Origin of the sequence: Micromonospora sp. NPDC047730 (assembly GCF_043204765.1) — a bacterium.
Classification (GTDB): Bacteria; Actinomycetota; Actinomycetes; order Mycobacteriales; family Micromonosporaceae; genus Micromonospora.
This window is the reverse complement of sequence record NZ_JBIDCU010000003.1, coordinates 343,623-400,353: the sequence shown is the minus strand read 5'-3', so window position 1 is coordinate 400,353 and position 56,731 is coordinate 343,623. Positions and strand designations below refer to the sequence as shown.

48 protein-coding genes, 2 tRNA genes and 2 pseudogenes (2 of these 52 only partly in view) are annotated in these 56,731 nt (G+C 74.9%); 33 read left to right on the top strand and 19 right to left on the bottom strand.

Annotated elements, in window-relative coordinates; all coding sequences use genetic code 11:
• A protein-coding gene (locus ACGF5G_RS11170; protein WP_393261357.1) for a prolyl oligopeptidase family serine peptidase crosses the window boundary here: on the bottom strand, positions 1-61 show its 5' portion. Its footprint begins 2,081 nt before the window's first position; 61 of the gene's 2,142 nt are visible here — the first part of the coding sequence; the start codon lies at positions 59-61; its stop codon lies off the left edge, out of view.
• An 86-nt stretch (positions 62-147) separates the two neighbouring features.
• Between ACGF5G_RS11170 and mshB the strand changes: the two genes are divergently transcribed.
• The 3 genes from mshB to ACGF5G_RS11155 all read left to right on the top strand — a co-directional run bounded on the left by mshB (position 148) and on the right by ACGF5G_RS11155 (position 2,078).
• A complete protein-coding gene (gene mshB / locus ACGF5G_RS11165; RefSeq protein ID WP_393261356.1) occupies positions 148-1,074 on the top strand; it encodes an N-acetyl-1-D-myo-inositol-2-amino-2-deoxy-alpha-D-glucopyranoside deacetylase in 927 nt (308 codons plus the stop codon).
• Positions 1,075-1,091: 17 nt separating this feature from the next.
• Positions 1,092-1,532, top strand: a complete 441-nt coding sequence (locus tag ACGF5G_RS11160) for a hypothetical protein (protein ID WP_393261687.1) — start codon at positions 1,092-1,094, stop codon at positions 1,530-1,532.
• A 78-nt stretch (positions 1,533-1,610) separates the two neighbouring features.
• The gene (locus ACGF5G_RS11155; protein WP_393261353.1) at positions 1,611-2,078 is read left to right on the top strand and encodes a hypothetical protein; all 468 of its coding nucleotides are present in this window, start codon (positions 1,611-1,613) and stop codon (positions 2,076-2,078) included.
• A 173-nt stretch (positions 2,079-2,251) separates the two neighbouring features.
• Here the strand turns inward: ACGF5G_RS11155 and ACGF5G_RS11150 are convergent, their stop codons facing one another.
• On the bottom strand, positions 2,252-3,202 hold the full coding sequence (locus ACGF5G_RS11150) for a GNAT family N-acetyltransferase (RefSeq protein ID WP_393261350.1): 951 nt from the start codon (positions 3,200-3,202) through the stop codon (positions 2,252-2,254).
• A gap of 79 nt (positions 3,203-3,281) precedes the next feature.
• Between ACGF5G_RS11150 and fdxA the strand changes: the two genes are divergently transcribed.
• The 5 genes from fdxA (at position 3,282) to ACGF5G_RS11125 (ending at position 7,222) form a co-directional block, all read left to right on the top strand.
• Entirely contained in the window at positions 3,282-3,608 is a 327-nt protein-coding gene (fdxA, locus tag ACGF5G_RS11145) for a ferredoxin (RefSeq protein WP_089005361.1), read from the top strand.
• Positions 3,605-4,711, top strand: a complete 1,107-nt coding sequence (gene dapC / locus ACGF5G_RS11140) for a succinyldiaminopimelate transaminase (RefSeq protein WP_393261684.1) — start codon at positions 3,605-3,607, stop codon at positions 4,709-4,711. Before fdxA ends, dapC begins: the two co-directional genes overlap by 4 nt.
• A gap of 49 nt (positions 4,712-4,760) precedes the next feature.
• Positions 4,761-5,786, top strand: a complete 1,026-nt coding sequence (locus tag ACGF5G_RS11135; protein WP_393261348.1) for a prephenate dehydrogenase — start codon at positions 4,761-4,763, stop codon at positions 5,784-5,786.
• 141 nt (positions 5,787-5,927) lie between these two features.
• A complete protein-coding gene (locus tag ACGF5G_RS11130) occupies positions 5,928-6,575 on the top strand; it encodes an SIMPL domain-containing protein (protein WP_393261346.1) in 648 nt (215 codons plus the stop codon).
• A complete protein-coding gene (locus tag ACGF5G_RS11125) occupies positions 6,575-7,222 on the top strand; it encodes a nucleoside/nucleotide kinase family protein (protein ID WP_393261344.1) in 648 nt (215 codons plus the stop codon). The genes ACGF5G_RS11130 and ACGF5G_RS11125 overlap by 1 nt, the downstream gene beginning before the upstream one ends.
• Before the next feature lie 31 nt (positions 7,223-7,253).
• Here ACGF5G_RS11125 and ACGF5G_RS11120 read toward each other — a convergent pair whose 3' ends face one another.
• Both ACGF5G_RS11120 and ACGF5G_RS11115 read right to left on the bottom strand, forming a co-directional pair.
• Positions 7,254-9,881, bottom strand: coding sequence for a hypothetical protein (locus tag ACGF5G_RS11120; protein WP_393261341.1), 2,628 nt, complete (start codon positions 9,879-9,881; stop codon positions 7,254-7,256).
• A 102-nt stretch (positions 9,882-9,983) separates the two neighbouring features.
• Positions 9,984-10,541: a sugar O-acetyltransferase gene (locus ACGF5G_RS11115; protein ID WP_393261339.1), complete on the bottom strand. Its 558-nt coding sequence runs from the start codon at positions 10,539-10,541 to the stop codon at positions 9,984-9,986.
• A 97-nt stretch (positions 10,542-10,638) separates the two neighbouring features.
• Here ACGF5G_RS11115 and ACGF5G_RS11110 point away from each other — a divergent pair, with 97 nt between their 5' ends.
• Positions 10,639-14,019 (top strand): S8 family serine peptidase, encoded by a 3,381-nt coding sequence (locus ACGF5G_RS11110; RefSeq protein ID WP_393261337.1) that lies wholly within the window; start codon positions 10,639-10,641, stop codon positions 14,017-14,019.
• A gap of 51 nt (positions 14,020-14,070) precedes the next feature.
• Here the strand turns inward: ACGF5G_RS11110 and dapD are convergent, their stop codons facing one another.
• Positions 14,071-15,027, bottom strand: a complete 957-nt coding sequence (gene dapD, locus ACGF5G_RS11105; RefSeq protein ID WP_393261334.1) for a 2,3,4,5-tetrahydropyridine-2,6-dicarboxylate N-succinyltransferase — start codon at positions 15,025-15,027, stop codon at positions 14,071-14,073.
• Between the two features lie 130 nt (positions 15,028-15,157).
• Here dapD and dapE point away from each other — a divergent pair, with 130 nt between their 5' ends.
• On the top strand, positions 15,158-16,231 hold the full coding sequence (gene dapE, locus ACGF5G_RS11100; protein WP_393261331.1) for a succinyl-diaminopimelate desuccinylase: 1,074 nt from the start codon (positions 15,158-15,160) through the stop codon (positions 16,229-16,231).
• 167 nt (positions 16,232-16,398) lie between these two features.
• Here the strand turns inward: dapE and ACGF5G_RS11095 are convergent, their stop codons facing one another.
• The gene (locus ACGF5G_RS11095) at positions 16,399-16,563 is read right to left on the bottom strand and encodes a hypothetical protein (RefSeq protein WP_357455643.1); all 165 of its coding nucleotides are present in this window, start codon (positions 16,561-16,563) and stop codon (positions 16,399-16,401) included.
• Between the two features lie 155 nt (positions 16,564-16,718).
• Between ACGF5G_RS11095 and ACGF5G_RS11090 the strand changes: the two are divergent.
• The 7 genes and pseudogenes from ACGF5G_RS11090 to ACGF5G_RS11060 all read left to right on the top strand — a co-directional run.
• A pseudogene (locus ACGF5G_RS11090) lies at positions 16,719-17,558 on the top strand (TIGR00730 family Rossman fold protein); the annotation flags it as partial.
• A gap of 162 nt (positions 17,559-17,720) precedes the next feature.
• Positions 17,721-18,266, top strand: coding sequence for a TIGR00730 family Rossman fold protein (locus ACGF5G_RS11085; RefSeq protein WP_393261329.1), 546 nt, complete (start codon positions 17,721-17,723; stop codon positions 18,264-18,266).
• A 175-nt stretch (positions 18,267-18,441) separates the two neighbouring features.
• A complete protein-coding gene (locus ACGF5G_RS11080) occupies positions 18,442-22,215 on the top strand; it encodes an ATP-dependent helicase (RefSeq protein WP_393261326.1) in 3,774 nt (1,257 codons plus the stop codon).
• A 103-nt stretch (positions 22,216-22,318) separates the two neighbouring features.
• Entirely contained in the window at positions 22,319-25,804 is a 3,486-nt protein-coding gene (locus ACGF5G_RS11075; protein ID WP_393261324.1) for an ATP-dependent helicase, read from the top strand.
• 197 nt (positions 25,805-26,001) lie between these two features.
• Entirely contained in the window at positions 26,002-26,205 is a 204-nt protein-coding gene (locus tag ACGF5G_RS11070) for a cold-shock protein (protein WP_007464836.1), read from the top strand.
• Positions 26,206-26,427: 222 nt separating this feature from the next.
• On the top strand, positions 26,428-27,777 hold the full coding sequence (locus ACGF5G_RS11065) for a DEAD/DEAH box helicase (protein WP_393261321.1): 1,350 nt from the start codon (positions 26,428-26,430) through the stop codon (positions 27,775-27,777).
• A 228-nt stretch (positions 27,778-28,005) separates the two neighbouring features.
• The gene (locus ACGF5G_RS11060) at positions 28,006-28,194 is read left to right on the top strand and encodes a hypothetical protein (RefSeq protein WP_357455658.1); all 189 of its coding nucleotides are present in this window, start codon (positions 28,006-28,008) and stop codon (positions 28,192-28,194) included.
• 144 nt (positions 28,195-28,338) lie between these two features.
• Here the strand turns inward: ACGF5G_RS11060 and ACGF5G_RS11055 are convergent, their stop codons facing one another.
• Genes ACGF5G_RS11055 through ACGF5G_RS11040 form a run of 4 tightly spaced genes read right to left on the bottom strand, consistent with a single transcriptional unit; the run spans position 28,339 to position 31,504 of the window.
• Positions 28,339-28,788 carry an RrF2 family transcriptional regulator gene (locus tag ACGF5G_RS11055; protein WP_393261318.1) on the bottom strand — a complete coding sequence of 150 codons (450 nt, stop codon included), beginning with the start codon at positions 28,786-28,788 and terminating at the stop codon, positions 28,339-28,341.
• A 1-nt stretch (position 28,789) separates the two neighbouring features.
• Positions 28,790-29,674 carry an ABC transporter permease gene (locus ACGF5G_RS11050; RefSeq protein ID WP_393261316.1) on the bottom strand — a complete coding sequence of 295 codons (885 nt, stop codon included), beginning with the start codon at positions 29,672-29,674 and terminating at the stop codon, positions 28,790-28,792.
• Positions 29,664-30,443 carry an ABC transporter ATP-binding protein gene (locus ACGF5G_RS11045; RefSeq protein WP_393261313.1) on the bottom strand — a complete coding sequence of 260 codons (780 nt, stop codon included), beginning with the start codon at positions 30,441-30,443 and terminating at the stop codon, positions 29,664-29,666. The genes ACGF5G_RS11050 and ACGF5G_RS11045 overlap by 11 nt, the downstream gene beginning before the upstream one ends.
• The gene (locus ACGF5G_RS11040; protein WP_393261310.1) at positions 30,440-31,504 is read right to left on the bottom strand and encodes an ABC transporter substrate-binding protein; all 1,065 of its coding nucleotides are present in this window, start codon (positions 31,502-31,504) and stop codon (positions 30,440-30,442) included. The genes ACGF5G_RS11045 and ACGF5G_RS11040 overlap by 4 nt, the downstream gene beginning before the upstream one ends.
• Before the next feature lie 263 nt (positions 31,505-31,767).
• On the opposite strand from ACGF5G_RS11040, the gene ACGF5G_RS11035 reads away from it, so the two are divergent.
• The 3 genes from ACGF5G_RS11035 to nudC all read left to right on the top strand — a co-directional run bounded on the left by ACGF5G_RS11035 (position 31,768) and on the right by nudC (position 35,592).
• On the top strand, positions 31,768-33,078 hold the full coding sequence (locus tag ACGF5G_RS11035; RefSeq protein ID WP_350703848.1) for a pitrilysin family protein: 1,311 nt from the start codon (positions 31,768-31,770) through the stop codon (positions 33,076-33,078).
• Between the two features lie 235 nt (positions 33,079-33,313).
• Positions 33,314-34,657 (top strand): M16 family metallopeptidase, encoded by a 1,344-nt coding sequence (locus tag ACGF5G_RS11030; protein ID WP_393261307.1) that lies wholly within the window; start codon positions 33,314-33,316, stop codon positions 34,655-34,657.
• Entirely contained in the window at positions 34,654-35,592 is a 939-nt protein-coding gene (nudC, locus tag ACGF5G_RS11025) for an NAD(+) diphosphatase (protein ID WP_393261304.1), read from the top strand. The genes ACGF5G_RS11030 and nudC overlap by 4 nt, the downstream gene beginning before the upstream one ends.
• Positions 35,593-35,757: 165 nt before the next feature.
• On the opposite strand, the gene ACGF5G_RS11020 is transcribed toward nudC, so the two are convergent.
• The 3 genes from ACGF5G_RS11020 to ACGF5G_RS11010 form a co-directional block, all read right to left on the bottom strand.
• Positions 35,758-36,030 carry a hypothetical protein gene (locus tag ACGF5G_RS11020; RefSeq protein ID WP_350704157.1) on the bottom strand — a complete coding sequence of 91 codons (273 nt, stop codon included), beginning with the start codon at positions 36,028-36,030 and terminating at the stop codon, positions 35,758-35,760.
• 214 nt (positions 36,031-36,244) lie between these two features.
• Entirely contained in the window at positions 36,245-36,481 is a 237-nt protein-coding gene (locus ACGF5G_RS11015) for a DUF397 domain-containing protein (RefSeq protein ID WP_350682274.1), read from the bottom strand.
• A gap of 72 nt (positions 36,482-36,553) precedes the next feature.
• Positions 36,554-37,534: a helix-turn-helix domain-containing protein gene (locus ACGF5G_RS11010; protein ID WP_393261301.1), complete on the bottom strand. Its 981-nt coding sequence runs from the start codon at positions 37,532-37,534 to the stop codon at positions 36,554-36,556.
• Positions 37,535-37,761: 227 nt separating this feature from the next.
• On the opposite strand from ACGF5G_RS11010, the pseudogene ACGF5G_RS11005 reads away from it, so the two are divergent.
• Positions 37,762-38,976: pseudogene (locus ACGF5G_RS11005) on the top strand (MFS transporter); the annotation flags it as partial.
• A gap of 284 nt (positions 38,977-39,260) precedes the next feature.
• Here ACGF5G_RS11005 and ACGF5G_RS11000 read toward each other — a convergent pair.
• Positions 39,261-39,503 carry a mycoredoxin gene (locus ACGF5G_RS11000; RefSeq protein ID WP_393261298.1) on the bottom strand — a complete coding sequence of 81 codons (243 nt, stop codon included), beginning with the start codon at positions 39,501-39,503 and terminating at the stop codon, positions 39,261-39,263.
• A 92-nt stretch (positions 39,504-39,595) separates the two neighbouring features.
• Between ACGF5G_RS11000 and ACGF5G_RS10995 the strand changes: the two genes are divergently transcribed.
• From ACGF5G_RS10995 to ACGF5G_RS10985, 3 genes are all read left to right on the top strand, one after another.
• Positions 39,596-41,755: an ATP-dependent DNA helicase UvrD2 gene (locus ACGF5G_RS10995; RefSeq protein ID WP_393261296.1), complete on the top strand. Its 2,160-nt coding sequence runs from the start codon at positions 39,596-39,598 to the stop codon at positions 41,753-41,755.
• Positions 41,756-41,881: 126 nt separating this feature from the next.
• Positions 41,882-42,139 (top strand): hypothetical protein, encoded by a 258-nt coding sequence (locus ACGF5G_RS10990; RefSeq protein WP_393261293.1) that lies wholly within the window; start codon positions 41,882-41,884, stop codon positions 42,137-42,139.
• A 131-nt stretch (positions 42,140-42,270) separates the two neighbouring features.
• On the top strand, positions 42,271-42,636 hold the full coding sequence (locus tag ACGF5G_RS10985) for a WhiB family transcriptional regulator (RefSeq protein ID WP_350682265.1): 366 nt from the start codon (positions 42,271-42,273) through the stop codon (positions 42,634-42,636).
• A 349-nt stretch (positions 42,637-42,985) separates the two neighbouring features.
• Here ACGF5G_RS10985 and ACGF5G_RS10980 read toward each other — a convergent pair whose 3' ends face one another.
• The 3 genes from ACGF5G_RS10980 to ACGF5G_RS10970 all read right to left on the bottom strand — a co-directional run bounded on the left by ACGF5G_RS10980 (position 42,986) and on the right by ACGF5G_RS10970 (position 46,071).
• Complete coding sequence (locus tag ACGF5G_RS10980) at positions 42,986-44,332, bottom strand: ABC1 kinase family protein (RefSeq protein WP_393261291.1); 1,347 nt, start codon at positions 44,330-44,332, stop codon at positions 42,986-42,988.
• Positions 44,333-44,570: 238 nt separating this feature from the next.
• Positions 44,571-45,620, bottom strand: coding sequence for a hypothetical protein (locus ACGF5G_RS10975; protein WP_393261289.1), 1,050 nt, complete (start codon positions 45,618-45,620; stop codon positions 44,571-44,573).
• Between the two features lie 283 nt (positions 45,621-45,903).
• Entirely contained in the window at positions 45,904-46,071 is a 168-nt protein-coding gene (locus tag ACGF5G_RS10970; protein WP_012014940.1) for a DUF5679 domain-containing protein, read from the bottom strand.
• Between the two features lie 512 nt (positions 46,072-46,583).
• Here ACGF5G_RS10970 and ACGF5G_RS10965 point away from each other — a divergent pair.
• Together ACGF5G_RS10965 and ACGF5G_RS10960 are read left to right on the top strand one after the other, a co-directional pair.
• Positions 46,584-47,114, top strand: coding sequence for a M48 family metallopeptidase (locus ACGF5G_RS10965; RefSeq protein ID WP_393261286.1), 531 nt, complete (start codon positions 46,584-46,586; stop codon positions 47,112-47,114).
• 140 nt (positions 47,115-47,254) lie between these two features.
• A complete protein-coding gene (locus ACGF5G_RS10960) occupies positions 47,255-47,869 on the top strand; it encodes a hypothetical protein (RefSeq protein WP_393261284.1) in 615 nt (204 codons plus the stop codon).
• 78 nt (positions 47,870-47,947) lie between these two features.
• On the opposite strand, the gene ACGF5G_RS10955 is transcribed toward ACGF5G_RS10960, so the two are convergent.
• A complete protein-coding gene (locus ACGF5G_RS10955) occupies positions 47,948-49,246 on the bottom strand; it encodes a zinc-dependent metalloprotease (protein WP_350703824.1) in 1,299 nt (432 codons plus the stop codon).
• 113 nt (positions 49,247-49,359) lie between these two features.
• On the opposite strand from ACGF5G_RS10955, the gene ACGF5G_RS10950 reads away from it, so the two are divergent.
• The 7 genes from ACGF5G_RS10950 (at position 49,360) to ACGF5G_RS10920 (ending at position 56,115) form a co-directional block, all read left to right on the top strand.
• Positions 49,360-50,373, top strand: a complete 1,014-nt coding sequence (locus tag ACGF5G_RS10950; protein ID WP_393261281.1) for a PDZ domain-containing protein — start codon at positions 49,360-49,362, stop codon at positions 50,371-50,373.
• A 225-nt stretch (positions 50,374-50,598) separates the two neighbouring features.
• Positions 50,599-53,628: a UPF0182 family protein gene (locus tag ACGF5G_RS10945; RefSeq protein ID WP_393261279.1), complete on the top strand. Its 3,030-nt coding sequence runs from the start codon at positions 50,599-50,601 to the stop codon at positions 53,626-53,628.
• A gap of 164 nt (positions 53,629-53,792) precedes the next feature.
• Positions 53,793-54,302: a SigE family RNA polymerase sigma factor gene (locus ACGF5G_RS10940; protein WP_393261276.1), complete on the top strand. Its 510-nt coding sequence runs from the start codon at positions 53,793-53,795 to the stop codon at positions 54,300-54,302.
• A complete protein-coding gene (locus ACGF5G_RS10935) occupies positions 54,292-55,233 on the top strand; it encodes a hypothetical protein (protein WP_393261274.1) in 942 nt (313 codons plus the stop codon). Before ACGF5G_RS10940 ends, ACGF5G_RS10935 begins: the two co-directional genes overlap by 11 nt.
• Positions 55,234-55,332: 99 nt before the next feature.
• Positions 55,333-55,409: transfer RNA gene (locus ACGF5G_RS10930), tRNA-Met, on the top strand.
• Between the two features lie 229 nt (positions 55,410-55,638).
• A tRNA-Met gene (locus ACGF5G_RS10925) sits at positions 55,639-55,712 on the top strand.
• A 154-nt stretch (positions 55,713-55,866) separates the two neighbouring features.
• Entirely contained in the window at positions 55,867-56,115 is a 249-nt protein-coding gene (locus tag ACGF5G_RS10920) for a hypothetical protein (protein WP_393261272.1), read from the top strand.
• A gap of 31 nt (positions 56,116-56,146) precedes the next feature.
• On the opposite strand, the gene ACGF5G_RS10915 is transcribed toward ACGF5G_RS10920, so the two are convergent.
• Positions 56,147-56,731 carry the end of an ABC transporter substrate-binding protein gene (locus ACGF5G_RS10915; protein WP_393261269.1) on the bottom strand. Its footprint extends 747 nt past the window's final position, so the window shows 585 of its 1,332 coding nt (coding positions 748-1,332); the start codon falls outside the window, past its right edge; its stop codon occupies positions 56,147-56,149.

The following is a 56,731-nucleotide window of genomic DNA, read 5'->3' as shown; positions in this document are numbered from 1 at the left end:
CCGCGCGCGGCGCTCCGCGGCTGAACCGGCGGGTGCGGGCGGCCAGCTCCGGAAAGTCCACAGGCCAGATCGTAGAGCGGCGCCGGGGGTGATGTGGCCGACCTGCGTGGACGCGTCACGGCCGGCGGAGGAGAACCGCCGGATAGAGTGACCACCGTGACGACGCTGCCCGACCGCCGCCTCCTGCTGGTCCACGCGCACCCCGACGACGAGTCCATCGGCACCGGCTCGACGATGGCGCACTACGCCGCCGCCGGTGCCCACGTCACCCTGGTGACCTGCACGCTCGGCGAGGAGGGCGAGATCCACGTGCCGGCGCTGGCCCAGCTCGCCGCCGCCGAGGCCGACCAGCTCGGCGGGTGGCGGATCGCCGAGCTGAACGCCGCGTGCGCCGCGCTCGGCGTCACCGACCACCGCTTCCTCGGCGGCGCCGGCCGCTACCGCGACTCGGGCATGATGGGGCTCGCCACCAACGAGCACCCCCGGGCCTTCTGGCAGGCCGACCTCGACGAGGCCGCCGGCCACCTGGTGGAGATCATGCGGGAGGTTCGCCCGCAGGTCGTCGTCACGTACGACGGCAACGGCTTCTACGGGCACCCCGACCACATCCAGGCGCACCGGGTGACGATGCGCGCCGTCGAGCTGGCCCGCGCCGAGGGCCTCGCCCCGGCCAAGGTCTACTGGACGGCCATGCCGCAGAGCGTCCTGGAAGCCGGCATGGAGCACTTCGCCGACTCGTCGGACAACCCCTTCGCCGGCATCGACCAGGCCACCGAGCTGCCGTTCTGCACACCCGACGCGCAGATCGCGGCGCGGATCGACGCCACCGACCAGCATGCCGCCAAGGAGGCGGCGATGCGCGCGCACGCCACCCAGATCCCCGACACCTCCTGGCTCTACTCGATCGCCGGCAACTTCGGCAGCGAGTTCATGGGCGTGGAGTACTACACCCTCGCGGTGGGCGGGAAGGGCCCGGGCAGCGGGCCGTACGGCTGGGAGGACGACCTCTTCGCCGGGCTCGATGTCGCCGACGGCCCGGACCGGTCCCCGGTCGGGGCGGCCGGCCTCCGGTGACACCGCCCGCCGCGCCGATGTCGGTCGTCCCCGAGGAGAGCGCCCCGCCACCGCCGCCCGGTCGGTCCCGGCTGCTGCTCGACCTGGCCCTGCGGGTGGCCGGCGGGCTGGTCGCCGTCCTCGGCGGGGTGCTGACCGGTGTGCTGGAGCTGCTGCTCGCCACGCTCCGGGTCGGCGGGCAGCTGATCGGCCTCTCGGTGGTCCTCGCCGTCGCCGCCAACATCGCGCTGAGCTGGTTCGCCCACGAGGCGGTCGGCCGTCGCTGGGCGGTGGCGCTGCCCGCGCTGCCCTGGTTCGTCCTGATGGCGGTCGCGGCGGTCCGCACCACCGAGGGGGACCTGCTCGTCGCCGGCGACAACTGGGTCGGCCTGGCGATGATCGTGGCCGGCGCGATGACCTTCGCGGTGATGGGCTTCCGGCAGGTCCTGGCGCCGCCGCCCGTCCGTCCGGGGGACTGACGAGACACCGGATCCGGTGGTAGACATTCCTGCCAGGAAGCCCGCCGCGGAGGCGGGCGGTACGGCGGGAGGCGTGCGATGAGGGAGCGGTGGCGCGCGATCGGGATACTCGCGATCGCGCTGTTCGGGGTCAACGTGGTCGCCCGGCTGGTCATCCGGTTCGGCTTCGACGGTGACGACACCGCCGCCGCCGACCGGGTGTCGCTCGGGATGTTCGCGGTGATCGGGCTGGTGCTGGCCGTGGTCGCCTTCTTCTGGGGCAGGCGTCGGCCGGTCGCCGCCTGGGGGTCCGACATGGCCGCCGCGGTCGGCGTCGCGCTGCTGCTGACGGTGCTGGTCGGGCCGCTGCTGGTCGGGGAGAACCCGTTCGGCGGGGGCGCGGGCACGTTCTTCGCCCAGATCTGGCTCTACCTCGCGGCCACCGGCGTCGGGGTGCTGCTCGGCTACCTGCTGCTCACGGCGCTCGGCCTCGACCACCGCTCGCAGTCCCTCAAGCGGTACGCCGAGCTGAAGGCCACCAAGCCCCGCAAGGTCGTCCGTCGCTGACCCGCGCGGCTCCGGTCCACGGGCGCGCGCCGGGACCGGCCGGGGCGCTCGGGGCGGCACCATGCCCCTTGTTCGGCCCTGTCGAGCTGCCCTCACAGCTGGGGCACGGCCCCGCCCAGGGGGCGGGGCCGGGGATCGGGCGCGCCTCCCGTACGCGGCGGAAGGCGACGCGGTCAGTGCGGGGCGGTGCGGGTCAGGTAGGTGTGGTGGGTGGTGAAGCCGAGAGCCCGGTAGAGGGCCACCGCCGGGGTGTTGCGCTGCTCGACCTGGAGGAAGGCGCGCGAGGCGCCGGTCGTGGCGCCCCAGTCGGCGAGCGCGCGGATGACCCGGCCCGCCAGGCCCTGCCGCCTCGCCTCGGGCCGCACCTCGATCAGGCTGAGCCCGAGCCAGCGCCCCGACCCGGTGACCGTGCCGCGGCCGATGGCGACCAGCGCGCCGTCGGCGTACACGTGGGCGAAGCGGACCTGGCCCACGGCGGTGAGCACGTGCCGGGCGGCGTCCGGCAGGCCGCCCTTGCGGCCCGCGACGACGGCGAGCCAGTCGTCCGACGGCGCGGTGGCCAGCTCGACCGGCGGTGACCCGGCGGCGGCCGGCGGCAGCCCCGCCAGGGGCACGGTCTGCACCAGCACGGGCGGGCCGCTGCCCCAGCCCCGCGCGTCCAGCTCGGCGCCGACCGGGGCGGCGAGCGGCAGCGGGGTGTTGACCAGCGCCGGTTGGCCGAGGTCGGCGTACCAGCGCTCCACCGCGTCGAGCGCGGCGGGTAGCGGCCGGTCCGGGTCGCCGACCGGCAGCGCCGAGTTGGCCCGGCCGGTCCAGCCGTCGGCCGCGCGCAGCAGCCAGTCCCCGAGCCGACCCCGGACTGCGGCGGGCCACGCCTCGTCGGCGGCCAGTTCCAGCTCGACCACGGCCGCGGCGGTGGGCCGGCGGGTCGGCGGCACCCGCTTGGCCCGGTGCACCTCGGCCACCGGGACCCGGAGCCGGCCCTGTGCGGTGGCGAGAGTGAGATGGGTCTCGCTCAGCTCGACCAGCTCGCCGAGGGCGTCCGAGAAGAGGGGCCGGCCTTCGCGAATCCCCACAATCCGGCGAACCACGATCCGGTGTCCCACATCCTGCTGTCGGAGCACGATCGACCCCCTCCCCGGCGAGATACTAGGCTCTTACCGTCGCGGGTGATCGCGGCGTGTCTTGCGGAGGAGAAGACCGGTGACCTACATCATCGCCGAGCCGTGCGTGGATGTGCTCGACAAGGCATGCATCGAGGAGTGCCCGGTCGACTGCATTTACGAGGGCAACCGGATGCTCTACATCCACCCCGACGAGTGCGTCGACTGTGGTGCCTGTGAGCCCGTCTGCCCGGTCGAGGCGATCTTCTACGAGGACGACGTCCCGGAGCAGTGGAAGGACTACACCGGCGCCAACTACGAGTTCTTCGAGGACCTGGGCTCGCCCGGTGGCGCCTCGAAGATCGGCAAGGTGGAGAAGGACGCGTCCTTCGTCGCCGCGCAGCCGCCGCGCGGCGAGGGACACTGAACCGTCCCGTGCCGGTCTCGTCGCGGCTGCCCGAGTTCACCTGGGACACCCTGGACGCCGCGGCCGCGCTGGCCGCGGCGCACCCGGAGGGCCTGATCAACCTCTCCATGGGCACGCCGGTCGATCCGGTGCCCGAGGTGATCCGGCGGGCGCTCGCCGAGGCGGCGGACGCCCCGGGCTACCCGCTGACCGCCGGCACGCCGGCGCTGCGCGAGGCGATCGCCGCGTGGGTCGCGCGGGCCTGCGGGGCGGGCGTCGACGGCCTCGGCGTGCTGCCGACGATCGGCACCAAGGAACTCGTCGCCTGGCTGCCCACCCTGCTCGGGGTGGGCCCCGGTGACGTCGTCGTGGTGCCGTCGGTCGCCTACCCGACCTACGAGGACGGCGCCCGGCTCGTCGGGGCCACCGTCGTGCGCGCCGACTCGCTGACCGCGGTCGGCCCGACCCCCCGGGTGCGCCTGGTCTGGGTCAACTCGCCGGGCAACCCGACCGGGCGGGTACTGCCGGCGGCCCACCTGCGCAAAGTGGTCGACTGGGCCCGGGAGCGCGGCGCGGTGGTCGCCAGCGACGAGTGCTACCTGCCCCTGGGCTGGTCCGCCGAGCCGGTCTCGGTGCTCTCGCCCGAGGTCTGCGGCGGGTCGTACGACGGCGTGCTGGCGGTGCACTCGCTCTCCAAGCGGTCCAACCTGGCCGGCTACCGGGCCGGGTTCGTCGCCGGTGACCCGGCGCTCGTGGCGGAACTGCTCAAGGTCCGCAAGCACGCCGGCATGATCGTGCCCGCGCCCGTGCAGGCCGCGATGGTGGCCGCGCTGCGCGACGAGCGGCACGCCGACGAGCAGCGGGAGCGCTACCGGGCCCGGCGGGAGATCCTGCACGCCGCGTTCACCGGGGCCGGCTTCACCGTCGAGCACTCCGAGGCGGGCCTCTACCTCTGGCTGACCCGGGGTGAGGACGGCTGGGAGACGGTCGACTGGCTGGCCCGCCGGGGCATCCTGGCCGCTGCCGGCACCCTCTACGGCCCGGCCGGTCGGCAGCACGTCCGGGTGGCGATGACCGCGTCCGACGCGCACGTGGCGGCGGTCGCCGGCCGGCTGCGCGGCTGAGCACGGCCGGCGTCCTCGACATGTACCGACCGAAACGCCGAGGTGCCTGATGCGTGAGAGACCCGGCGGGCCGTTGCGGGCCGCCGTGGTGGGCACCGGCCTCATCGGCGGGTCGATCCTGGTGCGGCTGCACGAGGCGGGCGTGGACGTCGCTGGCTGGGATCCCGACGAGGCCACCCGGGCGGAGGGGCGCCGACGGGGGATCGCCTTCCCCGACGAACTGGTCGAGGCGGTGCGCGACCGTGACCTGGTGTTCCTCTGCGGGCCGCTGCCGACCCTGCCGGACGCCCTGGTCACCGTCGCCGCCCACACGCCCGAGGGCTGCGTGGTCACCGACGTGGGCAGCACCAAGGGCGGGTTGGCGGCCTTCGCCGTCGAGCGCGGCCTGACCGGCCGGTTCGTCCCCGGGCACCCGATGGCCGGCACGGAGCGGTTCGGGCTGACCGCCGCCGTGCCGGCGCTGTTCGAGGGGGCGGCCTGGGTGCTCTGCCCGGCGCCGGAGGGCATCGACGCGTTCCGGCTCCTGGCCGGCCTCGTCGTGGACGTCTTCGCGGCCCGGGTGGTGCCGATGTCCCCATCCGTGCACGACGCGGTGGTGGCCCTGTCGTCCCACGTCCCCCACCTGCTGGCCGGCAGCCTCGCCGGGGCGGTGGCCCGGTCGGACGTCCGGGACGCCGTGCTCGGGCTCGCCGCGGGCAGCTTCCGGGACGGCACCCGGATCGCCGGTACGCCCGCGAAGCGGACCGCAGACATGTTGTTCCACAACCGCGAGCAGGTCGTCCGGCAGCTCGACCGGGTGCGCGCCTACCTGGACGAGTTGTCGGCGGCATTGGTCGGCGACGACCTGGACGCGCTCGTCGAGGGCTACCGGCAGGCCCGCGACCTGCGGACGGCCCTGCTCGACCGGGACCTGCACGCGTCCCGGCGGGAGTTCCCGACGAGCGGGGACCACGCCGCCGAGCTCGCGTACCTGCTGGCGCTGGGCGAGGCGGGCGGACACCTCACCGGCTGCCGCGTCGGCCCCGGCACCGTCGCCTACACCGGCCACCTCCCGGCATCCGCCGACCCCGCCTGACCGGGCGGCCCGCAGGGTCTCCTGCACCCGCGGACCGGCGCCGAGGACGGTCGGCGCGCCGCGGCACGTCGGCCGGTCGTCGCGCGCGTCGCTTCCCGCGCGTGGCGGGCGGGCGGGCGGGAGCGCGGTTAGGGTGAGGGCATGGTGGACGGGCCGGTGGTGGCGGTGCGCGGCGAGGCGTACCGGGAGGTCCCTCCCGAGATCGCCCGGTTCACGGTGACCGCCACGGCCCGCGACCGGGACCGGGAGGCCACCCTGACCCGACTGGCCGAGCGGGCCGCCGCCGTCCGGGTGCTGCTCGACGGCTACGGCCCCGCGATCGACCGGCGGGAGACCGGCGAGCTGCGGGTCCGGCCGGAGACCCGGCGCTCCGGCGAGCGCGTGGTCGCGTACCACGGCAGCGTGGCCACCACCGTGACGGTCAGCGACTTCACCGCGCTCGGCGACCTGATGCTGCGCCTGGCCGACCAGGACCAGGTCGAGGTGGCCGGGCCGTGGTGGTCGCTGCGGCCGGACAGCCCGGCCCACCGGGAGGCCCGGCACGCCGCGATCGCCGACGCGCTGTTGCGCGCCCGCGAATACGCGGAGGCGCTCGGCGCCCGGGTGACCGCCCTGATCGAGCTGGCTGACGTGGGCGCGGCGGAGCGGCCCATGATGAGCCGGATGGCGTACGGGATGGGCGGCGGCGTCGAGGGCGGGCCGCCGGAGCTGGAGCTCGACCCGCAGCCGCAGACCGCGCAGGCGGCGGTGCAGGCGCGGTTCGCGATCAGCGAGCCGGTTCTCGGCTGATGACGGCCGCCCGGGTCGTCGGGGTCGACGAGTTGGTCGCGCGGGCGCGCGCCCTCGCCGACGCCGGCCCGCGTCAGCTGCTCGGCATCGCCGGGGCGCCCGGCGCGGGCAAGTCCACGCTGGCGGAGCGGATCGTCGAGGCGGTCGGCCCCGCCGCCCGGCTGGTGCCGATGGACGGCTTCCACCTGGCCCAGGCCGAGCTGCACCGGTTGGGCCGGGCCGAGCGCAAGGGCGCCGTCGACACGTTCGACGCCAACGGCTATGTCTCGATGCTGCGGCGACTGCGCCGGCTGGAGCCGACCGCCGTCTACGCGCCGGCGTTCCGGCGGGACCTGGAGGAGCCGGTGGCCGGGGCGATCGAGGTGCCGCCGTCGGTGCGGCTGGTGGTCACCGAGGGCAACTACCTGCTGCTGGGCGCGCCGCCGTGGGACGAGGTGCGGTCGTTGCTGCACGAGGCGTGGTTCCTCGACCTGGACGTCGAGCTGCGGCTGCGCCGGCTGACGGCCCGGCACCAGGCGTACGGGCGGTCGGCGGAGCAGGCCCGGGCGTGGGCGACGGGCAGCGACGAGGCCAACGCCGCCCTGGTGGCGGGCACCGCGCACGCCGCCGACCTGGTCGTCCGGCTCGACGAGCCGCCGCCGGCCTGACCCGCGCCCCGCCCACCGCCACCGGCCGGGGTCAGCCGGCGCCGCGCCGGGGAGCTGGCACGCCCCGCCGCAGCAGCCGCGCCACCCGCGAGCGCTCCCGCTGGAACTCGGCCGCCTCCGGATAGCCGCTGTGGTTGCGGATCGGCGGGTCGGCCACCTCCCCGTCGCTGGGGTGCAGCGCCTCCGGGTCGCGTACGGCGACGTCGCGTTCCCCCGCCGTCACCTGCCAGCCGAGGGGGTCGGTGGCCCGCCAGAAGTTGGTCCAGCGGCTGCGCCCACCGGGCGGCGTGAGCGCGTCGGCCAGCAGCGGCAGCCGGTCGGGCCCGAAGTACGCCGGGAAGACCCGCCCGTAGAGCCGGGTGAGCTGGCAGCCGTAGGAGAAGTACCAGATCCGCCGCCGCGACCGGGCGGGGAGCTGGAGGATCACCGCGGCGCAGATCACCGTGCCCTGGCTGTGCCCGGAGAGGATGATCCCGTCCACGGCCCGGGGGTCGTGCTCGTCCAGCGCCAGCAGCCCGGCCGTACGGGTCTGCAACTCGGGCACGGCCCGCTCGGCGTAGCTGGGCGGGGCGAGCGGGTGCGCGGCCCGGGGCCAGAAGGTGCCGACGTCCCAGAGCACGCCGACCGAGCGGCGGACGAGGTCGTTCCGGTAGACCAGCAGACCCACCGCGCCGACGAGCACCGGCAGCCAGCCGAGCATCCGGTCGCCCACGCCGGAGATCCACTCGACCACGGCGGCGCCGCCGGTCGCCGCCGTGGGGTGGGGCCGGCCGCCGGAGAGCGCGGCGGCGTAGCCGAGGGTGACCAGCACCCCGGACGCGGCGGCGTAGCGGCCGACCAGTCGCACCGCGTGCTCGCCGACCAGGCGGTGCAGCGCCCGCCAGGCGCTCACCTGCCGGCAGCGCCGCAGGTCGTGGCCGGAGAGCCGGTGACCGGCGGGCACCAGCTCCGCGTACTCGTGGCGGCGCAGGCGGAGGAAGATCAGGCCGGCCCGGGCGGCCGTGGCGACGAGCGTGAGCAGGGCGACGGCGAACGCGAGCCCGGCCCAGGTCACCGGGACCGGGGGCGTCACGGGGGAGACCGCGTCGGCCGTCGCGCCGCCGCCGAGCCGGCCGGTGACCCAGTAGAGCAGGCCGGCGCAGTAGGAGACGCAGAGCACCCAGCCGAAGCCGGCGATGAGCGCCGGGGCCCGGCCGCCCCAGGCCAGGTCGGTGTGGGGCTCCGGCGGCTGCCGCTCGGCCGGCGTCGGCACGCGCGGCAGCAGCAGGCCGGTCGCGGCGAGCGCGACGACCCCGACGGCGAGCATCCAGACCTCCAACGGCGGAGGCGCGGGCGGGATCCCGGGCAGTCGGCCCGCGATCCAGGCGACGCCGAGGGCGAGCAGCAGGGCGGCCGCCGCCGGCGCGGCGAGTGCCCGCCGCCCCGACCGGCTCACCGACCCGATCGCGATCAGCAGCAGCAGTTGCCCGGTGCCGAGCCAGGCGACGACCCGGTCGACGCCGGGCAGCGACCGGTCGGCCGGGCACGGCGGCGCGGCGGGCTGCCGGCCGCAGCCGGGCACCTGGCGCAGGTCGGCCAGCGGGGTGCCTGCGGGCCCGTCGGGCAGCAGCAGGATCAGCAGGGTGCCCGCCAGCCCGGCGCCGGTGAGCACGGCGACCGCCACGCTCCAGCGGCCGAGCGGGGTGCGGCCGGCGCGCCGGGTCAGCCAGGGCCGCGCGAGCGCCACGACCGCGATCAGCACGGCGGCGGCGAGCGCGGCCACGGTGGGCCAGGCGACGGCGGCCCGGGCGCCGTGGGGCGGGTCCATCGCGAGGACCGCGCCGAGCGGTACGGCGGCGGCCACGACGGCGCCGGTGCAGAGGTGCAGCACGGCCGCGCGGCGGAGCTGCCCCTCCCCGTCCCAGAAGGTGGGGTGCTGGAGCGGGTTGCCCAGCGGGCCGGGTGGCGGCTCGGGCGCCGGTGGCTCCGGCACGGGCTGCCCGGGCTCGCCCGTCGGGGTCCCGTCGGGCGGCCGGGCGCCGGTGAGGGGGACCGGCTCGGCCGGCATCTGCGCCTCGTACTGGTAGGTCCGCCAGCTCACCAGCCCGAGCAGGGCCAGCACGCCGAGCGGTGCGAGCAGGCCGACGGCGAGGGGCCGCGCGCCCTCGCTCCACCAGCCCTGCCCGAGGAACTCCCAGGGGCCGGGGATCCGGCGCAGGCAGTCCTCGTCGACGCACTGCCAGCCCACGAGGTCGACGCCGACACCGGTGAAGGTGAGCGCGAGCATGCCGGTGAGGCTCAGGCAGAACAGCCGGATCAACCAGGCGGTGACCCCCGACCTGCCGGCCGGGCGTTCGTCGTCCGGGTCCGCCGGGATGCCCGGCCGGGCGTGCAGCGCGACGTTGGCCAGGGTGAAGGGCAGCAGCAGCGTCCACAGCGCCCGTTCCACGTCACGCGCGGTCCGCCCGCCGGAGGTCAACTGCCCCCAGCTGTACGCCTCGACGACGATCGGGTCGTCCGGCCCGGCGGCGGGGGAGCGGTAGAAGCCGGTGACCGGGTCGCCCGCGACGCGCCACGGCGGGGGCGGGTCGGCCCCCGGCGCGGGCCGCAGGCCGAGGATCTGGCCCGGGGGCGTGTTGGAGACCCCGTGCACGCGCAGTTCGAGCACCCGACCGATCATCCCCGCCTCCTGGTGACGACGTCACCACCCACAGTGCCGTGGACGGGTTGTCCGCGCCAGTCGCGGATGGACGTTTGTGCAGGTGGTGGGCTTGATCGGGGGTCAGTCGAGCTGGCGTACGACGCGAGCCGGATTACCCAGCGCGACGACGTTGGCCGGCAGGTCCTTCGTCACGACGGCACCCGCGCCGACGACGGTGTTCTCCCCGACGGTGACACCGGCGAGCACGATCGCGCCGCCGCCGAGCCAGACGTTGTCGCCGATGGTGATCGGCTTGGCCGCCTCCCACTTGTCGCGGCGCGGCCCGGGCTCGACGGGGTGGGTGGGGGTGAGCAGTTGCACGTTCGGTCCGATCTGGACGTCGGCGCCGATGGTGATCGGGGCGACGTCGAGGAAGACCGCGTTGAAGTTGACGAAGCTGCGCGGCCCGATCCGGATCTGCCAGCCGTAGTCGCAGTGGAAGGGTGGCCGCACCCAGGCCTCCTCGCCCACCTCGCCGAGCAGGTCGCGCAGGGCCGCGAGCCGGCCCTCGGGGTCGGCTGCGGGACTGGTGTTGAAGCGTTCCATCAGCCGCGCGGCGCGGTCCAGGTCGGCGACGATCTCCGGCTCGTTGGCGATGTACGGCTCGCCGGCCAGCATGCGTTCCTTCATGGAGGTCACCGGTCGATCTTCCCGGAGGGCGGGCACGTCCGTTGGTTGGTCCGTCATCTTCGCGTCTTCATTTTGCATACCCGGTATGTAAATATGATGACCGTCAATGCGCGTCTCTCCACAGGTAGTAACGCCCGACGAGGAGGATCCGTTGCAGCGAACAAGAAAACTGGCCGGTCTCGGTCTCGTGCTCGGCCTGGTGCTCGGCACTCCGGGAATGGCCGTGGCCCAGGCGCCCGTCGGCCCCGCCGCCCGTCCTGACCCGACCGCCGGCCCCGGTGCCGCAGCCCCGGCGCCGCAGCCGGGCAGCCGTCCCACCACCGTCACCCTGATCACCGGGGACCGGGTCACCGTGACCGGCGCCGGGGCGAGCGTGCGTCCCGGGCCGGGGCGCGAGAAGATCCGCTTCCTGACCCGCCGCGAGCAGGGCCGGCTCAGCGTCGTGCCGCAGGACGCGGTGGCGCCGATCCAGGCGGGGCGGGTCGACCGGCGGCTGTTCGACGTCACCGGGCTGATCGAGGCCGGCTACGACGACGCCCGCCGCGACGACCTGCCGGTGCTGATCACCGGCGGATCGGGCGGCGCCCGGCGTGCGGCGGCGCCGGCCGGGGTGACCGTCACCCGCGAGTTGCCCGCCGTCCGCGGGGTCGCCGCGACGGCCGCCAAGGACCGGGCCGGCGAGGTGTGGGCGGCGGTCGCCGCCGCCGGAGCGCGGGCAGGCGCGGCGGGGGGTGTCGACCGGATCTGGCTCGACGGCCGGCGGCGGATCACCCTCGACCGCAGCGTGCCGCAGATCGGCGCGCCGGCCGCCCACCAGGCCGGTCTCACCGGCCGGGACGTGCGGGTGGCGGTGCTGGACACCGGGCTGGACGCCACCCACCCGGACCTGGCCGGCCGGGTGGCGCAGGCGCGCAACTTCACCGAGGAGGCCGCGGCCGGCGACGTGGTCGGGCACGGCACCCACGTCGCCTCGATCATCGCCGGCAGCGGCGCCGCCTCCGGTGGCCGGCACCGGGGCGTGGCCCCCGACGCGACGCTGCTCGACGGCAAGGTCTGCGAGACGTACGGCTGCCCCGAGTCGGCGATCCTCGCCGGCATGCAGTGGGCCACGGTCGAGCAGCGGGCCGACGTGGTCAACCTGAGTCTCGGTGGCTTCGACACCCCGGAGATCGACCCGCTGGAGGAGGCCGTCAACGCGCTCACCGCGCAGACCGGCGCCCTCTTCGTGATCAGCGCCGGCAACGACGGCACCTTCGCCCCGGTCAGTTCCCCCAGCACCGCCGACGCCGCCCTCTCGGTGGGTGCCGTCGAACGGGACGACAGCCTCGCCAACTTCTCCAGCCGTGGCCCCCGAGTCGGCGACGACGGGCTCAAGCCGGACCTCACCGCCCCCGGCGTGGGGATCGTCGCGGCGCGCAGCCGGGACGGGGTGATCGGCGAGCCGGCCGGGGACGGGTACGTCGCCCTGTCCGGCACGTCGATGGCCGCCCCGCACGTCACCGGCGCGGTGGCGCTGCTGGCCCAGCAGCACACCGACTGGACCGCCGGCCGGCTCAAGGCCACCCTGATGGCCTCGGCGAAACCCCGCCCGGAGCTGACCGCGTACCAGCAGGGGGCCGGGCGGGTCGACGTGGCCCGCGCGATCGGCCAGACGGTGACCAGCGACCCGCCGAGCGTCTCCTTCGGCCGGGCGCTCTGGCCCCACCACGACGACACCCCGATCACCCGCACGGTGACCTGGCGCAACGACGGCCCGGCCGCGGTCACCCTGGACCTGGCCGTCGAGGTGACCCGCCCGGACGGCGAGCCGGCCCCCGCCGGCATGTTCGCGCTCGACGCCGAGCGGGTCAGCGTGCCGGCCGGCGGCACGGCGAGCGCCACCGTCACCGCCGACACCCGGGTCGACGGGCCGGACGGCCACTACACCGGCCGGGTCGTCGCCCGCTCCGGCGACACGGTGGCGGTCACCCCGCTGGCCGTGCACCGGGAGGTGGAGAGCTACAACGTGACGGTCCGCCACCTGGGCCGGGACGGCGCGGCCGTCGGCGAGCACGGCACCACGCTGGTCTCGCTGGACGGATTCGCCACGTACGACGTGTACGACCCGGACGGCACCGCCGAGCTGCGGCTGCCGAAGGGCCGGTACGGCCTGAACAGCCTCGTGTTCGAGCTGGACGGCGAGCAGTTCGCCGGGGTCACGCAGATCGTCCAGCCGGAGCTGGTGGTCGCCGGGGACACCCGGGTCACCGTGGACGCCCGGCAGGGCAGGCCGGTCCGGATGAGCGTCCCGCAGGGCTCGGCCACCACGGTGCTGGTCGACACCGGCGCGAACTTCCTCCTCGACGAGGGCAGCTACGGCTTCGGCCTGCTGGCCTTCGACTTCGACGGTCTCTTCAGCGCCGGTCTCGGCCGGTCGGTGTCCGGGGAGCGCTTCGTCGCCACGATCAGCAGCCAGTGGGCCGACCGGGAGGCCGCCAGCAGCCCCTACCTCTACGCCCTCAGCGAGGCGACGCCCGGCCGGATGCCGACCGGCTTCGTCCGGGACTATCGGGCGAAGGACCTGGCGACCGTCACCCACCGGTTCCGGGCCGCACCTTCCGGGCTGGTGACCGAGCGGCTGGTCTTCCCGCACCTGGAGCCGGACGTCGGCGGCTGGGCGGTCGTCCTGCCCACCGCCGCGCCCGGGCAGCGGGTCGAGCACTACAACACCCGGGGCGTGCGCTGGTCCTCCGAGCTGAACTTCGGGGTGCCGACCGAGGACGGCTGGACCGACGTCAAGGCCGTGCTGTTCTCCGAGGAGCGGAGCCTGCGGGCCGGCCGGCACTACCGGGAGAGCTGGAACGGCGCGCCGTACGGGCCGTCCCTCCCGGCGGCCGGGGTCACCCGCCAGGGCGACCGCATCGAGGTGAGCCTGCCGCTGCACAGTGACGCCGAGGGGCACCCCGGCGGCTCCGTCGCCGACACCGCCCGTACCGCCCTCTACCGCGACGGCGAGCTGGTCGGGGAGACCCCGGAACCGGCGTACGGCCGGTTCGAGGTGCCGCCCGGCGCGGCGGACTACCGGCTGGAGGTGCTGTCGAAGCGGAGCTTCACCGACCTCGCCACCGAGGTCGCGGCGACGTGGACGTTCCGGTCCCGGCACGTCGCCGGGGACGACCCGGCCGCGCTGCCGGTGTCGGCGATCCGCTTCGCACCCCGGCTCGACCAGGACCACGCGGCCCCGGCCGGGCGCACCTTCGCCATCCCGGTGCTTGTGCAGCGGCAGCCGGGCGCACCGTCGGCCCGGGTGGCCGCGTTGACCGTCGACGTCTCCTACGACGGCGGGAAGACCTGGCAGCCGGCCCGGGTCCGGCCCGGCGGGGACGGCTGGACGGCCATCGTCGAGCACCCGGCCGGCGCCGGACACGTCTCGCTGCGGGCCACCGCCCGGGACACCGCCGGCAACACGGTCACCCAGCGCGTCATCCAGGCGTACCGCCTGCGGTGAGGCGTACCCCCTCCGGGTCCGCGGCCGGCCGCGGACCCGGAGGGGCGGCCGTCAGTCGTTGGCGTGCAGGGCGGCGTTCAGCTCGATGCCCCGGCCGGTGCGCTGCTTCGCCTCCAGCGCCCCGGTGACCGAGTTGCGCCAGAACAGCAGCCCGTCCACGCCGGAGAGCTCAAGGGCCTTGACCACCCGGCCGTCCGGCAGCGTGATCTTCGACGCGGCGGTGATGTAGCACCCGGCCTCGACCACGCAGTCGTCGCCGAGGGAGATCCCGACGCCGGCGTTCGCGCCGATCAGGCTCCGCTCGCCGATGCGCACCTTCTCGGTGCCGCCGCCCGAGAGGGTGCCCATGATGGAGGCACCCCCGCCGATGTCGGAGCCGTCGCCGACCAGCACGCCCTGCACGATCCGCCCCTCCACCATCGAGGTGCCGAGCGTGCCGGCGTTGAAGTTCACGAATCCCTCGTGCATGACGGTGGTGCCGGCGGCCAGGTGCGCGCCGAGCCGCACCCGGTCGGCGTCGGCGATCCGGACCCCGGAGGGCACCACGTAGTCGGTCATCCGGGGGAACTTGTCCACCCCGTAGACGGCCAGGTGGCGGCCCGTCGCCCGCTCGACGACCCGCAGCTCGTCCACCCGCTCCGGCGGGCACGGCCCGGCGGAGGTCCACGCGACGTTCGCCAGCTTGCCGAAGATGCCGTCGAGGTTCAGCTCGTTGGGACGCACCAGGCGGTGCGAGAGCAGGTGCAGCCGCAGGTACGCGTCGGCGGCGTCCTTGATCGGGTCGTCCAGCGAGCCGATGACGGTGACCACCTGGACGGTACGCAGCCCGGGCAGCGCCCGGTCGCCGACCGCCCCCGGCGGCAGGTCCAGCACGTCCGCCTCGTCCTCGCCGGCGACCAGCGGCAGCTCGCCGAGCCCCAGCTTGCCGGTCGGGTACCAGGTGTCGAGCACCTGGTCGTCAGCGGTCACGGTGGCCAGGCCGATGCCCCAGGCGGATTCGGACGTCACTGATTCACCTCTCGTTCGTGACTGCGGGCCGCGGGTTCCCCTCGCGCCCCCGCGCGGCCGCGTCCCACGCCGGCCGCCCGGGGAACGCTCGCTCCTCGCGCTCACCCGACCTGACGGTACCGTGCGAACCATGGAGAACCCGCTGACCCCCGAGGTCCTGGCCGATCCGGTGGCCCTGACCCGTGCGCTGGTCGACATAGAGTCCGTGTCCCTCGACGAGAAGGCCATCGCCGACTGCGTGGAGGAGGTGCTGCGGGGCGTGCCGCACCTGACCACCTACCGGCACGGCAACACGGTGATGGCGCGGACCGACCTGGGCCGGGACCAGCGGATCGTGCTCGCCGGCCACCTGGACACGGTGCCGCTGAACAACAACTTCCCGTCGAGCATGCGCGGCGACCTGATGTACGGCTGCGGCACCTCCGACATGAAGTCCGGGGTGGCGTACGCGCTGCACCTGGCGGTGACGCTGCCGGACCCGCGCTACGACGTGACGTACTTCTTCTACGAGGCCGAGGAGATCGAGTCGAAGTACAACGGCCTCTTCCTCGTCGCCGAGGCGCACCCGGAGTGGCTGGAGGCGGACTTCGCGGTGCTGCTGGAGCCGACGTACGGGATCGTCGAGGCCGGCTGCCAGGGCACCATGCGGTGCGTGGTCACCACCACCGGCGTACGCGCCCACTCGGCCCGCTCGTGGCACGGGGTGAATGCGATCCACGCGGCGGGCGAGGTGCTCGACCGGCTGACCCGGTACGAGGCGCGGCGCGTCACCATCGACGGCTGTGACTACCGGGAGGGGATGAACGCGGTCCGCATCAACGGCGGCGTGGCCGGCAACGTGGTGCCGGACCGGTGCGAGGTCGAGGTCAACTACCGGTTCGCGCCGGACCGTACGCCGGCCGAGGCCGAGGCGCACCTGCGGGAGGTCTTCGCCGGCTTCGACGTGCGGGTCACCGACTCGGCCGCCGGCGCCCCGCCCGGGCTGGAGGCGGCCCCGGCCCGGGAGTTCCTCGCGGCGGTCGGCGCCGCGCCGATCGGCAAGCTGGGCTGGACGGACGTGGCCCGGTTCGCGGCGATGGGCATCCCGGCCCTGAACTTCGGCCCCGGCGACCCGAACCTGGCCCACCACCCGGACGAGCACGTCGAGATCAGCAAGATCCGGGACGGCGCCGCCACGTTGCACCGCTGGCTCGCCCCCGCCTGACGGACTCCTGGGCGGTCGTCCTGGCGTCTGCCGGCCGCCCGCCCCGGTGGTCGCCCCGTGCGCGACCGGGAGGCCCGCGTCACTGGACGGTGCCCGGTGACGCGAACCTCCCGGTCGTGGTCGTCGGTGCGGTCGGACGGTGGCGGTGCGGTCGGACGGCGGTGTGGTCAGACGGCGGCGGACGCGTCGGCGGTGGGCCGGGCGTCGGCCGGGCCGCCCTGGTCGGCGGCGGACGGCTCCATCAGGCGGGCGCGGCGGCGCTCGGCCACCACGTCGCGGATCCGGCGCTGCATCTGTCGCCGGATCCGGATCATCTCGCTGTTGCTGATCACGCTGGCTCCTCCCCCGAAGGCGCGCGCCGGGGCATACCCGGTATGTGAATAGTAAGACGTGCGGGCGACCGAATTAGTTGCCCATGATCCGGAACTAATTTCCGGGCTCGTCGCCCCGCGCACCCGACGGGTGTCGCTCCACTACGGTTGCTCCCATGGGTCAGAGCAACGGGCGGGAGGCCGGCCGCGAGCCGGGACGGGAACGGCACCGGGGCGCCGTGACGCTGCGTCGGCAGGCGATCACGAACAGCACCGCCGACCAGCGCCTGCTCGACTCGCGGGGGCGCGGCGACTGGAAGACCAAGGACGCCTGGCGGGCCCTGCGCATCCTCTCCGAGTTCGTGGAGGGCTTCGACACCCTCGCCGACCTGCCCCCGGCGGTGAGCGTCTTCGGCTCCGCCCGCAGCCGGCCCGAGAGTCCGGAGTGCCGGCTGGCCGAGGCGCTGGGCGGGGCCCTGGCCCGGGCCGGCTACGCGGTGATCACCGGCGGCGGGCCGGGCGTGATGGAGGCGGCCAACCGGGGCGCCAGCGAGGCGGGCGGGCTCTCCGTCGGGCTCGGCATCGAGCTTCCCTTCGAGCAGGGCCTCAACGACTGGGTCGACCTGGCCATCGACTTCCGCTACTTCTTCGCCCGCAAGACGATGTTCGTCAAGTACGCGCAGGCGTTCGTCGTGCTGCCCGGCGGGTTCGGCACCATGGACGAGCTCTTCGAGGCGCTCACCCTGGTGCAGACGGGCAAGGTCACCCGGTTCCCCGTGGTGTTGATGGGCGCCGACTACTGGCGGGGCCTGCTCGACTGGCTGCGCGACACCATGGCCGCCGACGGCAAGATCGGGTCGATCGACCTGGAACTGATCTGCGTGACCGACGACGTCGACGCGGCGGTCCGGCACATCGTGGAGGCCGAGGCCGCCCTCTCCGTCGAGCAGGACGCGGTCCGCGATGAGGCCGTCGCCGTCGCCGCCGCCGAACAGCAGGCCGCCGCGGCGGCCGGGGCGGCGAACGGCGCCGGGTCGACCGGCGGCGCCGACGTGCCCGGCGACGCCCCGTCGCGCGGCGCTGCTTCGGGTGGCGCTGCTTCGGGTGGCGGTGCGTCGGCCGGGGCCGCGTCGGCCGGGCCGCGCCGGGCGGGCGACGCGAGCGGGGAGCGCTGAGGCGTGGCGGCGATCTGCGTGTTCTGCGCCTCCTCCCGTACGCTCGACCGCCGCTGGCTGGACCTCGCGGCCGAGACGGGCGCGGAGATCGCCCGGCGCGGGCACACGCTGGTCAGCGGGGGCGGGTGCGTCGGCATGATGGGCGCGTTGGCGGACGGCGCGCGGGCCGCCGGCGGGCGGACGATCGGGGTGATCCCGCAGTCGCTGGTCGACCTGGAGGTCGCCGACCTGGCGTCGGACGAGCTGCTCGTGACCGACTCGATGGCCAGTCGCAAGACCTTGATGATCGACAAGTCGGACGCGTTCCTCACGCTGCCCGGCGGCCTCGGCACCCTCGACGAGCTGTTCGAGGTCTGGACGACGGCGACGCTCGCCCTGCACGCCAAGCCGATGGTGCTGGTCGACACCGACGGCTTCTACCGCCCGATGCTCGACTGGCTGCGCGCCCTGGCCGACCAGACCTTCCTCAAGCCCGCCGGCCTGGACCTGCTCACCCTGACCGACACGGTCCCCGCCGCCCTGGACACCCTCGAACTCCGCCTAACCTGACCCACCCCCACCCCACCCTCCCCTGTCCCGCCGCGATCTTGCACTTGTGGCCCCTGTTGTGCCCCTTTCGTATGCGTTCGTCGGGGCCGAAAGTGCAAGATCGCGGAAGGGAAGGAGGCGGGGCGGGGTGGCGGGGCGGGGCGGGGGTGTCGTACCGGCGTGGTGGGATGGGGGGATGCAGGCGTACCGGCTGGTGCGCCGGCCCGCCGAGGCGGCCCCGGGGGGCCACCGGTCCGGTGGGCCGGCCCGGGGGGACGGGCGGCCAGGTGGGCCGGCCGGCGGTGACGCGCACCGGGGGACGGCGCGGCTGACCGACCCGCGCCAGGCCGAGATCGTCGCGCACACCGACGGGCCGATGCTGGTGCTCGGCGGCCCCGGCACGGGCAAGACCAGCACCCTGGTCGAGGCGGTCGCCGCGCGGGTGGCCGAGGGCGTCGACCCGGAGCGGATCCTGGTGCTCACCTTCGGCCGCCGGGGCGCCACCGCGCTGCGCCAGCGGATCGAGGCCCGGGCCGCCGGGAGCGGGCACCGCGTGCTGCGCGAGCCGCTGGTGCGCACCTTCCCGGCGTACGCCTTCGGGCTGCTGCGCCGGGCCGCGGCCGAGCGGGGAGAGCCGTCCCCCCGGCTGCTCACCGGCCCCGAGCAGGATCTGATCATCCGCGAGCTGCTCGACGTGGTCGGCGAGGAACCGGGCGACGACCCGGTCGGCTGGCCGGAGGACCTGCGCCCCGCGCTGCGCACCCGGGCCTTCGCGGCACAGCTGCGCGACCTGCTGATGCGCGCCGCCGAGCGCGGGGTCGGCCCCGTCGAGCTGGCCCGGCTGGGCGAGAAGCTCGGCCGCGCCGACTGGCCGGCCGCCGCGCGCTTCCTTCGGGAGTACGTGGCCGTGCTCGCCCTGCGCGACGTCAGCAACCGCGGCTCCGTCGCGTACGACCCGGCCGAGCTGGTCCGGGCCGCCACCGGGATGCTGCTCGACGACCCCGAGCTGCTCGCGGCCGAGCGACGCCGGCTGGCGTACGTCTACGTCGACGAGCTGGCCGACACCGATCCCGCCCAGCAGGAACTGCTCGCGACGGTGGCCGGCGGCGGCAAGTCCCTCGTCGCGTTCGCCGACCCTGATTCGTCCACGTACGCCTTCCGCGGCGCGGACCCCGCCGTGGTGACCACGTTCCCGCACCGCTTCCGCACCGCCTCCGGGGCGCCCGCGGCGCAGGTGGTGCTGACCACCTCCTACCGGGCCGGCCCCCGGCTGCTCGCCGCGTCCGGTCGGCTGGCGCGGCGGCTGCGCGGCCCGGCGGCGCACCGCAGGCTGCACCCGCTGCCCGACGCGCCGCCCGGCTCGGTGGAGGTGCGCACCTTCCGCTCGGCCACCAGCGAGGCGGCCTGGCTGGCCCATGCCCTGCGCGAGGCGCACCTGCTCGGCGGCGTGCCGTGGTCGGAGATGGCCGTGCTGGTGCGCTCCACCGGGCGGCAGCTGCCCTCGCTGCAACGCGCGCTGCACGCCGCCGGGGTGCCCACCGTGGTGCACGGCGAGGACCTGCCACTGCACCTGCAACCGGCGGTCGCGCCGCTGCTGCTCCTGTTGCGCTGCGCGCTGGAGCCCGAGCGGCTCGACGAGGAGGCCGCGGTCGCCCTGCTGCACTCGCCGCTCGGCGGCGCCGACCCGCTGGCCGAGCGGCGGCTGCGGCAGGGGCTGCGGGCCCTGGCGCTGGCCGCCGGCGACCGCCGGCCCTCGGGCGAGCTGATCGTCGAGGCGCTGCGCGACCCGGCCGAGCTGGCCGGGATCGAGCGGCGCTGGGCCGAGCCGGCGCAGACGGTGGCCGGCCTGCTGGCCGTCGCCCGGGAGACCGCCGCCCGGCCCGGCGCCACCGCGGAGGACGTGCTGTGGGCGGTCTGGCGGGCCAGCGGGCTGGCCGAGCTGTGGTCCGCCGCGATCGGTCGGGGCCAGACGGTGGCCGGCGAGGGGGACGTGGCCCGGCGCCGGCGCGCCGAGGCTGCCGACCGGGACCTCGACGCCGTGATGGTGCTCTTCGACGCGGCGGCCCGGTTCACGGACCGGCTGCCCGGCGCGCGCACCGAGGTCTTTCTCGACCACGTCCTCGGCCAGGACCTGCCGGCCGACACGATCGCCCCCACCGCCGACCGGGGTGAGGCGGTCCGGCTGCTCACCGCGCACGCCGCGAAGGGGCTGGAGTGGGACCTGGTGGCGGTCGCCGGGGTGCAGGAGGGCGTCTGGCCCGACCTGCGGCTGCGCGGCAGCCTGCTCGGCTCCGAGCGGCTGGTCGACGTGCTCGCCGGCCGGGCGGCCGGCGCCGGCACGGTGGCCACCCTGGTCGGGCAGACCTCGGCGCTGCTGGACGAGGAGCGGCGGCTGTTCCACGTGGCGGTCACCCGGGCCCGGCGCCGGCTGCTGGTCAGCGCGGTCGCCTCCGCCGCCGTCGGCGGTGACGACCACGAGGAACAGCCGAGCCGCTTCCTCTACGAGCTGGGCCCGACCGACCCGCCCGCGCCGGACGACGGCTCCCCGCCCGGCCGGCCGGACCCGGTTGGGCCGACGCAGCCCGGGCCGACGCAGCCCGGGCCGACGCAGCCCGGGCCGACGCAGCCCGGGCCGACGCAGCCCGGGCCGACGCAGCCCGGGCCGACGCAGGCCGGGCCGGGCGCCGCGGGGCCGGTCCCGCCGGGGGCGACTCCGGGCGGGGGCCCGGCAACGGCGACCCTGGCCGGGCCGACGCGGACCGGTGACCCCGCGGCGCCGACCCCGGCCGAGCCGGCGCGGGCCGGATCGACGTCGGGCGGGTCCGGCCCGACTTTGCCGGAAGCCGGGGCGGCGGCGGCCGAGGATGAACCGCCCCGGCCGGGAGCCGGGGCGGCGGGGGCGGGCGACGGCCCGGTGGCGGCCGCCGAGGAGGAACCGGACCGGCCGAGGACGCTGCCGGTGAGCCGGCCGCCCCGCGCGCTCACCCTGCCGGCGCTGGTGGCGGAGCTGCGTACGGCGGTCAGCGACCCGGACGCGCCCTACGCCCGGCGGCAGGCGGCGGCGGCCGAGCTGGCCCGCCTCGCGGCCGCCGGGGTCGCCGGTGCGCACCCGGACGACTGGTGGGGGCTGCGGCAGCTCTCCGACGACCGCCCGCTCGTCGACGAGGGGGAGCCGGTCCGGGTCACCCCGTCGGGCATGGAGAGCGCGCTGCGGTGCAGCCTGCGCTGGCTGCTGGAGCGGCACGGCGGCAGCGCTCCGGCCAGCGCCGCCCAGGGGGTCGGCAACCTGGTGCACGCCGCCGCGATGCTCGCCGAGGACGCGAGCGTCGACCGGGGCGCCCTGCTGGACTACGTCGCCGCCCGGTTCGACGCGATCGAGCTGGCCGCCCGCTGGATGGTCGGGCCCGAGCGGGCCCGCGCCGAGGGGATGGTCGACAAGCTGCTGCGCTGGCTGGCGGCCAACCCGCGCCGGCTGCTCGCGATCGAGCACGAGTTCGCGGTGCGCCTCGACGATCCGCACCGGCCCGTCGAGCTGGTCGGCCGGGTGGACCGGCTGGAGGTCGACGCCGACGGCCGGCTGGTCGTGATCGACCTGAAGACCGGGAAGTCCACCGCGGTCACCGCGCACGACCTGGCCGAGCACCCGCAGCTCGGCGCGTACCAGGCGGCGGTCGAGGCGGGAGCGTTCGTCGAGTTCGGCGAGGAGTCCGGCGGGGCGGCGCTGGTGCAGCTCGGCACCGGGGCGAAGGACGCGAAGGAGCAGAGCCAGCCGCCGGCCGGGGAGGGCCCGGAGGCCGGCTGGGCGACCGCGCTCGTGCGGCGCACCGCCGATACGATGGCCGCCGCCACGTTCGCCGCCGTCGCCAACTCGAAGTGCCGGGTCTGCCCGGTGCGGTCGAGCTGCCCGGTGTCCGGGCAGGGCCGCCAGGTGGTCGAGCCCCCGACCGCCCGCCGCCCCGACCAACCGTGAGCCTGAGCATGCGGTTGCGAGCCCCGCGGTCGCGAACCAGGACGGCACCGTGAGTGTGAGGAGTGACCTTGCGAGCCCCGCAGTCGCGAACTGAGGCGGAGCGGTGACCCAGCCCGCCCTGTTCGGCACGGCGACACCGACGCCCCGGGTCGCCGACGCCGGCCCCCGGTACACGCCGGTGGAGCTGGCGAAGCTGTTGCGGCTGCCGGCGCCCACCCGGGAGCAGGCGGCCATCATCGCCGCGCCCGTGGAGCCCCTGCTGGTGGTCGCGGGCGCGGGCTCGGGCAAGACCGAGACGATGGCGGCCCGGGTGGTCTGGCTGGTCGCCAACTCGCACGTGCGGCCGGAGCAGGTGCTCGGGCTCACCTTCACCCGCAAGGCCGCCGGCGAGCTGGCGCACCGGGTGCGTACGCGGCTCGACCAGTTGGTGCGGCGGCTCGGGCGGCGGGGGCGGGACCCGCTCGACGACCCGCTGGCGGGGGAGCCGACCGTCTCCACCTACCACTCGTACGCGGGCCGGATCGTCACCGAGCACGGGCTGCGGGCCGGCTACGAGCCGTCCACCCGGCTGCTCACCGAGGCGTCCCGCTGGCAGCTCGTCGACCTGCTGGTGCGCAACTACGACGGCGACATGTCCGAGGTGGACCGGATGCCGAGCACGGTCACCGACGCCGTGCTGGCGCTCGCCGGCGAGCTGGACGAGCACCTGGTCGACCCGGACGAGCTGGCCGCCTGGACGGGCCGGTTCTTCGCCGAGGTGCAGGCCCGCCCCGGCCGGGTCTACGCCGACGTGCGCAGGGCCCTGGCCCTCCAGCAGACCCGGCTGAAGCTGCTCCCGCTGGTGCGCGCGTACGCCCGGCGCAAGGAGGACTTCGAGGCGATGGACTTCGCCGACCAGCTCGCCCGGGCGGCCTGGGTGGCCCGGGACCACCCCGGGGTCGGCGAGATCGAGCGGGACCGCTTCCGGGTGGTGCTGCTGGACGAGTACCAGGACACCAGCCACGCCCAGGTGGTGCTGCTCAACGCGCTGTTCGGCGGCGGGCACCCGGTGACCGCGGTCGGTGACCCGTGCCAGTCGATCTACGGCTGGCGGGGGGCGAGCGCCGGCACCCTGGACCGCTTCCCCACGGAGTTCGCCCGCGCCGACGGCGCGCCGGCCGAGGTGCTCGGCCTCACCACGAGCTGGCGCAACCGCCCCGAGATCCTCGGCGTCGCCAACGCCCTGGCCACCCCGCTGCGGGCCGCCGGCGCCCGGGTGCCGGAGCTGCGCGCCGCCATGAGCGTCAAGGACCCGGTGCCGCACCGCAGCGCCCGCGGCGCCGCCGGCGGCACCGTCCACTGCGCCCTGCTCCCGACGTACGCCGACGAGGCCGACTGGATCGCCGACAGCGTGCTGCACGCCTGGCGCGGGGCGGCTGCCATGCCCGGCGCGCTGCCCGAGCACATCCCGGTGCCGCTGCGGCCGACGACGGCCGTGCTCGTGCGGCTGCGCAGCCAGATCCCCGCGATCGAGTCGGCGCTGCGCGAGCGCGGGCTGCCCGTCGAGGTGGTCGGCCTGGGCGGCCTGCTGGACACCCCCGAGGTGCGGGACGTGGTGTGCACGCTGCGGGTGCTGGCGGACCCGACGGACGGGGCGGCCCTGCTGCGGCTGCTGACCGGGGCGCGCTGGCGGATCGGCCCACGTGACCTGGTGGCCCTGCACCGCCGGGCGAAGGGCATCGCCGCCGCCCGGCGGAAGCTCGCCGACGACGGCAGCCCGGAGATCACCCCCGACCTGCTCGACGAGGCGACCCTGGTCGAGGCGCTGGCCGACCTCGGCCCGGCGCAGGCGTACTCGGCGGAGGGCTACGCCCGGTTACGCGCGTACGCCCGGGAGCTGGGGCTGCTGCGCTACCGGCTGGACCAGTCCCTGCCGGAGCTGATCGCGGACATCGAGCGCACGATCGGCCTGGACGTGGAGGTGGCCGTACGCGCCGGCCGGGACGGCGCCGGGGACGCCGGCCTGGCCCGGGGCCACCTGGACGCGCTCGGCGACGTCGCCGCCCGGTTCGGCGGCGAGACGCCGGGCGCCACCCTGTCGGGTTTCCTGGCCTACCTCGCCGCCGCGGAGGACGAGGAGCGCGGCCTCAGCCCGGGCGAGGTGGAGGTGGTCGAGGGGGCGGTGCAGATCCTCACCGCGCACGCCGCGAAGGGCCTGGAGTGGGACGTGGTCGCGGTGGCCGGGCTGAGCCGGGGCGTGTGGCCGGGGCCGGTGCGCAACTCCGACCACTGGCTGGGCGGGCTCGGCGTGCTGCCGTTCCCGCTGCGCGGCGACGCCGACGGGCTGCCCGAGCTGGGCCTGGGCGGCACCGAGGACCAGCGCGGGGTGGCCCGGGCGCTGGAGGACTTCACCGACGCCTGGCGGGCGCACGACGAGCGGGAGGAGCGCCGGCTGGCGTACGTGGCGGTGACCCGGCCCCGCCGGCTGCTGCTCTGCTCCGGCCACTGGTGGGGGGAGGGGACCAAGCGGCCGCGCGGCCCGTCGGTGCTGCTGCGGGAGGTGCACGACGCCTGCCTGGACGGCCGCGCGGGGCACCTGGTCGACGAGTGGGCGCCGGAGCCGCCGGGCGACGCGGTCAACCCGACCACCGAGGTGGTGCTCCGCGCCGAGTGGCCGGCCGACCCGCTCGGCGCCCGCCGCCCGGCGCTGGCCGAGGCGGCCGTCCTGGTCCGCCGCTTTCTCGCCGACGGCGACGCGGCGGGCCGCCCGCCGGCCGGCGAGCGGGGCGCGGCCGGCCCGGAACCCGGCGACGGGGCGGGCCCGGAACGCCGGGCCGCCGGCGACGACGCCGCCGGGGCGGCAGCCGAGCCGCCGGCCGGCGACCCGGACGTGGCGCGGTGGCGGCGGGAGGCCGACCTGCTGCTCGCCGAGCGGGCCGAGCTGACCCGGCAGGGCGGCGCGGTCGAGGTGGCGCTGCCGGGGCAGCTTTCGGTGACCCAGCTGGTGGTGCTGCGCCGGGATCCGGCGGCGCTGGCCCGGGCCCTGCGCCGGCCGGTCCCCACCGAGCCGAGCCCGTACGCCCGCCGGGGCACCGCCTTCCACACCTGGTTGGAGCAGCGGTTCGGCGCCGACCGGCTGCTCGACCTGGACGAGCTGCCGGGCGCGGCCGATGCCGACGCCGCGCCCGACGAGGCGCTGGCCGAGCTCCAGGAGCGCTTCCTGTCCAGCGAGTGGGCCGACAGGGTGCCGGTCGAGGTGGAGGTGCCGTTCGCCACGGTGATCGCCGGGGTGGTGGTGCGGGGCCGGATGGACGCGGTCTTCGCCCGCCCCGGCGGGCGGTTCGACGTGGTCGACTGGAAGACCGGCCGGCAGCCTGCCGGCCCCGCCGCCGAGGTGGCCGCGGTGCAGCTCGCGGTCTACCGGCTGGCCTGGGCGGAGCTGGCCGGGGTGCCGGTGGAGCGGGTCGGCGCGGCGTTCCACTACGTGCGCGACGGCGTCACCGTGCGCCCGGCCGACCTGCTCGACGCCGACGGGCTCACCGCTCTGATCACCTCGGTGCCGGAAAATCCGGCAGACGGTGGGCCATCCGGCGAATCCGTGATAGGTTGATCGCGTTGCAGTTATGGTTCCCAGAGACTCTGTGTGCGCCTGGAGGATTGTGGCCCAGGCGCTCTTTGTTGTGTCCGGAGTTCTCCGGGCGGGGCGACCAGAAGCGACAAGCGAGCCAGGCAGTTCCGCGTGGCGCGCTCCTCTTCGAGCCCGCAACAAGTGCGGGTTCGACGTTCCGTCAAGGAGACGAAACAAAAATGGCTATTGGCACCGTCAAGTGGTTCAACGCTGACAAGGGCTTCGGCTTCATCACTCCGGACGGCGGCGGCGCCGACGTCTTCGCCCACTTCTCGGCGATCCAGTCCTCCGGCTACCGGAGCCTGGACGAGAACCAGCGGGTCGAGTTCGAGGTGACCCAGGGCCAGAAGGGCCCGCAGGCGGAGAACATCCGCCCGCTCTGATCTTCGGATCTTCCAGGTAACACCCACCGCGCCCTCCGGGCGCGGTGACGGGACCGGTCCGCCGCACCGTCGACCTGCGTGAGCAGGCGGCGAACGGCGGCGGGCCGGGGCCCGTACCCCTTTCGGTTCGTGCTTGTGAGTCACCCGCGGCCTGGTCCGCCGGTGACAGCGCCGCCTCCGGCGCCCTCCCTCGACACGTGCCGCGTCGAGGAAGGCTTCCGCATGACCACTGTCGTACCGTCTTTCGCCCATACCGGGCTCGCCCCGGCGCTGCTCGCCGAGTTGGCCGCCCAGGGCATCACCGAGCCGTTCCCGATCCAGTCGGCGACCCTGCCGGACTCGCTCGCCGGCCGGGACGTGCTCGGCCGGGGCCGCACCGGCTCCGGCAAGACCCTCGCCTTCGGGCTCCCCGTGCTGTCGCGCACCGCCGGCCGCCGGGCCCGCCCGGGCCGGCCGCTGGCCCTGGTGCTGGTGCCGACCCGGGAGCTGGCCCAGCAGGTCACCACCGCGCTCGACCCGTACGCCCGGGCCGTCGGCCTGCGCTGCGCGACCGTCGTCGGCGGCCTGTCGCTGCAACGCCAGGCGGACGCCCTGCGCGCGGGTGCCGAACTGGTCGTGGCCACCCCCGGGCGGCTGCACGACCTCATCAACCGCGGCGACGCCCGGCTGGACCAGGTCGCGATCACCGTGCTCGATGAGGCCGACCAGATGGCCGACATGGGCTTCCTGCCGCAGGTGACGAAGCTGCTGGAGCAGGTCGCCCCGGACGGGCAGCGGATGCTCTTCTCGGCCACCCTGGACGGCGGCGTGGACAAGTTGGTCCGTCGCTTCCTCACCGACCCGGTCTCGCACTCGGTCGACCCGGGCACCGCCACGGTGACCGCGATGACCCACCACGTGCTGCACGTCGACGCGGTGGACAAGCCGGCCGCGCTGACCTGGATCGCCGCCCGCGAGGGCCGCACCATCCTGTTCATGGGCACCAAGCACCGCGCCGACCGGGTCGCCCGCCAACTGTTGGCCAAGGGCGTACGCGCTGCCGCGCTGCACGGCGGCAAGTCGCAGCCGCAGCGCACCCGGATCCTGGAGCAGTTCCGCACGGGGCAGGTGACCGCGCTGGTCGCCACCGACGTGGCGGCCCGGGGCATCCACGTCGACGGGCTGGACCTGGTGGTCAACGTGGACCCGCCCACCGAGGCGAAGGACTACCTGCACCGCGGTGGGCGTACCGCCCGGGCGGGGGAGTCGGGCACGGTGGTCACCCTGGTCCTGCCGGAGCAGCGCCGGGACGTGTCCCGGCTGATGAGCACTGCCGGCATCCGCCCCGAGTCCGTCCAGGTGCGCCCCGGCGACGAGGCACTGGCCCGGGTGACCGGCGCCCGTGAGCCGTCCGGGGTGCCGGTGACGATCGCGCCGCCCCCGCCGCAGGCCGCCTCCTCGACGTCGGCCGCCGGACGCTCGGGTGGCCGGGCCGGCGACGGTGGCCGGGCCGGCGAGGGTGGCCGGGCTCCGCACCGCGCCTCGGGACGGCCCCGCCGCCCGCGGCGGCCCCGGACGCCCCGCGCCTCCTGACGCCCGCCCTCCCTCGGTCCGGCCCCGGTCGCTCTCGGGCGTGGGCAGGCACCAGTAACGGACCGGTCGTGCCGGTCCGTGAACACCCGTTCCAGACCGGCGTCGGCTGAGTCGGGAATCAGCGGACGTTACGTCCGATCGGCGACTGTTCCGGTGGCCGGTGGTGGTGGAAGCTGGGGGCCGGGGGGAACGACCCGGGCGGGACCGCCCGGCGCGGGAGGGGTGATCATGGCGGGCGACGTCGGCACGGGCGCGGTGCGTGAACTGCTGCTGGTGCTCGCGGTCGCGCTCGCCGGGCTGCTGCTCGCCATGGTCGCGGTCTTCACGCCGTGGCACGCCACCCCGGACGGGGCCGCGCCGGCCGCTCCGGTCGAGCTGCACAGCCCGACCGGGGGGCCGACCACCATCGCCGGCTGAGTCACGGCCATCGCGGTGAGCCACCGCCGTCGCCCTGGGCCGCGCCGTCGCCCTGCGTCATTGCCGTCGCTCTGGGCCGCCGCCGTCGCCGGCTGAGCCACCACCGTCCGAGCGCTGCGGCGGGGCCGCCGCCGGGGGCGACGGTCAGCGGGTGGGGGCCTGCCGCGTGTCGACCGCCGGGTGCTCCGTGCCCAGCAGGTCGGCGAGGGTGGTCCGGTCGACCACCAGGGCGACCGCGCCGTGCACGGCCAGCCAGACGTCCCGGAGGCCGGTCGCCGCGCCCCGGTAGCCGGCCTGTTCGGCCGGCAGCCCGCGGACCGTCGTCAGCGATCCGCCGACCGCGCGGAGCACGTCGCCGACGCTGATCTCGGCCGCGGGGCGGGCGAGGGTGTACCCGCCGTCCGTGCCGCGGTGGCTGTGCAGCAGGCCTGCCCGGCGCAGGTCGACCAGGATGCCCTGGAGGAAGCTCAGCGGGATGTCCTGGCGGCCGGCCAGGGCCGCGGCCTTGACCAGCCCGCCGCCGCCGACCGGGTCGGCGGCGGCGACGGCGAGCATGGCCTGGAGTGCGTAGTCGCTGCGCGCGGAGACGTACACGTCACTGACCGGCCTGGTCCAGTACGCCCCAGCGGCGCCGGATCGCCTTGTCGGCCGCCCCGAACGCGGCGTCGACCACCAGACCCAGGACCAGGATCACGATCATGGTGGAGATCAGCCAGGGCGAGTCCGACAGCTCCCGGGAGTAGGTCAGCTGAGCGCCCAGCGAGGTCTGCGAGATGCCGACCACGATCAGCTCGCCGGCCATCAGGCTGCGCCACGAGAACGCCCAGCCCTGCTTGAGGCCGGCCACGATGGCCGGCAGCGCGGCGGGCGCGATGACGTACCGGTACAGGTTCAGTCCCCGGGCGCCGAGGTTGCGGCCGGCGCGCAGCAGCAGCGGCGGCACGTAGTCCACGCCGGCGATCACGCCGTTGGCGATGGACGGGGCGGCGCCGAGCACCACCACGAAGAAGATCGCCTTCTCGCTCAGCTCGAAGAGCAGGATCGCCAGCGGGAACCAGGCGATCGAGGGCATGGTCTGCAGTGCCGTGATCATCGAGCCGATCGCCGCCCGCAGGATCCGCGACCGGGCCACCGCGAGGCCGACCAGCAGGCCCACGGCGACCGAGAAGAGGTAGCCGACCGCCGCCCGGCGCAGCGTGGTGGCGAGTCCGTCCCAGAGCTGGACGCCGCTGACCTGCCGGAGCAGCTCCTGCCCCACGGCGGCCGGGCCGGGCAACGCGTACTCGGGCTTCCAGCCGGTCCAGACCACGACCTGCCAGGCGCCGACGGCGATGCTGAGCGCGGCCAGCTTCGGCCAGGTCGCGGCCCAGAGCCGGGCGGCCCGCGGCCGGCTCTGCTCCCGGCCGGCCAGCTCCAGGGCGTCCAGCCCCGAGATCTCCGCGTCGGTACGCGGGACGGCGGCGAGGGTGTCACCGGCCATGGCGGCCCACCTCCGTACGCAGGCGGTCGGTGACCTCGGCGGCGACCGCGGCGACCTCGGGGGAGTCGATGCGTCGCGGCCGGGGCACGTCGACCGCGGTGGACCAGATGATCCGGCCGGGCCGGCTGGAGAGCAGGATGATCCGGTCGGCGAGCCGGGCCGCCTCCCGGACGTTGTGCGTCACGAAGAGCACGGTGAGCCGCCGCTCGGTCCAGATCCGTTCCAGCTCGTCGTGCAGGATGTCGCGGGTCATCGCGTCCAGCGCGCCGAACGGCTCGTCCATCAGCAGCACCGGCGTGTCCAGGGCGAGGGTGCGGGCCAGCGCCACCCGCTGGCGCATGCCGCCGGAGAGCTCGTGGGGACGCTTGCGGCCGAAGTCGGCCAGGTGCACCGTGCCCAGCAGCTCGGCGACCCGTTCCCGGCGCGCGGCCCGGGGCAGCCCGCGCAGCTTGAGCGGCACCTCGACGTTGCCCTCGACGGTCAGCCAGGGGAAGAGGGCCGGCTCCTGGAACATCAGCCCCGGCTCGACCCCCTCGCCGAGGGCGATCCGCCCGCCGCTGGGCCGGTCCAGGCCGGCCACGAGGTTGAGCAGCGTGCTCTTGCCGCAGCCGGAGGCCCCGACCAGGCAGACGAACTCGCCGGGCGCGACGTCGAGGGAGACCCCGTCCAGGGCGAGGACGGCGTTCGCCCCGCGCCCGTACACCTTGGTGACGCCGTGCAGCGCGACCGAGCCGGTCGCGCTGCGGGGCGCCGTCGTCGTCGACGTCATGGTTGGACGACCTCGGCCTTGCCCTGGCCCTTGAGCACCTCGTTGAGGTACGTCAGGTCGTAGAGCCCGTCGAGGCTGACCGGCTGGGTCAGCCCGACCGCGACGGCGTGGTCGAGCCCGGTCTTCAGCGAGGAGGCGATGGGGTCGTTGGTGAACTCCAGCGTCGGCCAGGCCTGCTTGATCAGCTTGAGGTCCAGCGGCTTGCCGCTGATCTTGCCGATGTGGTCGGAGATGGCCTGCTGCGCCTCGTCGGGCTTGCCGTTGACGAACTCGTTCGCCGCCACCTGCCCCTCGACCAGCTTCTTCACCACGTCGGGGTGGGCCTTGAGGAACTTGGTGCTGACGATCAGGTTGGTGATCACGAACTTGCCGTCCGGCCAGAGGTCGCGCTCGTCGACGAGCACCTTGCCGCCCGCGTTGACCAGCCGGGAGACGAACGGCTCGGGCACCCAGGCGCCGTCGATCGCCCCGCTGCCGAACGTCTCCACCGTCTGGGCGTTCTCCTGCGGGATGATCTTGACGTCGCCGCCGCCCTCCTTGGTCGTCGTGAGGCCCTTCTCCTTGAGCCAGTGGCGGATCGCCACGTCCTGCGTGTTGCCCAGCTGCGGGGTGGCGATCTTCTTGCCCCGCAGCTGCTCGACCGACGTGATCTCGGGTTTCACCACGAGCGCGACGCCGCCGGAGGCCGCGCCGGAGACGACCCGGACCGCCTCGCCCTTGGACTTCGAGAAGGCGTTCACGGTGGGGTTCGGGCCGATGTACGTGGCGTCGAGCGCGCCGGAGAAGATCGCCTCGATCGCGGCGGGGCCGGCGTTGAAGGTCTTCGTCTCCAGCGTGACGCCGGTGCCGAGCTTCTCGGCGAAGATGCCCTTCTCCACGCCGACCACCGCCGGCGCGTGGGTGATGTTGGGGAAGTAGCCGAGCCGCAGGGTCACCGGGCCGGAGCCGCCACCCGCGCTCTTGCTGTCGTCGCCGCAGGCGGCGGCGGTGCCCAGGGTCGCCGTGCCGACGACGGCGAGGGTGGCCAGGGAGACCAGCCGACGCAAGGGGAGCCGTCTCATCGTCCATCCAATCCGCAGTATTCCTACTTAGTTGGTAGGAAGAATGGGTCAGGCGGTGAGCTGGCGTCAAGGGTCAACCGCATGACGGGACTGGCGTCTCATCAAAGACGGCAATCTCTACCTATTGGGTGGGTTTCGCGGCGTCCGGGACCGGCGTCGCCGCCGGCCGCCGAGACCGGCGGGCGCGCCGGTTGGTACGCCGGCCGCGGCGGCTGGCCGAAGGTCGGCGATGGCGCGGGTGTCGACGCGCTAGGGTCGATCCCGTGGCGGCGCGGAGATCGAGAATTCCAGCGACGAAGTACCCGGTCGAGCGGTTCACCCTCGACAACGGCCTGCGGGTGGTCCTGACCCCCGACCGCAGCGCCCCGGTGATCGGGGTGGCGGTGGTCTACGACGTCGGCATCCGCTCGGAACCGGAGGGGCGCACCGGCTTCGCCCACCTCTTCGAGCACCTGATGTTCCAGGGCTCGGAGAACCTGGAGAAGCTGGCCCACTTCCGGCACGTGCAGGGGGCGGGCGGCACCTTCAACGGCTCGACCCACCTCGACTACACCGACTACTTCGAGACGCTGCCGAGCAACGCCCTGGAGCGGGCGCTGTTCCTGGAGGCCGACCGGATGCGCGGCCCGCGGCTGACCGAGGAGAACCTGCGCAACCAGGTCGACGTGGTCAAGGAGGAGATCCGGGTCAACGTGCTCAACCGGCCGTACGGGGGCTTCCCCTGGCTGACCCTGCCGCCGGTCATGTTCGACACCTTCCCGAACGCGCACGACGGCTACGGCTCCTTCGTCGACCTGGAGTCGGCCACCGTCGCCGACGCCGCCGACTTCTTCCGCCGCTACTACGCCAGCGGCAACGCGGTGCTGGCCGTCAGCGGCGACATCGACGTCGCCGAGGCGACGGCGCTGGTCGAGCGGCACTTCGGCGACGTGCCGGCCCGGCCCGCGCCGGAGCGGCCCGACTTCGCCGAGCCCGACCTGACCGCGGAGCGGCGCACCTCGTACACCGACAGGCTGGCCCCGCTGCCGGCGGTGGCCGGCGCCTGGCGGGTGCCCGACCCGGTCACCGACTTCGCCGGCTACCTGCCGTACGTCGTGCTGGCCGAGGTGCTCACCGACGGCGACGCCTCCCGGCTGGTGGAGCGGCTGGTGCAGCGGGACCGGGCGGTGACCAGCCTCGGCGGTTACCTCGGCTTCATGGGCGACCCGTTCGACGTGCGGGACCCGACGGCGCTGCTGCTCCAGGCGCACCTGCCACCCGGCGGGGACGTGGACAAGGTGCTGCGCACCATCGACGAGGAGCTGGACCGGCTGGCCACCGACGGTCTGACGGAGGGCGAACTGGCCCGCACCCAGGCCCGGATGGCGACCCACCTGCTGCGCGACACCGACGCGGTGCTCGGCCGGGCGCTGCGGATGGCCGTCCTGGAGCAGCAGCGCGGCGAGCCGGGGCTGCTCAACGACCTGCCCCGGCTCGTGGGCGAGGTCACCGACGAGCAGGTCCGGGCCGCCGCGGCCACCCTGCGGCCCGAGCGCCGTGCGTCCATCGAGGTCATCGCCGGAGGTGCCCGGTGAGCGCGAGGAGTGAGCCGGGTTTGCGAGCCCCGCAGTCGCGAACGAAGGCGGGTCCGGTGAGCGCGAGGAGTGAGCCGGGTTTGCGAGCCCCGCAGTCGCGAACGAAGGCGGGTTCGGTGAGCGCGAGGAGTGAGCCGGGTTTGCGAGCCCCGCAGTCGCGAACGAAGGCGGGTTCGGTGAGCGCGAGGAGTGAGCCGGGTTTGCGAGCCCCGCAGTCGCGAACGGAGGAGAGCCGATGACGGTAACCGCACCGGCCGGGCCGCGGGAGCTGCCGCCGCTCGGCCCGAACCGCAGGCTCAAGCTGCCGAAGCAGGCCGAGCGCACGCTGGGCAACGGGCTGACCGTGATCGCCGTACGCCGGCCGGCGGTGCCCCTGGTCGAGCTGCGGCTCTGGATGCCCTTCGGCCGCAGCCACCTCGCCCGGGGCGCGATGCTCGCCCAGACCCTGCTCTCCGGCACCGAGGGCATGTCCAGCGTGCAGATCGCCGCCGAGCTGCAGAAGGTCGGCGGCGGGCTGTCCGCCGGGATCGACCCGGACCGGCTGATGCTCTCCGGCGCCGGCCTGGTCACCGGGCTGGACCGGATGCTGGAGATCCTCGCCGACGTGCTCACCGGCGCGACCTACCCGAACGAGGACGTGGCGACCGAGCGGGACCGGCTGGTCGACCGGATCCAGGTGGCGCAGAGCCAGCCCTCGCACCTGGCCCGCACCGCCCTGCTCAAGCGGGTCTACGGCAGCCACCCGTACGCGGTGCAGACCCCGGACCCGGAGTCGGTCCGCGCGGTCCGGCCGGGGGTGTTGCGCACCCTGCACGCCCAGCGGGTGCATCCCGCCGACGCGGTGCTGGTGCTGGTCGGCGACGTGCAGCCGGAGCGGGCGCTGGACGCCGCCGAGAAGGCCCTGTCGGGGTGGAACGGCGCCGGGCACACCGCCGACCTGCCGCCCGCCCCGCCGCTGGAGCCCGGGCCGCTGCTGCTGGTCGACCGGCCGGGGTCGGTGCAGTCCTCACTGCGCATCGCGCTGCCGGCGGTGCCCCGCACCCATCCCGACCACGCCGCGCTGCAACTGGCCAACCTGCTCTTCGGCGGCTACTTCTCCTCCCGCTGGGTGGAGAACATCCGCGAGGACAAGGGCTACACCTACGGCCCCCACTCGCTCGTCGAGCACTCGGTGGCCGGGTCGGTGCTGGTCGCCGCCGCCGAGGTGGCCACCGAGGTCACCGGGCCGGCGCTGCTGGAGACGACGTACGAGCTGGGCCGGCTGGCCAGCCTCCCGCCCCGGGAGGACGAGCTGGAACAGGCCCGCCAGTACGCGCTCGGCACCCTCCAGCTCGGCATGTCCACCCAGGCCGGGCTGGCCTCGTTGACCAGCGCGTACGCCGGCAACGGGCTGCGGCTGGAGTTCCTGGCCGAGCACGCCGCCCGGCTGGCGAAGGCCACCGTGGCCGACGTGGCGGAGGCGGCGGCCCGCTACCTCGCCCCGGCCCGTGCGGTGACCGTGGTGCTCGGCGACGCCGAGCGGATCGCACCGCAGCTCGCCGCGCTGACGCCGGTCGTCACCGAGCCGGCGCGGCCGTGAGCGGGGAGCCCACGCCGCCGCTGGCCCGCTCCACCCTGGACCGGGCGGCGCACCGGCGCACGGACCCGGGATGGCTGGCGCAGGCGTGGGCCAGGGCGCGGGTGCTGGTGCTCGACTCCGGCGACGAGGGCCGGGCGCTCGTGCGCACCGATACGTCGCCGCCGGCGTTGGTGCTGCTGGACGCGGCCGACCTGCCGCCGGCGGCGTCCCCGATGTTCCTCGGCGTCGAGTCCGACGGCGTGCCGGTCTTCGCCGTGGACGCCCCGCTGCCGGCGGTGCCCGGGGCCCGGCCGGCGCACCTGCGCGAGGTCGGTCACCTGCTGGTCGACCGGGACGCCGGGCTGTTCACCACCGCGCTGGCGCTGGTCAACTGGCACCTGCGGCACCGTTACTCGTCGGCCACCGGGCATCCGACGGAGGTGGACGAGGCCGGCTGGTCTCGCGTCGACCGGGCGGGGGAGCGGATCTGGCCGCGTACCGACCCGGCGATGATCGTGCTGGTGCACGACGGCGTGCCGGGGCCGGGCGGGCGGTGTCTGCTCGGCAACAACGCCACCTGGCCGCAGACCCCCGGCGAGCGCCGTTTCTCCTGCCTCGCGGGCTACGTCGAGCCGGGGGAGTCGGCTGAGGCCGCCGTGCTGCGTGAGGTCCGCGAGGAGGTCGGCGTCCCGGTCGAGGACATCGCGTACGCGGGCAGCCAGGCGTGGCCGTTTCCCGGCTCGCTGATGCTGGGCTTCCTCGCCACGGCCGACCCGGAGCACCCGGTGCGGCTCGACCCGGCGGAGATCGCGTACGCCCGGTGGTTCACCCGTGCCGAGATCGGGGCGGCCCTGGCGGGGCGGCCGGTGGAGGTGGGCGGCGCCCGGCTGGTCCTGCCGCCGCGGTCGTCCATCGCACTGTTCCTGATCCACCGCTGGCTCGACGGCCACTGCTGAACCGGCACCTTCGAGGCCGGGCCGGTGACCGCGCGAACGTGCGGTCCCGGCCCGTGGCCGCCGTTGCCGCGACGGTCACGGGCCGGGAACACGGGCCGTCGTGGTCGGCTGGGCAAGGAGCGCGGCGGGGGAGCCGGTCGGCCACGACGGACGTCTCGGGCCGGGTCAGCTGCCCCGGTCGCTTCGGGTTCGCCAGCCGAGGGCCGGCTCGTCGAGCGGGAGCACCTTGACCCGCTGTTTCCCGGAGCGGACCGCGCCCACCGTGGACAGGGCCCGGGCCAGCAGCAGCGCGGCGTCCCGGTCCTCGGCGTGCACGATCTGTCGGCGTGGTTCGGGCGTGGTGGTCTCGTCCCGCAGGCGGCCACCGCACGCCCAGGCGGCGACGATGTCCACGTCGGCGGCGGCGCGGATGTCGGTGCGAACGATCAGGAAACGCATGTGGGTCTCCGGATGAACCGCGACGGCGGGGAACGGGTGGAAGTTCCACGTCACTCTGCCGCCATGCTACGCCCCGCACACGTCTCAGCAAGTGAAACCCGACGATCGGTGCGGAGCCTCGTCCGATCAGCGGATGCCTGGTCAACGCGGATGCGGGCCGGAGAAGCGGCGGGGCCGCCGGCGTCGTGCCGGCGGCCCCGCGGCGGTCGACGGATCAGTTCAGATCGAACTGTCCGTTCTTGGCGCCGGCGATGAAGCCCAGCCAGCCCGCCCGGTTGAACAGCAGCACCGGGCCGCCCTGGTCCTTGCTGTCCCGCAGGGCCACCGCGGCCGGCCCCGTCCCCAGTGGCGCGACCTCGACGCAGTTCGAGGTCTGGCTGCGCGTGCTCTTGCGCCACGGGGCGTCGGCGAGCCGCGCGCGGACGGACGGCGTGTTGCGGATCTCGTTCATGGTCTCACTCCTGAGGTGAACTGCACCGATGGAACGAGTGGCGTCGCACGACCCGACGGTGGTCCCCCGTGATCACCGTTCCGTCAGGCGCCCTGAGTGCCGGCGGCGCTGGGTCGGCGCCGTTGCCGACCCGTACGCCACCGTGGACGCGGTCGCCGTGCCGGGCAGCCGTCCCGTCGCCTCGATCAGCCAGGAGAGGGTGTCCGATGCGGAGAGTGCCGCCGTGCATAACCACTCGAACACCACTTTATAGCGATTTAGCGCGTTTACCTCGGTCGACATGACGTCGGTGAACCCCCCTTCGATGGCCAGCGTCTCCGGATCGAGGGGGTCCGCGAACCGGTAGACGGAGAACGCCGTCGGCGGGAGGTACCAGTTGTCGATCTGGGTGTCGCGGGGCAGCACGTGCAGCGTGATGTTCGGCAGCATCGCCAGCTCGCAGAGCTGCCCCAACTGCTCGCGCAGCACCTCGGGCGGCGCGGTCCGGACGCCGAGCGCCGCCTCCTCCAGCACCGCCGTGTAGCGGGGCGCGTCGGACGTGCGGGTCAGCAGCGACTGGCGGGCCAGCCGGGCCCGCACCTCGGTGTCGACGTCCTCCCCGGCCTCCGGGTCGCCCGCCTCCTCGTCGACCTGGCGGGCCGAGGCGATCCGCACCGACGCGTAGCCCGGCGTCTGGAGCAGGCCCGGGACCAGGACCGGGTTGTACTCGGAGATCTCCGCGCAGCCCGCCTCCAGCTCGGCGAAGCTGCGCTGCTGCTGGGTCATCACCGGGTAGTTCTTCAGCCAACCGCGTATGTCGCCGGCCTCCTGGGTGATGCCGAGGAGTTCCTCGCGCAGCGCTCGCTCGGCGCCGTAGAGGTCGAGCAGGACGCGGACGTCGTCGGGATCCGGACGGCTGCGGCCGTTCTCCAGGCGGGACAACTTGGACGCGGAGGCCCAGCCGATCCGCTCGATGACCTGGTCCCCGGTGAGACCGCTGGCCTCGCGCAACCGGCGCAGTTCGGTGCCCAACCTGCGGCGGCGCAGGATCGGGCTGGGTGAGGCAGGAGGCACGACGTCCTCTTTTCCGTGAACCGCCGCAGACGTGACGGTAACTGTATGAAATTCGCCCCCCACGGTCAGTATGGACGGCGCAACCCCCGCCGGAGGTCCCGGCGGGGGCGTGTCTCGCAGAAAAGAGGACCGTGGAAGGGCGTGGCGGCCGGTACGACGCCGTCCCGACCCGACCGTGGGACTCCCGACCGCGCCGAGGCGCGCACCACCCCCGCCGGAGGGACCCCATGCGCACCGTCCTGCGCCGCCCGGATTTCCGCCTGCTCTTCGCCGGCCTGCTCGCCAGCATGGCCGCCGAGTCGATCCTGCTGCTCGCCCTCGCCATCTGGGTGAAGGACCTGACAGGGTCGGACGGGCTGGCCGGAGCCACCATCTTCGCGGTCATCGCGCCGATGACACTGGCCCCGCTGGTCGGGTGGTTCGTCGACCGCTACCCGCGCCGCCCGTTCTTCGTGGCGGCGAACCTGGTGACGGCGGTGCTGCTCACCCCGCTGTTCGCCGTCCGCGACCGGGCCGACGTGTGGATCATCTACGCGGTGGCGGCCCTGTACGGCCTGTCGTACATCACACTCAGCGCCGCGCTCAGCGGCCTGATCCGGCAGCTCGTTCCGCTGGACCTGCTGGCCGAGGCCAACGGCGTGCTCCAGACCGTACGCCAGGGGCTGCGGCTGATCGGCCCGCTGGCCGGCGCCGGCCTCTACGCCGCCGTCGGCGGGTGGATGCTGGCGGCCATCGGGATGGTCGGGTTCCTGTCCGCGGCAGCCGTGGTCGGGGCGCTGCGGACGACGGAGTCACCGCCCGCCGGATCCGGCTCGCGCTGGCTCGCGGAGGTGGGCGCCGGGCTGCGGCACCTGGCCCGGGAGCCGGCGCTGCGCCGGGCGCTGTTCGGCTACGGGCTGGGCTCGCTGGCGATGGGTTTCAGCGAGTCGCTGATCTTCGCGTACGTCGACCGGGGTCTCGGCCGGGACGCCGCGTTCGTCGGCGTGCTGGTCACCGTGCAGGGGATCGGCGGGCTGGTCGGCGGGCTGCTCTCCCCGGCGGTGGTGCGCCGGGCGGGCGAGGTGGGCACGCTGGCCGCCGGGGTGGCGTTCTTCGGGCCGGCCTCGCTGGCGCTGACGTACCCGAACCTCTGGCTCGGCTTCGTCGCGGTGCTGCTGGCCGGGGTGTCGTTGCCGCTGACCATGGTCGGCCTGCACACCCTCATCCAGCGACGCACCCCGCCCGGGCTGCTCGGCCGGGTCGCCGCGGCCTCGGAGGCCGTGGTGAGCGGCCCGCAGGCGTTCTCCATCGGCGCCGGGGCGCTGCTCGTCGGGGCGCTGGACTACCGCCTGCTCTTCGCCCTGATCGGCCTGGCCACCCTGCTCGCCGGCGGCTACCTCTGGCACGGCCGCACCCTCAGCCCCCCGCCGGTGGCCCGGATCCCCGCCCCGCGCCGCCCGGTCGACCGGCCCGGCCCCGCCGAGGGGCTCACCCCGGCCGACCGGCCCGGCCCCGCCGAGGGGCTCACCCCGGCCGACCGGCCCGGCCCCGCCGAGGGGCTCGCCCCGGCCGACCGGCTCGTCCCCGCAGGGCAGGAGGCCGTCGGCACGAGTCGCCCGCGTCGGGGCCGGTGACGGCTCCCGGCGGGGTCGGCCCCGCACCCGGCCGCCCGGGCCGCCGGGCGGCCGGACGCGACGAGCGGCCGACCCGTCCGGGCCGGCCGCTCGTCGGCGGGTGGTGCGCCAGGTCAGGCGGACAGGCCGGCCAGGTGCTGCTTGACCTGCGTGATCGAGGGGTTGGTCAGGGCGCTGCCGTCGGCGAAGCGCAGCGTCGGGACGGTCTGGTTGCCGCCGTTCACGCTCATCACGAAATCCGCGGCCTTCGGGTCCTGCTCGATGTCGACCACCTCGTACCCGATGCCCTCCCGGTCGAGCTGCGACTTCAGCCGGTGGCAGTAGCCGCACCAGGGGGTGGAATACAGCGTCAGCATGGTCAGATCCTCCAACGGTCCGCCCGGCGGCTTGCCGATCAAGCCCAGGCTAACCGCTGCAACGCCCGGCGGAGCTGAGACAATTCCTCGCTGTGGTGGTTCACTCAGCGTCCGAACGCGTGCTCGCCGGTCTGGATCCGGAGCAGCGGTCGGCGGTGACCGCCCCCGCCGGCCCCGTCTGCATCCTGGCCGGCGCCGGCACCGGCAAGACCCGGGCCGTCACCTCCCGGATCGCCCACCGGGCGTTGTCCGGGGAGATCTCGGCCCGGCACGTGCTGGCGGTGACCTTCACCGCCCGGGCCGCCGCCGAGATGCGGAGCCGGCTCGCCGTGCTCGGCGTGCCGGGGGTGCAGGCGCGGACCTTCCACGCGGCGGCGCTGCGCCAGGTGCGCTACTTCGCGCCCCGGCTGCTGGAGGGGCGGGCCATGCCCGAGCTGCTGGACAGCAAGGTCCGGCTGGTCACCCTCGCCGCGGCCAAGGCCGGCCTGCGCGCCGACCGGGCGGCGGCCCGGGACCTGGCCGGTGAGATCGAGTGGGCCAAGTCGTCGCTGGTGGAGCCGGCGGAGTACGTCGTTGCGGCGGCCAAGGCGCTGCGGGACACCCCGCACGAGCCGGCGAAGGTCGCCGACGTCTTCGCCGCGTACGAGCGCCTCAAGCGGTCCAACGGCGTGATCGACTTCGAGGACATGCTGCGTGCCGCGGTCTGGGGGATCGAGGAGCACCGGGACGTCGCCGAGCAGGTCCGCGCCCAGTACCGGCACTTCGTGGTCGACGAGTACCAGGACGTCAACCCGCTCCAGCAGCGGCTGCTGGAGGCGTGGCTGGGCGGCCGGGACGACCTGACCGTGGTCGGCGACGCCAGCCAGACGATCTACTCGTTCACCGGGGCCACGTCGTCCTACCTGGTCGACTTCCCGCGCCGGTACCGCGGGGCGACGGTGGTCCGGCTGGTCCGCGACTACCGCTCCACCCCGCAGGTCGTCGGGCTGGCCAACGCGGTGATCTCGCAGGCGCGGGGCGCCGAGGCGCGGCTGCGGCTGGAGTTGGTCGGCCAGCGCCCGCCCGGCCCCGAACCGGAGCTGCGGATCTTCACCGACGAGCCGGCCGAGGCCAACGCGGTCGCCGCCCGCTGCCGCGCGCTGGTCGACGCCGGCACCCCGGCCAAGGAGATCGCCGTGCTGTTCCGGACCAACGCGCAGTCCGAGGCGTACGAGAAGGCGCTGACCGAGGCGCGGGTGCCGTACGTGGTGCAGGGGGCGGAGCGGTTCTTCGAGCGGGCCGAGGTGCGGCAGGCGATGGTCGCGCTGCGGGCCGCCACCCGCGCGATCCCGGGGGAGACCCCGCTGCCGGCCGCCGTGGTCGAGGCGCTCGCGGCGGTCGGCTGGGCCCCCGACGCCGCCCCGGCCGGTGGCGCCGCCCGCGAGCGGTGGGAGGCGCTCGCCGCGCTGGTCCAGCTCGCCGAGGAGTACGCGGCCACCCCGGAGGTGCTGCCGATCGGGCCGGCCGCCTCCGTCGAGCGCCCGGTCAGCCTGGCCGACTTCAACGACGAGCTGGCCCGGCGGGCCGCCGCCCAGCACGTGCCGACCGTCGACGGGGTGACCCTGGCGTCGCTGCACTCGGCGAAGGGGCTGGAGTGGGACGCGGTCTTCCTGGTCGGCCTCTCCGAGGGCACCCTGCCCACCACGTACGCCAAGACCGTCGAGCAGGTCGAGGAGGAGCGCCGGCTGCTCTACGTCGGCATCACGCGGGCGCGGGAGTGGCTGTGGCTGTCGTACGCCTCGGCCCGTTCGCCGGGCGGGCGGGCCCGGCGGCCGTCGCGGTTCCTGCCGCAGCTGGACCGCTCGGGCGGCGCGGAGCGGGCCGGCGCCGGCCCGGGGCGGCGGCCGGAGCGGCGACGGACCCAGATCGTGTCCTGCCGGATCTGCGGCGCCACCCTGCTCGCCGGGCCGGACCGCAAGCTCGGCCGCTGCCCCACCTGCCCCTCCGACATCGACGACGAGCTGCACGAACGGCTGCGCGAGTGGCGCCAGCGGGTGGCCGGCGGGCAGCGGGTTCCGGCCTATGTGGTCTTCACCGACGCCACACTGGTCGCGCTGGCCGAGCGGCGTCCCGCCCGGGCGGAGGAACTGATCGCGATCGCCGGCATCGGGCCGCGCAAGCTCGGCCTCTACGGGGAGGCGGTGCTGGCGCTGGTGGCGGGCGCGGCGGTCGACGACGTCTGCCCGGAGAAAAACTTCGAAATCTCGTCGTAAATTCGTTTGCCCTCGCCCCCGGGCGAGGAATAGCCTCATGGCACACCTCGCGAGCGGCGCCATTCGGGCTGCTCACGAGGGGTCGAGACCGTGTCGGCACGAGAGAACGTCAGGGAGGTGGCACCAATGGAGATCTTCTACACCAGCGAGCGTCCGGCGGCGCTGCCCGCTGCCGTCGTTCCGCTGTCGGCTGTCCGGGTGGCCCTCGCCGCTCCGCGACCGTCGGTTCCGCAGGTGCACCAGGTCGAGGCTCAGGCCGAGCTGATCCTCGCCCCCGCGCCGACCGGAATCCAGGGGACCAGTGGCTTCACGGGCAAGGGCGTCGATGTCGCCAACAAGCGCATGGACGTCCGCGGAGTTCCACCTCGAGGTAGACCAGTCTGATCCATCAGACGACCGGCTCACCTCGAGGCCGCGGAACCCGCTACCGGGATCCGCGGCCTCAGTTTTTTGCCCGCCAAGTACGTCGGAAGTGCGATCCACGAGATCGAAAACGAGAGAGAGGTGACCGGGCGATGAGTCTGGCGTTGGCCCCGCTCGACGTTAGCGTCGAGGTGGAGGCGAACCTGCCCTGCCGGAAGTTCGACCCCGACCTGTGGTTCTCCGACTCGCCCGCCGAGCTCGAGCTGGCCAAGTCGCTCTGCGGGGACTGCCCGCTGCGCGTCGAGTGCCTGGCCGGCGCGGTGGAGCGGGCCGAGCCCTGGGGCGTCTGGGGCGGCGAGATCTTCGAGCGTGGCGCGGTCGTCCCGCGCAAGCGGCCCCGTGGTCGCCCGCGCAAGGAGGACCTCGCCCGCGACGCGGCGCTCCGGGTCGAGGCCGAGGCGCGGCTGGCGGCCAGTGGGCTGTCCGAGTCGCGTAACGCGGTCCGGCTGGCGGCCTGACATGAACCCGATCCGTCCCACCCACGCCGGTCTCGCGCCGGCGACGAGAGAGCTGACCACCATGCTGAACGTTCTTAACGGAGTCGCCGAAATGCAACTACTTCACGAAGCGTTGTCCCGGGCTCGAATGCGCCGGCCTCAGGCCGGTCGTACCACCACGAGCACTGAGGCAACCCGTTCCGCCCGTACCGTCGCCATGAGTAGCCGCAACCGATCGGCTCGCGACCTGGGCGTTCTCTAGATCCACACTGATGCCCGAGGGGCGGTGGCCGGTTCGGCCACCGCCCCTCGGCGTGTTTCGTGCGTCGTCCTCCGGCGCCTGTCGGGCGTTGTCGCGTCGCGGGGCCGGTCAGGGGACCGGGGCGAAGCCCGGCAGCCAGCGCTCCAGGATGCCCCGGTAGGGCGCCTTGGCCTCCAACTGGCAGAGCACGCCGATCGACCCGAGCGTCACCCGGTGGATGAGCAGGTACGACGGCGGCAGGTTGAGCTGCCGGCTCAGTTGGTACGCGGGGGAGCGGGGGCTGGCCAGCCGGGTCGCCTCGGCGCGCAGCCAGGCCCGGCTGAACCGGAATTCCTCGGCGGCGATGGGCTCCAGCATCGGGCGGAGGAAGTCGAGCACCGCCTGGGCGTCGATCTCCTCGGTGGAGGCGATGAAGCCCTCGGACCGCAGGCCCGCCACCACCTCGTCGGCGTTGCCCCGCAGGGCCAACGCGGCGATCCGGCCGATCGGCTCGGGAGTGCCCTCCGGCATCCGGGCCACCGCGCCGAAGTCGATCACGCCGAGCCGGCCGTCCGGCAGCAGCCGGAAGTTGCCCGGGTGCGGATCGGCGTGCAGCAGCCCAGCCCGCTGCGGCGCGGACAGGTGCAGGATGGCCATCAGCCGGCCGGCCTCGTCGCGCTGCTCCTCGGTGCCCTCGCGGATGATGTTCGCCAGCGGGGTGCCCTCGACCCACTCGGTGACCAGGACCCGGGGCGACGCGGAGACCACCGCCGGGATGTAGATCTCCGGGTCGTCGGCGTACGCGGCGGCGAAGGCGCGCTGCGACTCGGCCTCCAGCTCGTAGTCGAGTTCCTCGGTGATCCGTTCCCGCAGCTCGACCAGGAGCGGCTTGACGTCCAGCCCGGGCTGGATCGCCCGGAACATCCCGCCCAGCCGGGAGAGCTGCTTGAGGTCGGTGAGCAGGGCGTCGCCCGCGCCCGGGTACTGGATCTTCACGGCGACCTCGCGGCTGTGCGGCGCGCCCGACGGGCCGTAGCCCGGCTCCCGCCACACCGCCCGGTGCACCTGGCCGATGCTGGCCGCGGCGGCCGGCGCGTCGTCGAACTCCACGAACCGGTCCCGCCAGTCCGGGCCGAGCTGCTCGGTGAGCACCTTGTGCACGCTGGCCGCCGGCAGTGGCGGCGCGGCCTCCTGGAGCTTGGTCAGCGCCTGCCGGTAGGGGGCGGCGATCTCCTCGGGCAGGGCGGCCTCGAAGACCGACAGCGCCTGGCCGAACTTCATGGCACCGCCCTTGAGCTGCCCCAGCACGCTGAACAGCTGCTCGGCGGTGCGCTGCTGGATCTCGGCGGAGATCACGTCGGAGGCGAGGCCGGTGACGCGCTTACCCATGCCCAGGACGGTCCGACCGGCGAAGCCGAGCGGCAGAGCGGCGAGCTTGGCGGTCCGGGACACGGCCCGGCGCGGGATGTCGGTCACCCGGTCATTGTTACCGACTCAGGGGGCCTGCGGCTGCTCTGCCGCCGGGCTGGGTGGCTGGACCCCGCCCTTCGCGGGCCGCCGGCCGGGCCCGGGGGCCCGGCGGACGGCCGTCGCCGCGTCCCCGCGCGGGTCACCATCGGCCGGCCCGGCCCACTTGCGGTGGTCACCGGCGTCCGCCGGGGCGGCCCACTTGCGGCGGTCACCGGCGTCCGGCGGGGCGGCCCACCGGTGGTGGTCACCGGCGTCCCCGCGCGCAGCCGCAGGAGGGGTGCGGGGGCCACACCCGGCGGCGGAACCGGCCGGGCCCGGGGATCTCCACCGCGCAGCCGAGCGTCTCCGGGGCGCTCCCGTCGAGCTGGGCGAGCGCCTCCGCCGCCGCGTACGCCCCGGCCGCGAGGAGCGTCGCGGCGGCGCACGCCTGCTCCGCGCCGCCGGCGAGCTGGGCGGCGAGCGCCGGCCAGTCCGGGTCGAGGTCCGTCCGGTGCAGGTCGAGGCAGTTCAGGCAGGGGCCGGCGGGCGGGCGGACGAGCGGGCCGACCACGGGCACGCCCTCCCGGAGGGCGACCAGCAGGTGCGGCTGGCGGCGCCGGGCGTGCGCGGCGGCGAGCAGGGCGGCCGGGCGGTCCGCGCCGAGCAGGACGACCAGGTCGGCCCGACCGGGCCGGAGCGGACCCGTGCCCGTGCCCGGGGCGGCGCGCTCGACGGCGTCGCGTACCGCCGGGGCCAGCGGACGGCCGATCGCGGCGGCCGGGATCCCGGTGCCGACCAGGTCCGCCGGGCGGACCGGGCCGGTCAGGTCCGGGTGCACGTGCCCGACTCCGGCCTGGGCCAGGGCGAGGGCGATCGGGGCGCCGAGGCGGCCGGCTCCGCTGACCACGACCCGGGCGGCCAGCCGGCGGCGCAGCACCTGGGCGGGCGTGCCGGGCAGCCGGGCGGCGACCAGCGCCAGCGCCCCGGCCTCGGCGGCGAGCCGGGCCCGGGACGGGCCGGCCAGGTCCCTCGGCAGCAGCGTGTGCGCGGGTACGACCAGGCCCGCGGCCCGCAGGGCGTCGAGCAGGGTGCGGGCCGCGTCGGGCGCCACCTCGGCGGTGACGGCCTGCTCCAGCACCAGCCGCTCGCTGCGGGTGCCGTCGAGCAGGTCGAGCAGCCGGGCCGCCCGGGGATCGGCGATCTCCAGCAGGACGGCGCGGCCCGGCTCGACGCCGAGCTGGAGGGTGTGCCGGTCCCGCCAGAGGCGGGTGAGGCCGGGCAGCAGCGTGGGGCGGGGGAGCGGGGCTCGACGCATGACAACGAATCGTGACCGCGTCCGTGCTGTCCGTCGATCGTTGTCCACAGGTGCGCGGCTCCCTGTCCAGCGCTGTCCACAGGACATCCCGCGATATCCACAACCGGCCGGTAACCATGTCGGTGAGCCGACAGTGGCGACGGGTGGGGAGCGCGACCGGCGCGCGACCGGCGCCGGCCGGGTCGTTCGGCCGGGTCGTTCGGGTGGTGGCCGCGACCGGACCAGGTGCGGGGACGCCGGAGGGGGCGGCCGGCGGCCACCCCCTCCGAAGCACCCGTACGGGTCAGACCTTCGCCTTGCCCAGGATGCGGTTCACTGTTGTGCCGCACACCGGACACTTGCCCTTGGCCATGTTCATCCCGGTCTTCGAGACCTCGACGCGTCCCTCGAAGTCCCGCTTCTCCTTGCACTTGACGCAGTAACCGTTGTAGGTCTGGGCCTGGTCGGCCACGGTGCCCTCCTCGTCTCGTCCGCCGGCCGATGCCGTCCCGGCGGGTTGCCCGGCGGCGGGCCACGCGGGCGCCGGCGCTGGGTCGTTCTCCCGCAGCCACCGTCGTGACCGCTGGTGCGCGGACCCTACCCAGGTCTGGGCGGTTCCATGTCAGCTGTGCTTCGCCACTGTGAGCAAGTCGACGTCGAGAGTGTGCATGGCGAATTACGTCTGATAAGTCAGTTTGGCGGGGACACGCCGACCGAACCCGGTCGAATGCCCCGTGCGGGGGCCCCGAGCTGCGCCCCGCCGGGTGATCACCTACGGTTGTGGTGCGTCGGCGCCCGCCCGTCGTCGGTCGCCACGAAGGGTGACGACGGCGATTCTCGGCCACCCGTTCAAAGTTTTTTCGGGACTCTGCCGACCAATCATCATTTTCCGGGCGCGTGTCGTCGTGTTGACTCTTGCGGACCCCTGGTCAGTACGCATTAGCTTTCCTTCGTGGCAGGAATCCGAGGCTGCGCGGTCTGCTGATGGCAGGGGCGCGCAAGCCGGTCGTCGAGGTACGGCGCAGCCAGCGCCGGCGACGGACGGTGTCCGCGTACCGCGACGGTGAGCGTGTCGTCGTCCTCATTCCGGACCAGTTCTCCCGGGCCGAGGAGAGCGAGTGGGTCGACCGGATGCTCGCCCGGCTGGCCGCCCGGGAGGGGCGCCTCGCCCGGTCCGACGCCGAGCTGCTCGCCCGGGCCACCCGACTGATCAGGCTCTATCTGGCCGACCACGGCACGCAGGCGGTGCCGACGAGCGTCCGCTGGGTGACCAACCAGAACGGCCGCTGGGGGTCCTGCACCCCCGCCGACGGCACCATCCGCATCTCGCACCGTGTCCAGGACATGCCGGACTGGGTGATCGACTACGTGCTCCTGCACGAGCTCGCGCACCTCATCGTGCCCAGCCACAACGCCCGGTTCTGGGCGCTCGTCGCGCGCTACCCGAAGACCGAGCGGGCGCGCGGCTATCTGGAGGGCGTCGCCGCGGTCGCCGGCGCCCCGCTGGCCGACTGACACCCGCCGCCCGCGCCGTCGCCGGCCTGCCGGCGCCGGGCCGACCTACTCTGCCGCGCGTCGGTACCCCGTCGGCCGGCTTCCGTGCCTCCGCATCCCGCGCCTTCGCTCGTCCCGGGGCGGCGGGCTAGGGTCGCGGGGTGGCCCGACGTGTGGTGGTGGCGTTGCTCGGACCGGTGACCTGGTCGCCGCCCGGCATCGACCCGGTGGACTGGCGGGCCGCGCTCGCCGAGGACGTGGTCGACCTGTTCGCCACGCTCAACGAGGTCGAGACGGCGGTCGCCGTCACGCCGGAGGATCGCTGGCTGGCCGACGCGGTGGTCTGGCCGGACACGGCCGTCCACGAGGTGCCCGAGCCGACCCCGAACGCCGTCTTCGCCGCCCTCGCCGGCACCGGGTACGACCAGGTGGCGGTGGTCGCCGGGGACGCCCCCGACGTGCCGGGCCTGACGATCGGCAAGCTGCTCCGCCCGCTCACCACCCGACCGGTGGCGGTCGCGCCGGTCGAGGGCGACGGACCGGGGCTGCTCGGCGTGGCCGTGCGGCTGCCCGTGCCGGCGTGGCTGCCGCCGCTGGACCTGGACACCGCGCGGCCCGCGGCCGTGCGCGCGGCGGCGCCGCGCCCCGGCGACCTTGCGGTCACCCCGGCGTGGCGTCGCCTGCGCGGACCGGCCGACCTGGCCTTCCTCGACCCGGCCGTGGAGGGCTGGGAGACCACCCGCGCTCTGCTCTCCGGCACCGGTCGGCCCTGCTGACGGCACCGCGAGGGGGTCGCTGACCGGGCTTGCCGCCCGACCCGGGCAGGTCGGGCGGCACCCGTCGGTGGCCACGGGTCAGGGGCGGGCGTCGCCGCCCTCGGTGTCGTCCGGGCGCTGCTCCGGCTCGCCCGGGGCCTTCTCCTCCGGGCCGCCCGGCGCGCTGAAGTCGAAGCTCTCCAGCTCGCTGAGGTCGAACTGGGCCATCGCGAAGGCCACCGGGTCGGCGAAGTCGGCGTCCGAGGGGAGCAGGTCGGGGTGGCCCCAGAGGGCGTCCCGGCCGGCGATGCCCCGGTGCTCGGTGAGCGCCGCCCAGAGCGCCGCCGCCTCGCGCAGCCGGCGTGGACGCAGTTCCAGGCCGACGAGGGCCGCGAAGGTCTGCTCGGCCGGGCCGCCGGCCGCCCGGCGCCGGCGGAACGCCTCGCCCAGGCTGACCACGCTGGGCAGCCGGCCGCCGGCCGCGCTGTCCACCACGTGGCAGACCCACCCCTCCACCAGGGCCAGGGCGGTCTCCAGCCGGGCCAGGGAGGCCTTCTGCGCCGGGCTGTCCTCCGGGGTGAAGATGCCCTCCAGCGCGATCGCCTGCATCGACTCCGGGTCGGTCGGGTCGACCCGGCCCATCGCCTCCTCGATCGCCTCCCGGTTGACCCGGATGCCCGCGGCGTACATCTCCACGGCGCTGAGCACGTGCCCGCGCAGCCACGGCACGTGCTGGAAGAGCCGCTGGTGGGCGGCCTCGCGCAGGGCCACGTAGAGGCGGACCTCGTCCTCCGGCAGCTCCAGGCCCTCGCCGTACGCCCGGATGTTGGCGGGGATCAACGCGGCCGTGCCGGCCGGGCCGAGCGGCAGCCCGATGTCGCCGGCGGAGAGCACCTCCGCGGCGAGCGAGCCGAGCGCCTGGCCGAGCTGGCCGCCGAAGAGCGCGCCGCCGAGGGTGGCGACCATGGACTGCATCGGGCCGAGCTGGGCGCGCGCCTCCGGCGGCACCAGGTCGCCCATCGCGCCGACCATCCGGCTGGCCACCGGGTCGCAGAGCTTGCGCCAGACGTCGAGGGTCTTGAAGATCCACTCGTTGCGGTTCCAGGCCACCGAGGTCTGGATGCCCGAGGGCAGGGCGGACGCCGGCTCCAGCCACAGGTCGGCGAGCCGCAGCGCCTCCTCCACCGCGTTGCGCTCGTAGGGCGAGACCGCCGGGTCACCGGCGGCGGCGAGCTGGCTGGCGGCCACCTGCCGGGCCAGGTCCCAGTTGACCGGCCCGCTGCCCGACGCGGAGAGCAGGTGCTGCAACTGCGACATGAACTGCTGCATCTGCGCGGGATCGTTGGGGTCTGGTGGTTGCCCACCCGGGAGCGCGAAACCGAACGGAATATCAGGCACGACGTCTACGGTACGCGCGCCGCGCCCCAGGTCGCCGCCGCTGGCGTTCCGCTGAGGGCGAAGTCGCGGTTCGCCCGCCGGGGCGTCCCACCCCGGTCGGTACGCTCTGCCGCATGAGACGTCGTGGCGTGACCGTCCTGCTCGGTGCTCTGCTCACCACCCTGCTCAGCATCGGCGTGCTCGGCGCGCCCATCCCGTACGTGGTGCTCGGCCCCGGGCCGACCGTGAACACGCTGGGCAAGGAGAATGGCAAGGAGGTCATCCAGGTCAGCGGCCGGGAGACCTCCACGTCCGCCGGGCAGCTCCGGTTGACCACGGTCGGGGTGCAGCCCACGGTCAAGCTGCGCTCGGCGATCCAGGGCTGGTTCTCCGACGACGAGGCGGTCGTGCCGCGCGAGCTGGTCTACCCGCCCGGGGAGAGCCGCGAGGAGGTCGACGAGCGCAACGCCGAGGACTTCAAGGTCTCGCAGACCAGCGCGGAGACCGCGGCGCTGAGCGAGCTGGGGTACCCGGTCCAGGTGGTGGTCAAGACCGTGGCCGCCGACGGACCGGCCGCCGGCGTGCTCAAGCCCGGCGACGTGGTGACCTCGGTGGACGGGCAGCCGGTGCCGGTGGCCGCCCGGCTCACCGAGCTGGTCCGGGCCAAGCCCGCCGGGACCGCGCTGGAGATCGGCTACACCCGGGGCGGCGCCGCCGCCACGGCGAAGGTGACCAGCCGGGAGCAGGACGGCCGGCCCCGCATCGGCATCGAGATCGAGCAGCAGCAGCCGCACCCGTTCACCCTCAACATCGACCTGGAGGACATCGGGGGGCCGAGCGCCGGCCTGATGTTCGCCCTCGGCATCGTGGACAAGCTGACCCCGGAGGACCTGACCGGCGGGAAGATCATCGCCGGCACCGGCACCATCGACGACGCCGGTCGGGTCGGTCCCATCGGCGGCATCGCGCAGAAGCTCGTGGGCGCGAAGGAGGCCGGCGCGGTGGCGTTCCTGGTGCCGGCGGACAACTGCGCCGAGGCCGTCCGCAACCCGCAGCCCGGGCTGCCGCTGCTGCGGGTCGGCTCGCTGGACGAGGCGCTGACCGCCCTGGAGACGCTGCGCGCCGGCGGCCAGCCGACCCGCTGCTGACCGCCGCACGCGGCCGGTTCCGCCGCTGACGTCGACCCCGTCGCGTTGGGGGAGCGCGCGCCGATCAGGTGCGGAGACGGTCGCCGCGACGAGGGCCGTCGGCCGAGCGTGGGGCGGCTCCGCGTGGTCGCCACGTGACCTTGGACCGACGCGTTCAGGAACACCCCGTACTCTGGGTGCCTGGTCGGAGCCGATCACATCGAGCGTGCGGAGCCAACAGTGGTCATGCGTAGCAGCAGCCCCCTGCCGAGGATGAGCCGACGCGGACGCGTCACGATCGGTGTGCTGGTCGGGGTGTTCGTGCTCTTCACCCTGCTCGGCTGGGGTGTCCAGGCGTGGACGGACTGGCTGTGGTTCGACGAGGTCCGCTACACGCAGGTCTTCACCGGCGTGCTGGCGACCCGGTTGCTGCTCCTCCTCGCCGTCGGCCTCGGCATGGCCGTGATCGTCGGCGGGAACCTCTGGCTGGCCCACCGGCTGCGCCCCCGGATGCGGCCGCACTCGCCGGAGCAGGCCACCCTCGAGCGCTACCGGATGCTGCTGAGCCCCCGGCTCGGCCTGTGGATCGCGCTGGTCGCCGGCGTGGTCGGCCTCTTCGCGGGGCTGTCGGCGCAGAGCCGGTGGAACCAGTGGCTGCTCTTCCGCAACGGCGGGGACTTCGGCGTCGAGGACCCGGAGTTCGGGGTGGACGTCGGCTTCTACGTCTTCCAGCTGCCGTTCTGGCGCTACCTGCTCGGGGTCGGCTTCACCGCGGTGGTGCTCTCCGTGGTCGGCGCGCTGGCCGTGCACTACATCTTCGGCGGCGTCCGGCTCCAGGGCGTCGGCGACCGGATGACCAACGCCGCCCGGGCCCACCTGAGCACGCTGGTCGCGGTCTTCGTCCTGCTCAAGGCCATCGCGTACGTGCTGGACCGGCGGGCGATGCTGCTGGAGTACAACGACGGCGCCAACGTCTACGGCGCCGGCTACGCCGACGTCAACGCGCTGCTGCCGGCCAAGGAGATCCTCGCGTACATCTCCATCGTGGTGGCCATCGCGATCATCGTCTTCTCCAACGCGTGGATGCGGAACCTGGTCTGGCCCGGCATCTCGCTCGCCCTGCTCGGCGTCTCCGCGGTCGCCATCGGCGGCATCTACCCCTGGGCGGTGCAGACCTTCGAGGTCAAGCCGAGCGCCAAGGAGAAGGAGGCGCCCTACATCGATCGCAGCATCAAGGCCACCCGGGCGGCGTTCGGGCTGGGGTCGGTGACCACCACGCCGTACGCGGCGAACAACCTGACCCCGCCGGCGAGCCTGGCCACGGACACCTCCGTGGTGCCGAACATCCGGCTGCTCGACCCGCAACTGGTCTCGGAGACCTACACCCAGCGCCAGCAGGTCCGGCAGTTCTACGACTTCGGCGAGAAGCTGGACGTCGACCGGTACGGGGTCAACGGCAAGGTACAGGACTACGTGGTCGGCCTCCGCGAGGTCAACTACCGGCAGCTGACCCCCCAGCAGAACACCTGGATCAACCGGCACACCGTCTACACCCACGGCTACGGGCTGGTGGCGGCGCCGGGCAGCCGGGTGGTCTGCGGCGGCCAGCCGTTCTTCGTCTCCGGCTTCCTCGGCGACCCACAGGAACAGCAGAAGCAGCAACAGGGCCAGGCGCAGACGAACGAGCAGTGCGCCGCGCAGACCGAGCAGATCTCGGCGAAGCAGCCCCGCGTCTACTACGGCGAGCGGATGGACGAGGGCGACTACGCGATCGTCGGCCAGACCGACCCGGAGCGGAAGGCGGAGTTCGACCGCCCCGTCGGCGAGGGTGGCGAGTCCTACACCTACACCGGTGAGGGCGGCGTCGAGATCGGTTCGTTCACCCGCCGGCTGCTCTACGCGATCAAGGAGCAGGAGTCGAACTTCCTGCTCTCCGACGCGGTCAACGACAACTCGAAGCTGCTCTACGTTCGCAACCCGCGCGACCGGGTGGAGAAGGTCGCCCCGTTCCTCACCCTCGACGGCGACCCGTACCCGGCGGTGGTGGACGGCCGGATCCAGTGGATCATCGACGGCTACACCACGGCGGCGACATACCCGTACGCCGAGCGGATCAACCTCCAGGAGCAGACGGCCGACGAGCTGACGGGGCGGGGCACCTTCCAGCTCGCCCGCGAGAACGTCAACTACATCCGCAACTCCGTGAAGGCCACCGTCGACGCGTACGACGGCACGGTCCGGCTCTACGAGTTCGACGAGACCGACCCGGTGCTCAAGGCGTGGAACAAGGCGTTCGGCGGCGACCTGGTGGTGCCGAAGTCGGAGATCCCGGCCGAGCTGGCCGAGCACTTCCGCTACCCGTCCGACCTGTTCAAGGTGCAGCGCAACCTGCTGACCCGGTTCCACGTGACCGACCCCGGCGCCTTCTACTCGGAGACCGACTTCTGGCAGGTGCCGAACGTGCCGGACGCCCCCGACACCGGCCAGAAGCAGCCGCCCTACTACCTCTTCACGCAGTTCCCCGGTCAGGAGTCGCCACGCTTCCAGCTCACCTCGGCGGTCACCCCGAACGGCCGGGAGAACCTCGCCGCGCTGATCTCCGGGTCGTACGTGGACGGGCAGCCGAAGCTCGAGGTGCTCGACCTGCCCGACCAGACCCGGGTCTCCGGGCCGGTCCAGGTGCACCAGTCGATGACCCAGAACGGCAACATCCGGCAGCAGCTCAACCTGCTCCAGTCCGCGCAGGCGCAGGTGCAGTACGGGAACCTGCTCTCCCTGCCGTTCGGCGACGGCATGCTCTACGTCGAGCCGGTCTACGTGAAGACCGCCGCGCAGAACGCGCCGCCGCTGTTGCAGCGGGTGCTGATGTCCTACGGCGACGGCGGCTCCTACGTGGTGCTGGCCAACAACGTCGCCGACGGCATCAAGCAACTCGTCGAGCAGGGCAAGCAGGCCGCCACCCCGGGCGCGCCGCCACCGACCGGCGGCACCCCGCCGGGCGGCACGCCGCCGGGCGGCACGCCGCCCGCGCTGACCGGTGAGTTGGCCGAGGCGGCCAACCGGGTCCAGACCGCCATCGCGGAGGTCCGGGCCGCGCAGACGTCCGGCGACTTCGAGCGGTACGGGCGCGCGCTGAAGGCGCTGGACGAGGCGCTCACCGCCTTCCAGCAGGCCCAGCGGGCGGCGACCGCCCCGGCGCCCGGCGCCACGCCCAGCGGCAGCCCGCCGGCGTCCCCGGCGGCCAGCGGCAGCGCCGCACCGACGCCGAGCGGCTGACCAGGCAATCCGCCGCAGCGCCCCCGGCCCGCGGACCGATCCGGTCCCCGGCGCCGGGGGCGCTGTCGCTTTCCCGACCGGCGGCCGGACCCCCGCAACCCGCCCCCTCCTGACGCCGTCTTCCCTGCAAGAGGCGGGAACGGCCGGGGGAGCGTGGTCGGGAGATGAGGGACGCAACAAGCTTCGACGAGTTCTACCGGAGCACCTCGCGGCGGATGCTCCGCTACGGCTACGCCGTGGCAGGCGACCACACCGAGGCGCAGGACCTCGTGCAGGAGGCGTACGCCCGGGCCTGGCGGCAGTGGGGCCGGCTGACCACCCACCCGGCGCCGGAGGCCTGGCTGCGGCTCGTGGTCGCGCGGCTGGCCACCGACCGGTGGCGCCGGCTGCACGGCTGGCGCGCGATGCTGAGCCGTACGGGTCCGCCGGAGCCGGTGCCGCCGCCGGGCGAGGAGGGCGTGCTGCTGGTGGGCGCGCTGCGCCAACTGCCGGCCGCCCAGCGGCAGGCGCTCGCCCTGCACTACCTCTTCGACATGTCGGTGCAGGACATCGCCCGGGAGACGCAGGTGCCCACCGGCACCGTGAAGTCCTGGTTGGCGCGGGGGCGGGCCCGGCTGGCCACGCTGCTGCCCGACCTGTCCGTCGAGGATCTGGAGGCGAACGATGTCGCGTGAACTGTCCGATCTCTACCGGTCGCTCGCCGAGGACGCCGACGGCCGCACCCTGGCCGCCCCCGAGCAGGTGCGGCGGCGCGCCGACCGGCGGGCCCGGGTCCGGATCACCGGTGCCGCCCTCGCGACGGCACTGCTGGTCGGTGGGCTGGCGACCAGCACCCGGCTGGTGCTGGCCGGGGATGCCACCCCCCTCCCGCCGCCCGCCGGCACCCCGGCGCCGCCGGCGACCGCCCCGTCCCCGTCCTCGGCGGCGACGGGCACGCCGACCGGCGGGCCGTCGGTGACGGGCACGCCCCCGACGAGGGGCACGCCCGCGACGACGGCGGGGAGCACCGGCGCCGCGCCGCCGCGTACGCCCACCTCGGTTCCGGACCGGGCCTTCTTCGTCCAGGCGGCCGCGAACCGGACGGGCATCGACCCGGTCTTCCGCGACACCGCGGCGCTGCCGGGGCTCTGCGACGCCCGGTACGGCAGCGACGCCGGGATCGTGCAGCGCCGCACCCGGAACCTCGCCTACAAGCTGCCGCAGACCCCGCAGGGGTACGTCCCCGACGGCAGCTACGCGCACAGCGTCACCGTTTACCGTTCGGGCCGGGCCGACGACTTCCTCCGCGAGCTGCGGGCGGCGGTGCGAGCCTGCCCCGAGCAGCCGGGCGTGAGCGGCGGCAACCCGTCGACGTCCCGGATGCGGCTGCTGGCCGACGGCGGATTCGGCGACGACTCGGTGCTGTTCGAGATCCGGACGCCGGGCCGGGACGTCGAGGGCGAGCCGACGGGCGGCGAGGAGGTCCGGCTGATCCGGGCGATCCGGGTGGGGGACGTGGTGACCGTGCTCTGGGAGCAGGGCTGGGAGGGCACCTCCGCCGAGCGGTCCCAGGTCGACGCCGACAGCCGGCGGGCGGTCGACGCGATCGAGGAGTGGCTGGGTTGAGCCGTACGGCGGTCCGGGCGGCGGCGCGCGGCCCGGACCGCCCCGCTCGGGGGTCGTTTTGCGGCGGCCGGGGGTGGTGAGATACGGTATACGAGCCGACGCGGGGTGGAGCAGCTCGGTAGCTCGCTGGGCTCATAACCCAGAGGTCGCAGGTTCAAATCCTGTCCCCGCTACCACATCGGAACGGCCCCGAGGGAAATCCTCGGGGCCGTTTCGCGTTCTCGGGCGGGCAGCGGGCTCCGGCCGTGCCTCCGGCGGCGGACGCGACCGGAATCCCCGCCAGTCCCCGGGCCCCGGGTCAGGCGTCCCCGGCTGCCTCGGCGGCGCGGCCCGGGAGGGAATCCGGGTGGGATCGGGGGCCCGCTGATCATCGGGGCGGGGGATGCGATAGAGTAAACGAGCCGACGCGGGGTGGAGCAGCTCGGTAGCTCGCTGGGCTCATAACCCAGAGGTCGCAGGTTCAAATCCTGTCCCCGCTACTCTCGCGAAAGACCCCGGAGAAGATCTCCGGGGTCTTTCGGCATCTCCGGGGTCTTTCGGGTGCCTCCGGCCCGACCGCGCCGGTCCGGATTTTGCGGGCGGGTCCCCGCCGACCAGCGTGCCAGGGTTGCGGTCGTCGGCGAGGATGTCAGCATGTCTTCCTTCGGTAAGTGGTGGGGCCGGCTCAGCACGGTCCTCGGTGCCGTCGTGCTGTCGGTGTTCGTGCCCGTCGCGGCCTGGGCGTCCACCGGCACGGGTGAGCTGGTGGTGGAGGCCGCGCGGCGCCGCCGCAGTGGCGGCTTCGGCTTCCTCAGCCTGCTCTGCTGCCTCGTCGTGGTCGCCGTGATCGTCTTCCTGGTCCTGCGGATGATGCGCAACCGGCGCGGCGGCCCGCCGCGCTGAGCCGGACGGGTCGGCGCCTGCCGGTCGGCCGCTATCCGGCCAGGGCGGCTTCCGCCCTGGCCATGAAGCGCGACGTCGCCGCCCGGCTGCCGGCCGCCCCGCTGCGGATGCTCTCGGCGGCCTCCAGCAGCAGCGCGCGCACCCGGGGATGGCCCTGCGGTGGCGGGCTGGGCGCCGGCCCCAACCGGGCGTCCAGTGCGGTGCCGAACGCCGCCGCGCGCTTCTGCGCCGGGTCGGTGATGCTGCCCTCCACGTAGCGGCGGACGGCGAGGCTGGGGCTGAGCCCGCGTTCGTGACCGAGCACCGCGCCCGCCTCGCCGTTGCCGGTCAGGAAGTTGATCACGTCCGCCACCACGGCGGGACGCCGTGTGCCGCGGAAGCCCGCCCAGAACATCGACGCCCGCGCCCACTGTGCCTCCGGCGGGCCGGGCAGGGCGGCCAGGCCGAGCTCGGCGCCGGTGAGCCGCTGGAGCTCCGGAAGCTGGTGCGACCAGGCGAAGGAGGCGGCCGCGGCGCCGGTGACCACCAGCTGCCGGGCCGGTTCGCCGCTGTCGGCCTGCTCGACCAGGGCGGCGCTCGGGGTGGCCCGGTCGGACCGGGCGCGCCGCCACAGCTC

Coding starts and splice junctions, on each gene's coding strand:
- ACGF5G_RS11160 (WP_393261687.1), top strand. CDS start 1,092: ATGTCGGTCGTCCCCGAGGAGAGCGCCCCGCCACCGCCGCCCGGTCGG.
- ACGF5G_RS11155 (WP_393261353.1), top strand. CDS start 1,611: ATGAGGGAGCGGTGGCGCGCGATCGGGATACTCGCGATCGCGCTGTTC.
- ACGF5G_RS11135 (WP_393261348.1), top strand. CDS start 4,761: ATGCGTGAGAGACCCGGCGGGCCGTTGCGGGCCGCCGTGGTGGGCACC.
- ACGF5G_RS11130 (WP_393261346.1), top strand. CDS start 5,928: ATGGTGGACGGGCCGGTGGTGGCGGTGCGCGGCGAGGCGTACCGGGAG.
- ACGF5G_RS11125 (WP_393261344.1), top strand. CDS start 6,575: ATGACGGCCGCCCGGGTCGTCGGGGTCGACGAGTTGGTCGCGCGGGCG.
- ACGF5G_RS11120 (WP_393261341.1), bottom strand. CDS start 9,881: ATGATCGGTCGGGTGCTCGAACTGCGCGTGCACGGGGTCTCCAACACG.
- ACGF5G_RS11110 (WP_393261337.1), top strand. CDS start 10,639: ATGCGCGTCTCTCCACAGGTAGTAACGCCCGACGAGGAGGATCCGTTG.
- dapE (WP_393261331.1), top strand. CDS start 15,158: ATGGAGAACCCGCTGACCCCCGAGGTCCTGGCCGATCCGGTGGCCCTG.
- ACGF5G_RS11080 (WP_393261326.1), top strand. CDS start 18,442: ATGCAGGCGTACCGGCTGGTGCGCCGGCCCGCCGAGGCGGCCCCGGGG.
- ACGF5G_RS11070 (WP_007464836.1), top strand. CDS start 26,002: ATGGCTATTGGCACCGTCAAGTGGTTCAACGCTGACAAGGGCTTCGGC.
- ACGF5G_RS11065 (WP_393261321.1), top strand. CDS start 26,428: ATGACCACTGTCGTACCGTCTTTCGCCCATACCGGGCTCGCCCCGGCG.
- ACGF5G_RS11060 (WP_357455658.1), top strand. CDS start 28,006: ATGGCGGGCGACGTCGGCACGGGCGCGGTGCGTGAACTGCTGCTGGTG.
- ACGF5G_RS11050 (WP_393261316.1), bottom strand. CDS start 29,674: ATGGCCGGTGACACCCTCGCCGCCGTCCCGCGTACCGACGCGGAGATC.
- ACGF5G_RS11045 (WP_393261313.1), bottom strand. CDS start 30,443: ATGACGTCGACGACGACGGCGCCCCGCAGCGCGACCGGCTCGGTCGCG.
- ACGF5G_RS11040 (WP_393261310.1), bottom strand. CDS start 31,504: ATGAGACGGCTCCCCTTGCGTCGGCTGGTCTCCCTGGCCACCCTCGCC.
- ACGF5G_RS11030 (WP_393261307.1), top strand. CDS start 33,314: ATGACGGTAACCGCACCGGCCGGGCCGCGGGAGCTGCCGCCGCTCGGC.
- ACGF5G_RS11020 (WP_350704157.1), bottom strand. CDS start 36,030: ATGCGTTTCCTGATCGTTCGCACCGACATCCGCGCCGCCGCCGACGTG.
- ACGF5G_RS11015 (WP_350682274.1), bottom strand. CDS start 36,481: ATGAACGAGATCCGCAACACGCCGTCCGTCCGCGCGCGGCTCGCCGAC.
- ACGF5G_RS11000 (WP_393261298.1), bottom strand. CDS start 39,503: ATGCTGACGCTGTATTCCACCCCCTGGTGCGGCTACTGCCACCGGCTG.
- ACGF5G_RS10990 (WP_393261293.1), top strand. CDS start 41,882: ATGGAGATCTTCTACACCAGCGAGCGTCCGGCGGCGCTGCCCGCTGCC.
- ACGF5G_RS10985 (WP_350682265.1), top strand. CDS start 42,271: ATGAGTCTGGCGTTGGCCCCGCTCGACGTTAGCGTCGAGGTGGAGGCG.
- ACGF5G_RS10975 (WP_393261289.1), bottom strand. CDS start 45,620: ATGCGTCGAGCCCCGCTCCCCCGCCCCACGCTGCTGCCCGGCCTCACC.
- ACGF5G_RS10965 (WP_393261286.1), top strand. CDS start 46,584: ATGGCAGGGGCGCGCAAGCCGGTCGTCGAGGTACGGCGCAGCCAGCGC.
- ACGF5G_RS10950 (WP_393261281.1), top strand. CDS start 49,360: ATGAGACGTCGTGGCGTGACCGTCCTGCTCGGTGCTCTGCTCACCACC.
- ACGF5G_RS10945 (WP_393261279.1), top strand. CDS start 50,599: ATGCGTAGCAGCAGCCCCCTGCCGAGGATGAGCCGACGCGGACGCGTC.
- ACGF5G_RS10940 (WP_393261276.1), top strand. CDS start 53,793: ATGAGGGACGCAACAAGCTTCGACGAGTTCTACCGGAGCACCTCGCGG.
- ACGF5G_RS10935 (WP_393261274.1), top strand. CDS start 54,292: ATGTCGCGTGAACTGTCCGATCTCTACCGGTCGCTCGCCGAGGACGCC.
- ACGF5G_RS10920 (WP_393261272.1), top strand. CDS start 55,867: ATGTCTTCCTTCGGTAAGTGGTGGGGCCGGCTCAGCACGGTCCTCGGT.